This is a genomic window from Pelomonas sp. CA6 (genome assembly GCF_022549225.1).
In the GTDB taxonomy this organism is placed as follows: domain Bacteria; phylum Pseudomonadota; class Gammaproteobacteria; order Burkholderiales; family Burkholderiaceae_C; genus Roseateles.
Map to the genome: position 1 here is coordinate 1 of NZ_JAKZFD010000019.1, position 48,449 is coordinate 48,449.

The window sequence follows — 48,449 nt, forward strand, 5'->3', positions numbered from 1 at the left end:
GTCTCAGCAAACGGCACCAACGCTACCGCGGCCCTCAGAAGGCTGGCCATCTCATTCATTCGGGCTGCTGCCTCGTCAGAGTTCAGCCTTGAGTGCAAAAAGTTCAGTCTTGAGTGAAAACCGACAGTGGAGGTGGCCACGGGCGCCCAGCTGTGCAATTCATCCCCCCTCCCATGCAGTCCGTCGCAGCCGACTGGGGCCGCGCCAGGGTGCTTGTTATGGTGTGCTACATCACCAACACAGCAGGGTCCCACCATGCACAGCTGGAGCGATCACTCTCCCATCTATCAGCAACTGGCCGACCGGTTGGCGGCGCAGTTGCTGGACGGCGATCCGCCCGAGGGGCAGGCCATGCCCTCGGTGCGCACGCTGGCCAGCCGCTATCTGATCAACCCGCTGACCGTCAGCCGGGCGCTGCAGGCGCTTTCCGACGCCGGCCTGGTGGAGGCGCGGCGCGGCCAGGGTATTTACGTGATGCTGGGCGCCCGCGAGCGCCTGCTGCAGAGCGAGCGCGAGCAGTTCCTGCGCCAGGAATGGCCGCGGCTGCGCCAGAAGCTGCGCCGGCTGGGACTGTCGGCCAAGGACCTGAACTGGGAGGAATTGCAATGAGCGCGCTGATTGACGCCAAGAACCTGAGCCTCAGCTACGGCCGCAAGGCGGCGCTGCAGGATGTGAGCTTCCAGATCCCGGCGGGCCGCGTGGTCGGCCTGCTGGGGCACAACGGCGCGGGCAAGACCTCGCTGATGAAGGCCCTGGTGGGGCTGAAGAAGCCCGAGGGCAGCCTGCAGGTGCTGGGCCGGGATCCATTCCGGCAGCGCGAGCAGCTGCTGGCCGACCTCTGCTACATCCCGGACGTCGCGGTGCTGCCGCGCTGGGCCCGGGTGCATGAGCTGGTGCGGCTGATGACGGGGCTGCAGCCGCGCTTCTCGCCGGAGCGCGCGCGCCAGCTGCTCAAGCGCACCTCGGTGGGCTGGGACGACAAGGTCAAGAGCCTGTCCAAGGGCATGGTCACCCAGCTGCACCTGGCGCTGGTGGCGGCGATCGATGCGCGGCTGATGATCCTGGACGAACCGACGTTGGGCCTGGACGTGATGTCGCGCAAGAGCTTTTACGAGATGCTGGTCGACGAGTGGTGCGACGGCGAGCGCAGCGTGCTGATCTCCACCCACCAGGTCGAGGAGGTGGAGTCGCTGCTGTCCGACGTGATCATGCTGGACGAGGGCCGGCTGGTGCTGAACATCAGCCTGGAGGAGATGGACTCACGCTTCGTCGCGCTGTCGCACGACCCGGAGGCGGCGGACGCGGTGGCCTCGGCGCATCCGCTGCTGCGCTACCGGCTGCAAGGGCGGCCCACCGCGCTGTTCGATGGCGCGCCGCCACCCACCGTGGCGGCGCTGGGCCAGCGCGTGCGGCCCAGCCTGGTGGACCTGTTCATGGCGCTGACGCGCAAGCCCGAAATCCAAGCCGGCCAGGCCTGAGGAGACGACGATGAGCAAGACCTTCCAAACCCTGATGCTGCGCGAATGGCTGCAGCATGGCCGCGGCTGGCTGCTGGTGGCGCTGGTGCCGCCGGCGCTGGCGTTGCTGATGCTGTTGCTGCCCTTCGGGACGGTGCAACTCGACGAGCCCCTGGACCCGACCGAGCTGGCGCTGATGAGCCTGACGATCACCGCCTATCTGGTGCTGATGATCAGCTGGAGCATCGCCGCGCTGCAGCTGCCCGGCCTGGCCCGGCGCGATCAGCAGGACCGCTCGATCGAGTTCTGGCTCTCGCTGCCGGCCAGCCATGTGCAGAGCCTGGGCGCGCAGCTGAGCATGCATCTGCTGCTGGTACCCATGGGCGCGCTGTTGATCGGCGCGCTCTGCGGGATGGTGTTGGCGCCACTGGTGACGGCCAAGGCCTTTGGCATTGCCGCGCTGGCCCACGTGTCCTGGGGCGGCATGGTGCTGCCGCTGGCAGCGCTGGGCCTGCTGCGTGGGCTGCTGGGCGTGGCGCTGGCGGTGCTGTGGCTGGCGCCTATCCTGCTGGCCTTCATGGTGGCCTCGGCCTGGCTCAAGCGCTGGGGTGCCCCCGCGCTCGTCGTCGGGACCGCGCTGGTGGCACTGCTGCTGAGGAAGTTCTACGGCTGGACCTGGGTCGGCGAGCTGCTGGCCACGCAGTTCTCCAAGGCTCGCGAGGCGCTGCTGGGCTCCGAAATGACGGTCAGCGCCGGTGGGCCGCGCGAAAGCCTGTCGGCCATGGGGCAATGGCTGGTGCAGGACACCGGGCGGGCCCTGGCCGATGCGCTGTCGCTCAACTTCATCGGCGGCCTGGTGCTCGCGGCGCTGTTGTTCGCCGCGCTGGTGGCGCGCCGCCGACAAGGCTGATCAGCCGAAGGGTCGCACGCCGATCAGCCACTGATGCAGGCCCAGCACGAAGGCCGCCCAAGCGGTGACGCCGATCGCCCCGGTGGCCAGGGTGCCGGCAAGCGTGGACGTGGCCGGCGCGGTGGCCGCGGGACGGCGGCGTGCGGAGCGGAAATCGAGCACGGCCCAGAGCAGAAAGCTGCCGAAGAGCAGCAGATCGGCCGCGGTGTTGTTGGCCAGCAGATGGGCCAGCGCCCAGACCTTGACGGCCAGCAGCATGGGGTGGGCCAGCCGGGACTTCAGGTGGTTGCGTGGCACATAGGCCGCCGCCAGCAGCACCAGCGAACCCAGCATCAGCAGGCCAGCCAAATGGTTCATGCCCTTGGGCACGGCCCACAGCGGCAGGGGCGTCAGGCGGGCCTGGCCATAGCCCCACACCATCAGGCCCAGTCCCAGCGCGGAGACCAGGCTGTACAGGCCCTTCCAGCGTTTCTCGCCCAGGCGGGCCAGCTGACGTGAGCGCCAATCCTCGGCGACGATGCGGGTGGCGTGCACCCCCAGAAACAGAATCAGTCCCAGCGTCAGCCACAGCATGCGTCTCGTCTCCCGGGCACCCATGCCCGCGGGGCGGACTATGCGTCAGCCGGCGGCCCGCTGTCCACCCGGCGCCGTGGCCCTGCAGCGTTGGCGGCGCCGCGGCCGTCAGGCCTGCGCGGGGGCGGTGGGCGCGGCCTGGACCAGGCGCAGGTCGCCTTCGGCCAGTTCCAGCAGGCGCAGACTGCCCCACAAGGCCAGCAGCACCAGCGCCAGCCACAGCAGGGGTTTGAGCACGCGCAGCAGCCGGGCGGGCCGTGGATGGGGGAGATGGGCTCGGGCTTGCATGGGCAACCTCCGTACCGCTCAGCTGACCACCACGCCCAGCCCCCACAGCAGGGCGGGATACACCAAACCCCAGGCGGTGGCGACCAGGGCCAGTACCTTCAGTCCGGTGTAGCGGGAGGAATCCTGCCGGGATGGGAAATGCGTCTTCATGGTGCGCTCCTCGCATGGCTTCCGCCTCAACGCGCAAGCTTCGTGCCAGGAAGACAGGCTCCGTGAAGACCCTTACATGCGATCCACGCGCAGGGCCAGCAGCACCGAGGTGTGGGTCTTGATCACGCCTTCGATCTCGCCGATCTCGTCCAGCAGCGCATCCAGCCGGGCGGTGCTGTCGGCCTGCAGCGTGGCCATGTAGTCGAACTCGCCGCTGACCGAGGCCAGCTGGCGCAGCTCGGGCAGGCGCGACAGGCGCTGAACGACCTCGCGGCCGGCGCGTGGCTGCACGGTGATGCCGACGAAAGCCTGCACGCCGCGCTCCACCGCCTCGCCGCCCAGGCGCACGGTGTAGCCGGCGATCAGCCCTTCGGTCTCCAGACGGGCCAGCCGGGCCACCACCGTGGTGCGCGCGATGCCCAACTTGCGTGCGAGATTGGCCGTGCTTTCGCGCGCATTGGCCTGCAGCAGCGCGACCAGCGCGCGGTCGGTCTGATCGCGCAGCGCGGGCACCCCGGGGCTGGGGGCGGGCAGCGGGGGGGCGGCCGGGACAGGACGTGGGGCGCCCTTTTTTACAGCACTCATGACAAACCCTAGGTTTCGCCGTTGTGGCGGAAGGTGATGACGAAACGTCAGGATATCAATTGTTTTTGACGATATTGCGCTTTATTCCGTCCGTGCCTGTTCCTAGACTGCCCTCCATCCCACACAACTGACAGACATCAAGGAGACCTCCCATGAAAGTGGCACTGCTGGGCGCCGGACACATCGGCCAGACGATCGCGCGACTGCTGCAGGGCAGCGGCGACTACGAGGTCACCGTGATGGACAAGAACGAGGCCGCGCTGAAGCTGCTGGCGGCCCAGGGCCTGGGCACGCAGGCGGTGGACACTGAGAACCCGGCGCAGCTGGCCGCCGCGCTGCGCGGCAAGCAGGTCGTCGTCAACGCGCTGCCCTATCACCTGGCCATCACCGCGGCCCACATGGCGCTGGAGGCCGGCTGCCACTACTTCGACCTCACCGAGGACGTGGCCGCGACCAAGGAGATCAAGCGCATCGCCGCCGGCGCCAAGACGGCCTTCATGCCGCAATGCGGCCTGGCGCCGGGCTTCATCGGCATCGTGGCGCACCACCTGTCCAAGTCCTTCGATTCGCTGCAGGACGTGAAGATGCGCGTCGGCGCGCTGCCGGCCTTCCCGACCAACGCGCTGAAATACAACCTGACCTGGAGCGTGGACGGGCTGATCAACGAGTACTGCCATCCCTGCGAGGCCATCCACGACGCCGAGCGCATCGACGCGCTGCCGCTGGAGGGACTGGAGCATTTCTCGCTGGACGGCGTGGAGTACGAGGCCTTCAACACCTCCGGCGGCCTGGGCACGCTGTGCGAAACGCTGGAAGGCCGCGTGCGCAACCTGGACTACAAGACGGTGCGCTATCCCGGCCACCGCGACCTGATGATGTTCCTGCTCGGCGACCTGCAGCTCAAGCGCGACCAGCAGACACTGAAGGACATCATGCGCCGCTCCATGCCCGCCACCATGCAGGACGTGGTGCTGGTCTTTGTGACCGTGTCGGGCATGAAGAACGGGCAGCTGCTGCAGGAGGTGTTCGCGCGCAAGATCTTCGCGCAGCGCGACGGCGAGCATCCGCTGTCTGCGATCCAGATCACGACGGCAGCCGGCATCTGCGCCGCGGTGGATCTGTTCCGCGAGGGCAAGCTGCCGCAGCAGGGCTTCATCCGCCAGGAGCAGGTGGCGTTGCCCGACTTCCTGGCCAACCGCTTCGGCAAGGCCTATCAGCAGTCGCGCCAGGTCGAGAGCATCGGCTGACGCGCGCGGCGGGAGAATGACTGCATGAACACGAACGAATTGCTGCACGCCCTGGGCGTTGCCCCGTCCGCCGTCACCGGCGGCCCGCTGACCGTGCGCTCGCCCATTGACGGCGCGGTGCTGGGCGCGGTGCCCACTGCCAGTGCCGACGACATGAAGGCCGCGGTGGCCCGCGCCCACGAGGCTTTCCAGGCCTGGCGCGTGGTGCCGGCGCCCAAGCGCGGCGAGCTGGTGCGCCTCTTTGGCGAAACGCTGCGCGCGAAGAAGACCGAACTGGCCGCGCTGGTCTCGCTGGAGGCCGGCAAGGTTGCCAGCGAGGGCCTGGGCGAGGTCCAGGAGATGATCGACATCTGCGACTTTGCCGTTGGCCTGTCGCGTCAGCTGCATGGTCTGACGATCGCGTCCGAACGCCCCGGCCACCGCATGATGGAGCAGTGGCTGCCGCTGGGCGTGGTGGGCGTGATCTCGGCCTTCAACTTCCCGGTCGCGGTGTGGGCCTGGAACGCCGCGCTGGCGCTGGTCTGCGGCAACCCGGTGGTGTGGAAGCCGTCCGAGAAGACGCCGCTGACCGCGCTGGCCACTCAGGCCCTGTTCGAGCAGGCGCTGGCGCGCTATCGCGCGGACGGCCATGCGGCGCCGCAGGGCCTGTCGCAGGTGCTGAATGGCGATGCCGCGATGGGCGAGGCGCTGGTGGACGACGCGCGCGTGGCGCTGGTCTCGGCGACCGGCTCCACCCGCATGGGCCGTGCCGTGGGGCCGCGCGTCGCGCAGCGCTTCGGCCGCGTGCTGCTGGAGCTGGGGGGCAACAACGCCATCATCGTCACGCCCAGCGCCGACCTGGACCTGGCGCTGCGCGGCATCCTGTTCGGCGCCTATGGCACCGCGGGCCAGCGCTGCACGACCACGCGCCGCCTCATCGTGCACGAGAGCATCCACGACGAGTTCGTCGCCCGCCTGGACAAGGCTCGCGCGCAGCTGCGCATCGGCCATCCGCTGGAAGAGGGCACGCTGGTCGGGCCGCTGATCGATGGCCGTTCCTTTGACGCGATGCAGACCGCGCTGGCCAAGGCGCGCGAGCAGGGCGGCCAGATCAGTGGCGGCGAGCGCGCGCTGGCCGACCGCTACCCGCAGGCCTATTACGCGGTGCCCGCGCTGGTGCGCATGCCGGCGCAGACTTCGGTGGTGCGCGAGGAAACCTTCGCGCCCATCCTGTACACGCTCAAGTACCGTGAGCTGTCCGAGGCGATCGCGATGCAGAACGACGTGCCGCAAGGCCTGTCGTCGGCCATCTTCACCAATGACATCCGCGAGGCCGAGCTCTTTGTCTCGGCGGCCGGTTCGGACTGCGGCATCGCCAACGTCAACATCGGCACCTCGGGCGCGGAGATTGGCGGCGCCTTCGGCGGCGAGAAGGAGACCGGCGGTGGCCGCGAATCCGGCTCCGACGCCTGGAAGGCCTACATGCGCCGCGCGACCAACACGGTGAACTACTCGCGCGAGCTGCCGCTGGCGCAGGGCGTGAAGTTCGACCTCTGACCCCGTCGCGGCTCCGCGCGGGACGCGGGGCCGCGTCTTTCTCTTTCCTGTCATGAAGCAAGATCCTCTGGCGAGCGGGCTGTACCGCTTGCTCGGCGCAGCCTTGGGTGAGTCCCGGGCACAACAGGCTTTTGCGCAGCTGGCGGTCGCGCCCGCGCTGCTCGGGCCGCTGGACGAAGCCGCCCGACTGGGGCGCGCCGAGATTGCGCAGGCGCTGAACATGGCGCTGTTTCTGGACGTGTGCGAGCGCGTGCCCATGGCCGCGGCCTATGTGGCGGACCTGCAGCGCGCCGGCCAGCCCCTGGTGCTGGACCATGGCGCGCTGCGCACCGTGGCCTGGGCCAGTGGCGCGCTGCCGCCGGGCGAGGCGGCGATCACCCGCGTGTTGCGGCCCTTGGGCTACGAGATGGCGGCTACCTATCCGCTGCCGCGCCTGAAGATGACCGGCCGCGCCTGGCGACATCAGGATCTGCCGGAGCAGATTTCGCAGTTCTTCGTCTCCGAGCTGCATCCCGAGCGCTTCACGCCGGCCTTCCAGGACGCGGTGGGGCGCGTGCTGGCGAGTTCACGCGACCCGCTGGGGCCGCAGGACATCGCGCGGCTGGAGCGACTGGCGCGCGACCGTGCGCTGCCGCTGGACGACGCGGCGGCGCTGCTGCCGCGCCTGCTGGCCTGCTTCGGCCGCCAGCATGGCGAGGTCGCGCTGTCCGACTATCACCTGCTGCTGGCCGAGTCGGCCGAGATGGCCTGGATCGCGACCGAGGGCAATGCCTTCAACCATGCGACCGACCGCGTCCAGGACCTGGAGGCGGTGGTGGCGGCGCAGCGTGCGCTGGGGCGGCCGATCAAGGCCCATGTGGAGGTGTCAGCCACCGGCCGGGTGCGCCAGACCGCCTTCGTCGCCGCCCGCGTGATGCGTGATTTCGTCGATGGTGGGCGCCGCGTGCCGCTGGAGGTGCCGGGCTCCTTCCACGAGTTCATCCAACGCGCGGCGCTGCCCGACGGGGCGGCGCTGGATCTGGCCTTCGACGCGGGCAACGCCACCGGCATCTTCCGCATGACGGCGGCGAGCGCCGAAACGGCCACGGCCTGCTGAGCGCGTGATGGCGGTGCAGGAGTTCCTGACCCAGGCGCGCGCGTTGTGCGGCGAGGCGCATGTCGCGGGCGCTGCCGAGATCGAGCCGCGCTACCTGCAGCCCGCCCGCTATGGCGCGGGTCAGGCCGCCGCGTGGGCGCGGCCCGGCGACGCGGCGCAGGCGGCGGCGCTGCTGGCGCTGGCTCGCCGGCACGGACTGCGCGTCGTGCCGCAGGGCGCGCATACCGGACTGGTGCGTGCCGCCACGCCGCAGGACGCGCGGCGCGACCTGGTGCTGAGCACCGAGCGGCTGCGCGAGGTGTTCGAGCTGGACGAGCTGGACCGCACGCTGCGGGTCTCCGCGGGCTGGCGGCTGTCCGAGATCAACGAGCGGCTGGCGCCGCTGGGGCTGTGGTTTCCCATCGATCTCAGCGCCGATCCCAGCGTGGGCGGCATGCTGTCCCACAACACCGGCGGCACGCGCATGCTGCGCTATGGCGACGTGCGCGCCAACACGCTGGGGCTGGTGGTGCTGCCGGCCGAGACGCTTGGCCATGATGGGCCGCTGCGCCTGGGCCAGGGGCTGCAGAAGGACAACTCGGCGCTGGCGCTGCAGCAGCTTTTCATCGGCGCTTCCGGCAGCCTGGGGCTGATCGTCGAGGCCACGCTCAAGCTCAGCCCGCTGCCGCGCCAGCGCGCGGTGGCGCTGCTGGCGCCGCGCGACACGGCCGCCGTGCTGCCGCTGTACCAGGCGGCCATGGCGCGCTGGGGCTCGCTGGTTTCGGCCTTCGAGGGCCTCAGCCGCGAAGCTCTGGCGGCCGGCCTGCACGGGCAGGATCTGTCGCGTTGGTTCAGGGGCCGGCTGCCCGAATACGCGCTGCTGATCGAGCTTGGCAGCGAGCTGCCGCGCCAGCAGCTGGACCTGGCCCAGCTGCTGCAGGTCGGGCTGGAAGAGGATCTGGCGTGCGGCCTGTTGAGCGATGCGGTGCTGGAGGCCGACGAGGCGGTCTGGGCGCTGCGCCATCGCATCAGCGAAGGGCTGCGCGCGCAGGGCACGGTGATCGGACTGGACCTCTCGCTGCCGCGTCGCCACTTCATGGCCTTGCGCGAGCGGGGGCGGGCCTGGCTGGCGGCGCACTGGCCGCAGGCGCGCCTGGCCGACTTCGGCCACCTGGGCGATGGCGGCCTGCATTTCAACGTGCTGTGGCCGCGCGAGGCCGGCCCGCTCGCGCCGGGGCAAGACCTGGCACTGCGGCAGGCCGTCTATGCGATGGTGGCCGAGCTGGGGGGCTCCATCAGCGCCGAACATGGCGTCGGCCCGCAACTGGCCCAGGCCTACCGCGCGCATTGGCAGGGGCTCAATCCGGCATTGCTGGCCTGGTCCGGTCGGCTGCAGTCGCTGTTCGATCCCGAGCGTCAAATGGGGCTGGCCGAATGGGGTTTGGAAGCGATGACCGATTGATTTTCAAAAAATGCTTGGCAGATTCGAAAACCATGCTATAGTCTCAATTCTTCGCGAAACGAAGACCTGAAAGCCCAGGTGGCGGAATTGGTAGACGCACTAGTTTCAGGTACTAGCGGGTAACTCCGTGGAGGTTCGAGTCCTCTCCTGGGCACCAAACAAAAAGGCCAGCACGCAAGTGCTGGCCTTTGCGTTTTGGGGCGTCCGGATCGCTCCTCGGGCCTGTGGGGGTGAGGCGAGCACGGAGATCCTTGCGTGCGTCTCGACCTAGTGCCCAAGTGCCCAAGTGCCCAAGTGCCTCACACCAAGAAGAACGGCCCCCGCGGGGGCCGTTCTTGCGTGAGCATCACCAGATGCGGATGCGCTCCGCGCTGGGCTTGAACATCTTGTCGCCCGGCTTGGTGGAGAAGGCCTCGTGGAAGCCGTCGTGGTTGACCGCGGCGCCGTTGGCGCGGAACTCCGGCGGGGAATGTGGGTCCACGGTGAGCAGCTGCAGGCGGCGCTCTTCGCGCGCCTTTTCGCGCCAGGCCTGGGACCAGCCGAGGAAGAAGCGCTGCTGGCCGGTGTACCCGTCGATCACCGGCGCGGGCTTGCCGCCCAGCGAGCGCAGATAGGCCTTGTAGGCGACCTGCAGGCCGGAGAGGTCGGCGATGTTTTCGCCCAGCGTCAGCTTGCCGTTGAGGTGCTTGCCGGGAATCGGCTCGTAGCCCTCGTACTGGGCCACCAGCTTGGCGCCCACCGCCTCGAAGGCCTTGCGGTCGTCCTCGGTCCACCAGTTACGCAGCGCGCCGTCGCCGTCGAACTGGGCGCCCGAATCGTCGAAGCCATGGCTGATTTCATGCCCGATCACGGCGCCGATGGCCCCGTAGTTCACTGCGTCGTCCGCCTTCATGTCGAAGAAGGGCGGCTGCAGGATGGCGGCCGGGAACACGATCTCGTTCTGCAGCGGGTTGTAGTAGGCGTTGACGGTCTGTGGCGTCATCAGCCACTCGCGGCGATCCACCGGCTTGCCGGCCTTGGCCGCCTGGCGCGCCCATTCAAAGTGGGCGGCGCGCTGGTTGTTGCCCAGCGCGTCCCCGGCGCGGACCTCGAGCTGGGCATAGTCGCGCCAGTGTTCGGGGTAGCCGATCTTGACCATGTACTTGGACAGCTTGTCCTGCGCCTGCGCCTTGGTGGCGGGCGTCATCCAGCTCAGGCCGTCGATGGATTCCTTGTAGGCGGCCAGCAGGTTGTCGACCAGCTTGACCATGCGTGCCTTGGCCTCGGGCGGGAAATGGCGCGCCACATAGACCTGGCCCACCGCTTCGCCCAACGCGCCATTGACCTCGGTGACGGCCTTTTGCCAGCGCGGCAGCTCGCTCTTGGCGCCGGTCAGCGCGGTGCCGTGGAAAGCGAAATGTGCGTCGCGCAGCGACTTGGGCAGCACGCCGGCCATCGCGTCCAGGCTGCGCAGGCGCAGGTACAGCTTCCAGTCGGCCAGCCCGACCTCTCCGAAGAGCTTGGCGACGCCGATCGTGAAGCTGGGCTGCGACACCGACAGCAGCTCCTGGTCGCCCACCCGGGCGGCCTTCAGGAATCCGGCCCAGTCAAAACCGGGCGCGGCCTTGGCCAGCTCGGCCGGGCTCATGGGGTTGTAGACCTTGACCGGATCGCGGTTGTCCACTTGCGTCCAGTGCAGTTCGGCGATGCGCTGCTCCAGCGCCATCACGCGCTGCGCGGCCGCCGCGGCATCGGCCTCGCCGGCCGCCTTGGCCAACTGCTCCAGGTAGCCGACGTAGGCGGCGCGGGCCTTGGCCATGCGCTCGTCGTCCTTCTTCAGGTAGTAGTCGCGATCCGGCAGGCCGAGGCCGCCCTGCCAGGTCAGCAGGCGGTTGATGGTGGGTTTCTTGAAGTCCGCCTCGATGGTCAGCAGCACCGGGGTGTTGACCAGACCCTGGGACTGGCCCAGCCAGGCGGCCAGCTGCTCGCCGTTCTGGATCGCCGAGATGCTGTCCAGCCAGGGCTGCACCGGCTTCAGGCCGGCCTTGTCGATCGCGGCGGTGTCCATGTAGGCGGCGTAGTACTGGCCGATCTTTTGCTCGACGCTGCCGGCTTTGGGCTTCTTCGCGGCCAGCTCCTCGATGATGCGGCGCACGCGCGCATCGGATTGGTCGCGCAGCTGGATGAAGGTGCCGTAGGAGGATTTGTCGGCCGGGATCTCGGTGCGGTCCAGCCAGTGGCCGTTGGCGGCGCGGAACAGGTCGTCCTGGGGGCGCGACTGGGCGTCGAACCCCTTCAGATCCAGGCCGGAAACCGGCGGAGCGGCCAGCGCGGCCGTGCCCAGCTGCATCAGCAGGGCCAAGGTGGTGAGTCGGAGAGCTGCTTTCATGGCGGTGGGTGTCTGAGTGCGGGCGGAGCCCGACGGAATGACCAGCCTATGCCAGAAGCCACGCCCAGGCTGAAAGCCATGGGCCCGGCTGTCGCGCGGCGGCTGCGGATGGAAAACGCTGAAGTATCAGGCGCGGCGGGCCAGGCTGTCCTGCAACAGCTGCGCGGTGGCGGCGATCACGGCATCGGGCTGGTCGCGGTGCGGCACATGGCCGCACCGCGCCAGTGCCAGCACGCGGGTGTCGGCATGCAGGCGGGCGACCGCATGGATCTGCTCCAGCGTGCCGTACTCGTCCTCTTCGCCCTGCGTCGCCAGCACCGGGCAGCGCAATCCGCGCAGATCGGCCTCGATGTTCCAGTGCTCGAAGCCAGGGCGCAGCCAGGCGTCGTTCCAGCCGTAGAAGGCGGAGTCCAGGTCCTGGTGGTAGCGCGCCAGGCGCTGGCGCAGATCGCCCTGTTCATAGGCGGCCTTGGCCTCGCGCAGGCCCCGCAGCGTGATCGCTTCGACGAAGAGGTGAGGCGCCGCGGCGACCACGCCCAGGACGTGCTCGGGGAAAGCTGCCGCATACAACAGCGCAAGGCTGGCGCCGTCGCTGTGGCCGAAGAGCAGGAAGCGCTCCTGCTGCAGGCCCAGCGCGTCGAAGTAGCGAGGCAACAGTTCGCGCGCCTGGCGCTGCAGATAGTCCTGGGGCCAGGGCTCGCTGCGCGGCGTGCTGCGCCCATAGCCCGGCCGCGAGAACATCAGGCCGCGGCAGTCCAGCGCGTCGCACAGGCGCTGCGGGAAGCTGCGCCACATCGCGATGGAGCCCAGTCCTTCGTGTAGGAAGACGATCAGCGGCCGCTCGCGGCGCTGCGGGCTCAGCCAGGCGCTCTCGATCTGCAGTTCGCGGCCGGCCGCGTCGCGCATCGGCTGCATCCAGGTTTCCATCATCGGGGTGGTCCTTCGTTTGTGCGCATCTGTGGCCCATCGTCGGGCGCGGGGCGGCGAATGCGGCGATTGTGCGACACCCCGCTGCGATACTTCCCCCAAGACGCGCCGGACGGCCGGGCCATGCCAGCCCATGCCGGACCGACGCTGCACAGGCAAAGACAAGCACTGGAGATGCAGATGGAGACATTGCAGCTGTCGCTGGACGGGCGAGGCGTGGCCACGGTCACGATGAACCGTCCGGAGGTGTTCAACGCCTTCAACGAGGCCATGATCGCGGAGCTCGACCAGGTCTTCGCCCAACTGGGCGACGATCCGGCGGTGCGGCTGGTGCTGCTGCAGGGGGCCGGCAAGGCCTTCAGCGCGGGCGCCGACCTGCAGTGGATGAAGCGCGCGTCCGAGGCTACGCTGGAATGGAACCTGGACGACGCGCGCCGCTTTGCCGCGATGCTGGACCGCATCGCACGCTGCCCCAAGCCCACGCTGGCGCGCGTGCATGGGCTGGCGCTGGGCGGCGGCGTGGGGCTCACGCTGGCCTGCGACCTGGCCATCGCGGGTGCCGATGCGAAGTTCGCGGTCAGCGAGGCGCGCTTCGGCATCCTGCCGGCCGTGATCGGCCCTTATGTCGTGAACGCGGTCGGGCCGCGCCAGGCACGCCGGCTCGCGCTGACCGCCAGCCGGATCGGCGCCGACGAGGCTGGCGCGATGGGCCTGGTGCACGAGGTGGTGGCGCCCGACGCGCTGGATGCGACGGTGGACCGCTGGGTGGATGAGCTGCTGCTCAATGGTCCGCAGGCTCAGCGCGAGATCAAGGCGCTGTTCGCGCAGCTGGAGGTGGGGCCGGTGACCGAGCCGGTGCGCGAGCTCACCGCGCAGACCATCGCCCGCGTGCGCAAGACCGACGAGGCCCGCGAAGGTTTTGCCGCCTTTCTCGGCAAGCGTCCCGCGGCGTGGGTCCCGCGGCAGTCCTGAACCCCGCTCCTAGCAGAGGTCGTCATGAGTGAAGAGAACAAGGGCTGGGCCATCGCCCAGCGGGAGCCGGCGCAGGCGCCGGTGGCGGTGATTGGTGCCGGTGTGATGGGCGCGGGCATCGCGCAGGTCGCGGCGCAGGCCGGGCATCCGGTCCAACTGCTGGATCTGCGCCCGGGCGCCGCGGAGGCGGCGATCGGCCAGATCGGCAAGGCCCTGCAGGGGCTGGTGGACAAGGGCCGCCTGGAGGCCGCGCAGCGGGAGACCGTGTTGGCGCGCCTGCGGCCCGCCGCCGCGGTCTCCGAGCTGGCCGATGCCGTGCTGGTGGTGGAGGTGATCGTCGAGAAGCTGGAGCCGAAGCAGGCGTTGCTGCGCGAGCTGGATGGCCTGCTGCCGCCCGAGGCGCTGATCGCGTCCAACACCTCGTCCATCAGCATCACCGCGCTGGCCAACGGCATGCAGCGCCCGGAGCGGCTGGTGGGCATGCACTTCTTCAACCCGGTGCCGCTGATGAAGCTGGTGGAGGTGGTGTGGGGCGCCGAGACTTTGGCCTCGGCCGCCGCCGCGGTGGAACAGATCGCGCGGCGCTGGGGCAAGACCCCAGTGCATGCCAAGTCCACGCCCGGCTTCATCGTGAACCGCATTGCTCGGCCGTACTACGCCGAGACCCTGCAGTTGCTGCAGGAGCAGGCCGCGACGCCCGCGCTGCTGGACCGTGCGCTGCGCGCTGCCGGCTTTCGCATGGGGCCTTGCGAGCTGATGGACCTGATCGGCCACGACACCAACTATCTGGTGACGCAGTCGGTGTTCGAGGCGAACTTTGGCGACAAGCGCTACCAGCCCTCCCTGGTGCAGAAGGCGCTGGTCGATGGCGGCCGCCTGGGGCGCAAGGTGGGCAAGGGCTTTTATGACGGTGTGCCCGCCGCCGCTGCGCCGGTCGAACCGGGCACGGAGGAGCTGCCGGGGCTGGTGCTGGTGGGCCAAGGTCCGCTGGTCGAGCTGCTGGCCGGCTGGGCGCAACAGCGCGGGCTTGCACCGCGGCGGCGCATCGAGGCCGACTGGTGCGGCCTGGAGCTGGACGGGCTGCAGCTGCACCTGTGCCGTGGGCGCAGTGCCGCACAGCTGGCGCACGAGCGGAAGCACGAGGCACTGGCCGTGATCGACTGGCCGGTGGCGCCGGAGCGCGCCGATGGGCTGGCGATCGCGTTCGCGCCGCGCGTCTCGGCGCCTCAGCGCGAGCAGGCCCGCGCCGTGCTGCGCCGCCTGGGCTGGGAAGCCCTGGTGCTGCGCGACATTCCGGGTCTGGCGGTGGCGCGCACGCTGGCCATGCTGGTCAACGAGGGCGCGGACGCCGTCTGGCAGGGCGTCTGCGATGAGGCCGGTGCCGACACGGCGATGAAGCTGGGCGTCAACTATCCGGCCGGCCCCTTCGACTGGCTGGCCCAGTTGGGCGCGCCGGCGGTCGTGGAACTGCTGGACGCGTTGTTCGAGGCCTATCGCAGCGAGCGCTATCGCGTCAGCCCCCTGCTGCGCCAGCGGATCTGGGGCGCCTGAGCGTACCCGGGCGGGCAAGAAAAAACCGCCGCGGGGCGACCCGGGCGGTTTTCGTCAGGCACACCGGCCCTTGCGAGCCGGTGAAGCGCCGCGCCTCAGAGCAGCATGCGCAGATGAGCCTGGGCTTGCAGCAGCGGGGGCAGGCAGTGCTCCACCAGCTGCTCCATGCTCATGCGCGACGCGTGCACGCTGATGGCCATGCCGGCCACCGTGTCGCCCTTGTAGTTCTTCAGCGGCACAGCGACGGTGCGCAGGCCCTGCTCCAGCTCCTGGTCGATCAATGCATAGCCCAGCGCACGGGCGCGGGCGATCTCAATGCGCAGGCGCTCGGGATGGGTGATGGTGTGCGGCGTCAGCGCCACCAGCTCCTGACGGGCGACGAAGGCGTCGACCTCGGACTGCGGCAGAGCGGCCAGCATCACGCGGCCGTTGCCGGTGCAATAGGCCGGCACACGGGTGCCCGGCTGCAGGGTGGGGGACACCACGCGGCCGGCGCTGGTCGCCGAGATGCAGATGACGTCATTGCCGTCCAGCACGCCGGCGGAGGCGGCTTCCTTCATTGCGTAGGCCAGCTTGTGCAGCTCGGGCTCGATGATGCGCGGCAGACGGGCCGAGTGCATATAGCTCTGGCCCAGGCGCAGCACCTTGGGTGTCAGCGCGAACATCTTGCGATCCTGAGACACAAAGCCCAGATGGGTCAGCGTCAGCAGGTAGCGGCGCGCGGCCGCGCGGGTCAGGCCCGTGCGGGCGGCCACCTCGCTGATGGTCAGGCGGGGGCGTTCCTGGTCGAAGGCTTCGATCACCGCCAGACCTTTTTCCAGGCCGGCCACCAGGTCACGCTTGAGCGGACCGCTGGGCTGGTCGGAAACCGGGGCGGGGGCTTCGGGGGTCGCGACGGCGACCATTTCATCTAGTGCGCGAGCAGACATGGCTATGAAGTGCGGATAACGCCCAAATCTGCTGGGCGCAAGCAGCGAATGCCAGCGACTATAGGGAGATACGCCAGATTGACCAGTGAGAAAAGGCCTGCTCGGGCGTTATTCGCACATCAATGCACCAATTTGGTGAATGCGGCGTACAGTCCATCCCACGGCCCGGTTTTTGGGCAGGTGTCGGTCGAATCAGTCGGTCAAAGGACTGGATCAGCGGGAATGGATGGACGGCAAGGTGGCGATAGGCGAACCAGAGACAGCGAAAGGGGGAGGGAGCGCGCACTTATGTTTGTATATGTGCGAGATGCGCGCCTGTCCCGGGAAGTATCCCATGCGTCGGGCGACTGGTGTCTATCTGGTATCCGCCTGGTCATGACGTTTTTTCAACCGTGATTGAGATTCAGTCATGACCTGGGCTATCAAACCCGTTCCAGCAGAACAGCAATGCCTTGGCCGACGCCGATGCACATGGTGCACAGCGCATAGCGGCCACCGCTGCGTTGCAGCTGCTGGGTGGCGGTCGCCACCAGCCGGGCACCGCTGGCGCCCAGGGGGTGACCCAGGGCGATCGCGCCACCCATGGGGTTGACGCGCGGGTCGTCGTCCGCCACGCCCAGCTGGCGCAACACGGCCAGACCCTGGGCCGCGAAGGCCTCGTTCAACTCGATGAGGTCGATCTGATCGATGCTCAGGCCGGCCCGGGCCAGCAGCTTCTGTGTGGCGGGGGCCGGGCCTATGCCCATGATGCGCGGCTCGACGCCGGCCACGGCCATGCCGACGATGCGGGCTCGCGGCGTCAGTCCATGGCGGCGTGCTGCGTCCTCGCTGGCCAGCAGCAGCGCGCAGGCGCCGTCATTGACGCCCGAGGCATTGCCGGCGGTCACGCTGCCGTCCGGCTTCACCACGCCCTTCAGTTTGGCCAGCGCCTCCAGGCTGGTTTCGCGCGGGTGCTCGTCCTGGCGCACGACCAACGGGTCGCCCTTGCGCTGCGGAATGCTGACGGGGCAGATCTCGGCGTCGAAGCCGCCCGTGCGCTGGGCTGCCAAAGCCTTGGTCTGGCTGGCCAGGGCCATGCGGTCCTGGTCTTCGCGCGAAATGCCGAATTGCTGCGCCACGTTCTCCGCCGTCTCGGGCATGGAGTCGACGCCGTAGCGGGCCTTCATCAGCGGGTTGATGAAGCGCCAGCCTATGGTGGTGTCGTAGACCGCGTTGTTGCGCGAAAAGGCGCTTTCGGCCTTCGGCATCACGAAGGGCGCGCGGCTCATGCTTTCCACGCCGCCAGCAAGCATCAGCCCGGCTTCCCCGGCGCGGATTGCGCGGGCGGCCGACCCGACCGCATCCATACCCGAGCCGCACAGCCGGTTCAGTGTCAGCCCCGGCACGGAGGTCGGCAGTCCGGCCAGTAACGCGGACATGCGGGCGACGTTGCGGTTGTCCTCGCCGGCCTGGTTGGCGCAGCCGTAGAACACGTCGTCCAAGGCCTCCCAGTCGAGCTGGGGATGGCGGGCCATCAGGGCCTGGATGGGCAGCGCCCCCAGGTCGTCGGCACGCAGGCCGGACAGGGCGCCGCCATAGCGGCCGAAGGGGGTGCGTTGAGCATCACAAACAAAAGCATGCATCTTGGGTTCCTGGGTTCTATACAAGCTACTGAGCCATGGGGCCTTGAGAAAGTTCGAAATAAGAACTCAAGTTCCTATCAAGAACCTCACTTCGGGGCATGATAGTGCGCTTTGCAAAATGCGTGACAAGTTCCACGTGCACCGTGGGTGATCCTCGCCGGGCCTGCGTGCCGGGCGGAAATTCACTTAAGTTGTGAAGAAGGACAGCCGATGCTGCAAGCGAGGGCGGCCCAAAGAATGGGTGTGGAATGACATGAAGGACAGATCAGCAGATCCTTTGATCGACGTAAGCCAGCTGAAGGTGGGGATGTTCATCCACCTCGATCTCGGCTGGATGTCGCACCCGTTCCCGCTCAGCAGTTTCAAGCTCAGCTCCGAAGAGCAGTTGCTGATCCTGCGCCGGCTCGGTCTGAAGCAGGTGCGCTGGAGTCCGGGCAAGAGCGATCTGGCCACCGATGCGGTGCCCATGCCGGCGCTCGCCGAGGCGGAGCAGGTGCCGGCGCCAGCGAGCGCGGAGGACTTGGCGCGCGAACGGCACAAACGGGAACTGGCGGCCCAGCGCGAGGCCTTGCTGCAGTGCGAGCGTCAGTACGCCGAAGCCGCCACGGCGTTTCGTGAGCTGATGGACCTGGTGCCCAAGGAGCCGACTTCGGCACGCGACCGTTCGGTGGCACTGTCGCGCGCGCTGCTGGACAAGATGCTGATCGAGGGCGATCTCAATATCCGGCTGCTCAATGAAGGAGCCGGAGACCGGGGTACCGCCCATGCGTTGAATGTCGCCATCATCGCGATGCTATTGGGCCGGGCCTTCGGGCTGGGGCGCGAAGAGATGCTGGACCTGGGCGTGGGCGCGCTGCTGCATGACATCGGCAAGTCCGAACTGGCGCCGCGTTTCCGCCATCGCGACGATGGCTTCACGTCGGCCGAGAACCAGGCTTACCAGCAGCATGTGGCCAAGGGCGTGGCGGTGGCGCAGCAGATGGGCGTGGCGGCAGCGCCGCTGCTGATCATCGCGCAGCACCACGAGCATGCCGATGGCACCGGATTCCCGCAGCGCATCAATGCCGACCGCATGAGCGTGGGCGCGCGCATCGTGGCGCTGGTCAACCGCTTCGACGGGCTGTGCAATCCGCTGCTGGCCTCCAAGTCGCTGACACCTCACGAGGCCCTGTCGTTGCTGTTCGCGCAGGGGCGCAGTCGCTTTGATGCGACCATGCTCAATGCCTTCATCCGCATGATGGGGGTCTATCCACCGGGCTCCGCCGTACAGCTGACGGACGACCGGTACGCGCTGGTCGTCGCCGTGAACTCCTCGCGGCCACTGAAGCCCCGCGTGCTGGTGCACGATCCCAAGGTGCCGCGCGAAGAAGCCCTGGTGGTCAACCTCGAAGACCTGCCCGATTTGGGCATACGGCGCAGTCTCAAGCCGCAGCAGCTGCCGCGCGCGGCGCTGGACTACCTGAGCCCGCGCAGCCGGATCGCCTATTTCTTCGAATCCGCCAGTGTGGCCCCGCCCGGGGAGATGGCGGCATGAGGTCGATCCGGTGAACCTCGCTCGACCAGCGCTCGCGGCCTCCGTGCCGTCACCCTTTCAGGCCCTGATCGATGGGCTTCAGGAAGCGGTGTGGCTGGTCGATGCCGCCACCCATTGTGTGGTGGCGGTCAACAAGATGTCGCAGGCGTTGCTGGGCCTGCCTTCGGATCAGTTGCTGGGCTGCGCCATCGACTCGCTGGCGACCACGCCCGAGGATGCGCTGTTCTGGATGGACGCCGCCGCCGGAGGGCGCGACGGGCTGCACACCGACACCATGATCCGCCATGCCGATGGCCGCATGATGTGGGTGGCGCGGCGCGTCACCCATGTGCCGCAGGCGCAGGGCCAGGGGCTGTGGCTGATCGCGATGCAGGACCTGACCGCGCAGCGCCAGCATGACGAAGAGCGCGAGACCCTGCTCGCCGAGTTGCGCGCCACGCTGGAGTCGACGGCCGATGGCATTCTGGTGACCGACCTGGCCGGCCGCATGCGCAGCTTCAATCAGCGCTTCGCCGCACTTTGGGGCATTCCCGAGGACTTGCTGAACGAGCGCAATGACGAGGCGGTGCAGGCCTGGATGCGGCGCAGCGTGATCGACGGGCCAGCCTATGCGATGCGGCTGGCCTCGGTGCAGGAGTCGCCGCTGCTGCAGACCAGTGACAACATCCGCCTGATCGACGGCCGTGTGCTGGAGCGCGTGTCCCTGCCGCAATGGAGTCGGGGTCGGCCCATCGGGCGCGTGTTCTCCTTTCGCGATCTCAGCGAGAAGCTGGCCGCCAACCAGCGCATCGAGGAGCTGTCGCACACCGACATGCTCAGCGGGCTGCCCAACCGCCGTGCGCTGGCGGAGCGGCTGGATTACGCGCAGGCGATGGCGCGGCGCGAGACCAGCCCATTCGGCCTGCTCAATGTGGACCTGGATCGCTTCAAGCAGATCAACGACACGCTGGGGCATTCCTACGGCGACCGCGTGTTGAAGGAGGTGGCGCTGCGCCTGAAGGAGTCGCTGCGCGAGGTGGACACCGTGGCGAGGCTGGGCGGCGACGAGTTCGCGCTGCTGATCCACCAAGCCGATGCGCGCGGCGCCGAGCATGCGGCACGTCGCGTGCAAGAAGCGATGTCTCGCCCGTTCTGCTTTGACACGCTGAGCTTCACGGTCACCTGCAGCATCGGCATCGCGCTCTTCCCCGGCGATGGCAACAGCGCCGAGGAATTGCTCGCCAGTGCCGAGCGCGCGATGCATTGGGTGAAGGAAAGCGGCCGCAGTGCCTTCCGCTTTCACCAGCCACGCAAGGACGTGGACCTGCTGTCGCGCATGCGCCTGGACCATGCGATGCGCCAGGCGCTGCAGGAGCACGAGTTCCGTCTTCACTACCAACCCCAGGTGGCGCTGGGTACCGGCGAGGTGATCGGTGCCGAGGCGCTGATCCGCTGGCGCGACCCCTTGCGTGGCGAGGTGCCGCCATCGGAGTTCATCCCGGTCGCCGAGGAGAGCGGGTTCATCGTGGCGATCGGCAACTGGGTGCTGCAGCAGGCGGTGCAACAGGCCGCCCAGTGGCGCCGCCAGGGGCTGCGCATTCCCGTGGCGGTCAACGTGTCGGCGCTGCAGTTCCAGCAGGCCCAGTTCGTGGAAACCGTGGCGCAGGCCTTGCGCGCGGCTGACCTGTCGCCGTCATTGCTGGAGCTGGAGCTGACCGAGTCCATCCTGCTGCGTGATGCCGAAGAGGCCTTGCTGCGGCTGCAGGGTCTGGCCGAGCTGGGCGTCTGCATGTCCATCGACGATTTCGGCACCGGCTATTCCAGCCTGGGCTATCTGAAGCGCTTTCCGATTCAGCGCCTGAAGATCGACAAGAGCTTTGTCCGTGGGCTGCCCGGCGATGCCAGCGACGCGGGCATCGTCAACGCCATCATCCAGATGGGACGTGCGCTGAACCTCAAGGTGATTGCCGAGGGCGTGGAGTCCGAAGCGCAGCGCGAGTTCCTGCAGCGCTGCGGCTGCCATGAGTACCAAGGCTATCTGTTCGCCCCTGCATTGGAAGGGCGCGCCTTTGAGGAGCGCGTGATGCGCCAGAACAAGGCCCAGGTGCGGCTGCTTCGCGGCGGTGCCTGAAGAATCCCCTGCCGGATTGCCCTGAGGCGAGCAGACTCTATAGTGCTTGGCATTTCAGGGGGAGGCTGTCGTGCTCTACAAGTTCAAGTCCAAGGCCGGTGCCGATGTGCTGATGCTGCAGGCCCATGGGGACCACCTGCTGCGCGCACTGGGGCGCGAGCCGGCCCCGCGCGGCATCTTCCAGCAACAGGATCTGCCTGCCTTGCTGGCGCGGCTTGACGAGGTGATGGCCGACGAGGAGCGCCAGCTCGAGCAGGCAAGGCGCGATGCGGAGGCCGAAGGGCGTCAGCCGCCCCCGGCGCCCGAGATTCTGCTGCGCCAGCGCGCCTGGCCTTTGCGCGAGCTGATGCGCCAAGCGCAAGCGGCCGGCCATGACATCGTCTGGGGCGTCTGACATGGATGGCAGTTGCCGCATCATCGCGGTCCGTCACGGCGAGACCGCATGGAACCGGGAGGGGCGGCTGCAGGGCCACCAGGATATTCCACTGAACGAGCGCGGTCTGGCCCAGGCCGAGGCGGTGGCCCTGGCGCTGGCCGACGAGGACGTGGACGCCATCTATGCCAGCGATCTCCAGCGGGCCGCCCGCACCGCGGCAGCGATCGCCCATAGACAGGGCTTGGCGGTGCGTACCGATGCCGGGCTGCGCGAACGTGCCTTTGGCGAGTTCGAGGGATGCTGCTGGCCTGAGTTGGAGGCGCGTCGGCCCGAGGACTGTGCACGCTGGAAGCGGCGCGAGCCGGACTTCGCGCCGCCGGGCGGCGGCGAGAGCCTGCTTGACTTCCAGGTGCGCTGCGTCGGTGCTGTGGAGGCCCTGGCGCGCCGCCATCCGGGCGGCAGCATCGTCGTGGTCGCCCATGGCGGTGTGCTGGACTGCCTCTACCGGGCCGCGACCCGCCAGTCCATTCAGGCCGCGCGCACCTGGGCATTGGGCAATGCCACGATCAATCGACTGATCCACAGTGCCGGTGGGCTGTCGCTGGTGGGCTGGAACGATGACCTGCATCTGTCCGCACTGAGTGTGCTGGACGAGTCCGCCTGATAGCGCTTCCGCGTCCGCCGCACCATTGGTCACGGCGAGTATCAGAAGACTGTTGCAATTTCGCGTCGTCCGAGGTTCGCCCAAACAAGGTGACTTCTATACTCCTCGCACACCACACGCCCTAGATCGGACTCCAGTCCGGCATCACACTCAACGGACAAAGGTACATGATGAAGAAGATCGCCATCGCCGCGGCTGTCGCAGCCCTCGCTGCCCCCGCATTCGCCCAGAGCTCGGTGACCCTGTGGGGCCGGATGAACACCACGGTCGAAAGCCAGAAGTTCGGGAACCAGGGCCGCACGGTCGCCGTGGTGAACAACAACTCGCGTCTGGGCTTCCGCGGTACGGAAGACCTGGGCGGCGGCCTGAAGGCCACCTTCGAGCTGGAGCACGGCCTGAACTCCGACGACGGCAAGCAGACCAACGCCGCCTTCTGGAACCGTCAAGCCAGCGTGCAGCTGGCCGGCGACTTCGGTGCCGTGCGTCTGGGCCGCTGGACCCCCGGCTCCTACTTCGCGACCGCTGACTACGTGTCCCTGCACAACCACGACACCGGCAGCTCGGAAGACAAGCTGTACTCGGGCGCTGGCTTCACGCAGACCAACAAGGTCGGCTACTTCACCCCCAACATCAGCGGCTTCACCGGCGAATTCGCCATGCACGCTGGCGAAGGTGCGGATGCCCGTGGCTACGACGCTTCGGTGAACTACGACCAGGGTCCTCTGCACCTGGGCGCCGGCTTCAGCAAGCAAGACAAGGCCAAGCAGTACGCCATCCGCGGCCTGTACGAGCTGGGTGCTTTCACCTTCGGCGGCTACTTCCAGCGTGAAGACCTGGGCGTTGGCGCCAACGCCACCCGCAACATCGGCCGCGTGGCTGTGATGTACACGATGGGCCAGTCCGAGTTCCACCTGAACATCGGTGGCTCCAAGGCGGGTGGTGCCCTGGGTAGCTATGGCGCTTCGCAGTACACGCTGGCTTACAACTACAACCTGAGCAAGCGCACCAAGCTGTACGGCTTCTACACCACCTACGACAGCAAGGCCCCCAACAAGGCCAACGACTTCAACTCGATCGCTGCCGGTATCCGCCACAACTTCTAAGCCCTCGGGCCGGAAGACAAGAAAGGCGACCTTCGGGTCGCCTTTTTTCATGGGCTTTCGGAGAGTCTCGCGGCGGGAGGATGCCGCCGCGTTGCGCCTCAGCTCTCGTCGAACAGGTCGCCCCCGCTGCTGCGCGGTGGCGTCACGCCCAGATGCCGATAGGCGGCCAGCGTGGCGATGCGCCCCCGAGGTGTGCGCTGCAGAAAACCCTGCTGGATCAGATAGGGCTCGATCACGTCCTCGATGGTGCCGCTCTCCTCACCGATCGCGGCCGCGACGTTGTCCAGCCCGACCGGTCCGCCATCGAAGCGGTGCACCACGGCTTCCAGCAGCTTGCGGTCCATCAGGTCGAAGCCGCGCGGATCAACGTCCAGCATGGCCAATGCCTTGTCGGCGATGGGCTTGCTGATCAGGCCGTCGCTCTTGACCTCGGCATAGTCGCGCACCCGACGCAACAGCCGGTTGGCGATGCGCGGCGTGCCACGCGAGCGCCGTGCCACTTCCATTGCGCCTTCGGGGGCAATGGCGGCGCCCAACAGTTGGGCTGAGCGGGTCACGATGCGCTGTAGTTCGGTGTCCGAGTAGAACTCCAGCCGGGCGACGATGCCGAAGCGATCACGCAGCGGGTTGGTCAGCATGCCGGCGCGCGTGGTGGCGCCCACCAGCGTGAAGGGCTGCAGGTCCAGCTTGATGGAGCGGGCCGCGGGGCCTTCACCGATCATGATGTCGATCTGGTAGTCCTCCAGCGCCGGGTAGAGGATTTCCTCGACAACGGGCGAGAGCCGGTGAATCTCGTCGATGAAGAGCACATCGTTGCGCTCGAGATTGGTCAGGATGGCGGCGAGGTCCTTGGGCTTTTCCAACACGGGCCCGCTGGTCTGGCGCAGGTTGACGCCCAGCTCGGCGGCGATGATGTGAGACAGCGTGGTCTTGCCCAGCCCTGGCGGGCCGAAAAGCAGCACATGGTCCAGCGCCTCGCCACGCTTTTTCGCGGCGCCGATGAAGATCTCCAGCTGTTCGCGGGCCTTGGCCTGGCCGACATAGTCGTCCAGCACCTTGGGCCGCAGCGCACGTTCGATCGCCTCCTCGTTGCCACTGGCGGGCTGCGAGCTGACCACGCGCGGCGCGGCGCTGCTGAAGTCGTCGGTCTGTATGCTCATGCGGGCGTCCTCGAGGTCAGCGCGACAGAGACTTGAGGGCCAGCTTGATGCCCTCGCTCACGCCCACATCGGCCGGCAGCGATTTCAGCGTGGCCGCCGCTTCCTTGTCGTTATAGCCCAGCGCCAGCAGGGCCTGCAGGATGTCGGCCTGGTTGTCGGTGGTGACCACAGCCGGCAGGCTGAGGTCGGGGCCCAGCTTGCCCTTGAGTTCCAGCAGCAGGCGCTCGGCTGTCTTCTTGCCGATGCCCGGAACTTTGGTGAGGCGCCCGCTCTCCTGCTGGCTCACGGCCTGCGCCAGTTCGCTGACCTGCAACCCGGACAACAAGGCCAGCGCCATGCGCGCGCCGATACCGCTGATCTTGATCAGCAGGCGAAAGGTGTGGCGCTCTTCGGCGGTGAGAAAACCGAACAGCAGGTGCGCGTCCTCGCGCACGATCAGATGGGTGAGCAGGCTGACCCGTTCGCCCTGGCCGGGAAGGTTGTAGAAGGTGCTCATCGGGACGTCGACTTCATAGCCGACGCCCTGCACGTCGATGAGCACCTGCGGGGGCGATTTCTCCGCGATCACGCCTGTGAGTCTGCCGATCATGGCCGGATTATCCGGCCAGCGGCACGCCCCCGGGCGGGGCGCGTCAGTTGCGGCTGAACAGCCCCAGGCGCTGCGCTTCCAGTGCCGCCTCAGCGCGCGAGGAGACGTTGAGCTTGCGGTAGATCTGCTTCACATAGTCCGCGATCGTGTGTCGCGACAGCCCCAGCTGCACGCCGATCTCCGGCAGCGTGAAGCCCTTGGCCACGCGCAACAGCACCTCGGATTCGCGGTCGGTCAGCGAGACCTCGTGCAGAGGCGCCACCTGCGGGCGGCGCTGTGCCGCGAAGTAGGCGATGACCTTGCGCGCGATCGACGGCGACAGCGGCGGCTCGCCCTGGCTGATGCGCTGCAACTGCTCCACCAACAGCTCGCGCGACTGCTCCTTCAGCAGATAGCCGAAGGCGCCGGCTTGCAGCGCGGGGAACAGGTGCTCGTCGTCGTCATGGATGGTGACGATCACGGACTGCACCTCGGGCTGCTTCTCGCGCAGCGCGGTGACGACGTCCACCCCCGAGCCATCGGGCAGGCCCAGGTCCAGCAATGCCAGCGTGAAGCGCTGGTTGTTGACCTGCTGCAGCGCGTCCTGGATCCGCGAGCATTCGGTGACGACGGCGTTGGCGAACACCTGCTTGACCAGCACCTTGAGCCAGGCGCGGATTTCCGGGATGTCTTCGAGCAACAGGATATGGTTCATGGCGTTCATTCTTTCTCAAGGCACCGGCGGCGCCCCCATGGCTCCCTTGCCATGGTGAGTTATCGACCCTGGCGGTCGCTCCTGCAACAGGAGCTCCCCCTGTTTCAGAGGGGAATCGTGAGGCGGATCACGGTTCCCCAGCCGGGGCCCGATTCCACCAGACATTGTCCGTGCATCTGCTTGGCGCGCGATTTCATACTGGCCATGCCATGGCCTTTGTCCAGGCGCCCGTCCAGCTCCATCGGGATGCCCTGCCCATTGTCCTGGATGACGACCCCGAAATAGCCATCCTGGACCGTGCAGCTGACCACGCAGTGCGTGGCACCGCTGTGCTTGATGATGTTGCTGACGGCCTCGCGCAGGATGCGCGTGGTCTGCACATAGGCGCGCGCGGGCAGTGTGTGCTCCACCTCCTCGGCCGGCGACTTCCATTCCGCCAGGATATTGGCCTGTGCCAGCCGCGAGACCAATTCCGCACGCCAGTCTCCCAGCGCGTCCAGCAGCTGCACCGGTTTGCCGGTCAGTCCCCGGACCGACAGGCGCATTTCCTCCAGCGCCTCGCGCGCCAGCGAGGAGATGCGCTCGGAATCGCTGGTGTGGACGATGGTCAGCAGCTTGGCGCCCAGGTCGTCATGCAGGTCGGCGGCGATGCGCTTGCGTTCGCGCTCGGTCACCTGCTCCAGCTTGGTCTCCGCCAGCTGGTTGTAATGGCGGTCCAGCTCGGCCATGCGCTCCTGCAGGCGCAGCTCGGCTTCATGCGCCTCCAGGGCCGCGCTGCGCAGCGCCAGGCCGAAGCTGTGCACATGCAGGTAGCCCACCATCAACAGGCTCACGGGTACCAGCAGTGCGCTGACCCAGCCCAGCCAGGGCAACAGCAGCAGGGCCACCAGGGCCACCAGCCAAGCCGAGGCCAGGCCCCACCAGACCGCGGAACGGCCTTCGCCCTGAGCCAGCTCCAGGGACGGGAAGGCCTGGGTGCGTCTCACGAGCAGGGCCCAGGCCCAGGCCAGCACCAGCTCGGCGCCCAGCAGCGCGGCCCACAGTGGCAGCATGCGCTGCGCAGCCCATAGCGCCGACAGCGGCACCAGCAGCAGAGCCTGGGTCGCGGCGGCGCGGCGCAGCCACAGTGCCCAGAACTCGTGGCCGCGCAGCATCGGCCACAGCGCGCAAAGGGCGCACAGACCGCCGAGCACCAGCGAGGCCGCGTCGTGCCAGGGCAGCAGCGGCGGCAGTTGCTGCAGCAACACCCAACCTGGCATCAGCGCCAGCACCCAGGTATGGCGCAACGGGGCCGGACGCTGTCGATACAGCAAGCCCAGCGCCAGCGCCAGCGCCAGAAGCATGGCCTGCAAGGCCTGCGGCAACAGGCCCGTGGCAGCGGCGCCGGGCGCGGTTTGTGCCAGCGCCGGCAATGGCAGACCCAGCGCCAGCAGGGATGCACGCAGGCCGAGACGATGGAGCGCCGCGTGTCGTGGAGTCCGTGGCGAGTGGGCGTTCAAAGAGCGTCGCATGGATCGCGATTGTGCAGGACTGCGGCGCTGCTGCGGCCCGGGTCAGCCCGGGCGACAATAGCGGCCGGGCGCTTGGGGCGCCCGGGCCTGGAGACTCTTCCATCTTGATCGTTCGACATCAGTTCAATTCCACCGATAACCAGCGTCTGGCCAATCTGTGCGGCACGCTGGACGACCATCTGCGCCAGATCGAGACGGCGCTGGACCTGCGCATCACGCGCCGCGGCGAGCAATTCCGCATCGAAGGGGCGAAGGCCGCGGCGCAGCGCGCGGTGCAGTTGCTGGACGCGCTGCACGAACGCGCGGACCGTCCCATCAAGCCGGAAGCCCTGCAGCTGGCCTTGGTGGAAGCCGCTTCGGACCTGATCCAGCCAGCGCGGGGCAGCGCCCAGCCCGGGCCGGCCGGCGGAGAGGGCGACGAGGTGGTGCTGCGCACGCGGCGCGCCGACCTGGCCGGCCGCACGCCTAACCAGCATCAGTACCTGCGCAATATCCTGTCGCATGACATCAGCTTTGGCATCGGGCCGGCCGGCACCGGCAAGACTTTTCTGGCGGTGGCCTGCGCGGTCGATGCGCTGGAACGTTCCACAGTGCAGCGCATCATCCTGACGCGCCCTGCGGTCGAGGCGGGCGAGCGCCTGGGTTTCCTGCCCGGCGACCTGACGCAAAAGGTGGATCCCTACCTGCGTCCGCTCTACGACGCGCTCTATGACCTGATGGGCTTCGACCGCGTGACCAAGGCCTTCGAGAAGGGTCTGCTGGAGATCGCGCCGCTGGCCTTCATGCGGGGCCGCACGCTCAACCACGCGTTCGTGATTCTGGACGAGGCGCAGAACACCACGCCGGAACAGATGAAGATGTTCCTGACCCGCATCGGCTTCGGCAGCAAATGCGTGGTCACCGGTGACACCAGTCAGATCGATCTGCCGCGCGGGACGACCAGCGGCCTGGTCGACGCGCAGCGCGTGCTGGCCAAGGTTCAGGGGATTGCGATGACCCAGTTCACGCGCGCCGACGTGGTGCGCCATCCGCTGGTGGCGCGCATCGTCGAGGCCTATGAAGCGCGGCAGGCCGAGCGCGATGCGGCCCGGCGCGAAGGGGGGGCCTCGTGAGCCGTCCTGCGCTGAGCCTGTCGCTGCAGTTTGCGGACCCGCGCCATCGCGCGCTGCTGCCGCGCCACAAGGTGCTGCGCTGGATGCGCGCGGCACTGGAGCTGCCCGGCGAGATCGCCGTGCGCATCGTCGATGCCGACGAGGGCCGCCGGCTCAACCACGAGTTCCGGGGCAAGGACTACGCCACCAATGTGCTGACCTTCGACTATGCGCAAGAGCCGGTGGTCGGGGCTGACCTGGTGATCTGTGCCGAAGTCGTGGAGCGCGAGGCGCGCGAGGCGGGCCTGGATCTGGCGGCCCACTATGCCCACATGCTGGTGCACGGCGTGCTGCATGCGCAGGGCTACGACCATGAAGAGGACGACGAGGCGGAGCTGATGGAGGCCCGCGAATCGGAGATCCTGCTGGGCCTGGGTTTCGCCGACCCCTACGCCGCGCGCTGAACCCGCGCGGCGCCGCGGCCGGTGCTCATGGCTGGGTGCCGAGGTAGCGCTTGCGCCAGAAGAACCAGCCCAGTCCCAGGGCCACCATCGTCATCACCAGCGCGGCGATCCAGAAGCCGCGCGCGCTGTGGATCAGCGGCAGCGCGTCGAAGTTCATGCCGAAGATGCCGGTGATCAGGTTCAGCGGCAGGAAGATCGCGGTCAGCACCGTCAGCGTGCGCATGATGTTGTTGGTGCGCTCGCCGGTCATCGAGAAGTGCATCTGCACCGCGGTCTCGGCGGAGCTTTCCAGCCGGCGCACGTGGCTCAGCACCCGCTCCACATGCTCCAGCACGTCGCGTGAGCGCACGCGCAACAGTTCGCGCTCGCGCTCGGCGGGCGCGTCGTGCGCGGGCCATTCGCTCAGCGCATCCATCCATTCCTGGACCGCGCTGCGCTGGTCCTCGCAGCTGTCCTCCAGCCGGTGCAAGGCATCCCGCGAGGTCAGCAGCACGCCCCAGTCCTTGAAGCGGCTGTGCGGATGCAGCAGCTGGCGCTGCAGCGCGGTCAATTCGCGCGTCAGCTGGCGGCGCAGTTCCAGATAGCCGTCCACCATGTGGTTGACCATGCGCAGCATCAGCTCGGCGGGGCTGGTGGGCAGCCGATTGCTTCCTCGTATGTCCCGCCCCTCATGCAGCTGGCCCAGCTTGACGGCGAAGTAGTCCCGCACCAGGCAGTCGCCCGGATGCACCGTCAGCAGCACATGGTCGAACACCGCGAAGCCGACCGGGTTGGTGTCGATGGCCTGCAGCAGCCGCTCGGCCGTCGCGGCGGTGGGGGTCTCGTCGGCGCCGGCGTTGCCACCATTGCCCGGTTGCGCGGTGGACAGCCGGCGGAACACCATCAGGTCGTACCAGCTGGTGTAGTCAAAGTGCGAGGGCAGCTGCGTGTTCAGCAGGTCGGAGACATGCAGATCCAGCAGCTGGCTGCCGGTCCAGCGCTGCAGCGCGGCCTGCACTTCGGGAAGCTGAGTCTCGAATTCGTGCCGGCTCAGTCCCACCCACAGAAAGCCCTCGTCCGGGCGATCCAGCGGCATAGCCGCCAGCTCGTTGAAGCGTTGCTCGCTGAGGTGGAACAGCCGCATCAGCGCTGGGCCTTGAGCAGGCGCGCTGCGTCGAGCGCGAAGTAGGTCAGGATGCCATCGGCACCGGCGCGCTTGAAGGCCAGCAGCGATTCCATCACGACCGCGTCGTGGTCCAGCCAGCCGTTGGCGGCGGCGGCCTTGAGCATCGCGTACTCGCCGCTGACCTGGTAGGCGAAGGTGGGCACGCGGAACTCGTCCTTGACGCGGCGCACGATGTCCAGATACGGCATGCCGGGCTTGACCATCACCAGGTCGGCGCCCTCGTCCAGATCCATCGCCACCTCGCGCAGCGCTTCATCGCTGTTGCCGGGATCCATCTGGTAGGTCTTCTTGTCGGCCTTGCCCAGGTTGGTGCGTGAGCCCACGGCGTCACGGAAGGGACCGTAGAAGGCGCTGGCGTACTTGGCGCTGTAGGCCATGATGCGGGTATGGATGTGACCGCCGGCCTCCAAGGCCTGGCGGACCGCGCCGATGCGGCCGTCCATCATGTCGCTGGGGGCGACGAAGTCCACGCCCGCCTGCGCCTGGACCAGGGCTTGCTGGGTCAGGATCTCCACGGTGCGCTCGTTCAGGATGTAGCCATGCTCGTCCAGCACGCCGTCCTGGCCGTGGCTGGTGTAGGGGTCCAGCGCGACGTCGGTAAGGATGCCGAGGTCCGGCACTTCTTTCTTCAGCATGCGCACCGCGCGCGGCACCAGGCCGTCCGGGTTGGTGGCTTCCATCCCGTCAGGCGTCTTCAGCGCCGGGTCGATGGCCGGGAACAGGGCCAGCACCGGGATGCCCAGTTCCACGCATTCCCGGGCCACACGCAGCAGGTGGTCCAGACTCAGGCGCGAAACGCCTGGCATCGATGGAATGGGTTCAGTGCGGTCCTGACCTTCATGGATGAAGACCGGCAGGATCAGGTCGCGGGCGCTCAGCGCATGCTCGCGGACCAGATCGCGCGTGAAGGCGTCGCGACGCAGGCGGCGCGGACGGCTGATGGGGAAGGGTGCGGGACGGTACATGAGGTCTGGGGGAAACTGTGACGAATGCCCTGGCGCGGCCCTTAAGTGAAAACCGCAAACACGCAAAGTCGACACTTCTGTTAAACTTGCTCCTGAATGATAACCGCGAGGTTGTTGTTCCCTGCTTTTCCTCCCTGAGCAGGAGCCTTAGCGTGATGACAGCGATAAGGCTTTCCCGCCCCAGCCTACGGCTGGGGCTTTTTTTTGCTCAGACGGGTGCCGGGATGGCCTGCGATGCCAGATCCGGAAGCTCCTCGGCCCTCCCCTGGGGAAGGTCCGGCCCCGAGTGTCCCTCGCTCCGCATGGCGCTGCAGCAGCTGCAGGGCGTTTAGCAGGCCCGCAACGTGGATTTCCTGTTCCAAAGCATCACCGGTGCGCGATGGCCGGCGGCGTGACTTTGGATATTGGTTGGATATTGGAAATATATTTGCGGCCGTTCATCCCATAGGGGGCAAGGTCATGAAGAAGCACGAGCGTTCGCACCCGTCTCCAGTGGGGCCGGCCGGGATCTGGCGGCCAGCTGCGCTCGCCTTGCTGGCGGCGCTGACGGGTTGCGGTTCGATGGACGCGGGCCCGGCCGGCGAGGCGGACCGGGTGCTGACACGCCGCCATGTCTGCTCGCCTTCGCTGCTGCTGCGATCCGAAGCGCTGGATGACGCGCAGTCGCGGCAGATCTGCGCGGAGCTGGCCGCCCTGGAGTCCCGTTTCCACGACCTGTTCGCCACCCGGGGCCGGCCCGTGCCGCGGGACGGCAATGTGCGGCTGCGTGCCAACATCTATGCATCGGTGGCCTCCTTCCGGCAGCATGCGGGGCGGCACTTCGACATGCCGGTCGACAACGGCGGCATGTATCTCGAAGGTTTGCCCGACCGGCCGGGCAACCAGGCCGAGTTCGTCGCCAACCAGCGGCCGGACGGCACGGTCCGCAACCTGGGGCATGAGTACGTGCACTACCTGGACGGCCGTTACAACCTCTATGGGGATTTCTGCGCGGTGTTGCACGATTCGCATGCGCCGCCCGAGAACTGCCCACGTCCCGCGCCATTGCGGCCCTACCTGGTCTGGTGGACAGAGGGCGTGGCGGAGTTTCTGGTCCATGGCGCCAACCACCCTCGGCAGCGCGAATGGGCGCGCGCGCGTAGCCACCAGCTCAGTGAGCTCTTCGATACCGGCTACGAAAGTGCCAACGGCGCCGAGCGCATCTATGGCTGGGGCTATCTGGCCGTGCGCTTCATGATGGAGCGGCACCGCGGCGAAATTGACCGCATGCTGGCCTTCACCCGCGTCGGCGACTATCCGCGCTACCAGGCGCTGGTGCGCGAATGGGGAACGACGATGGATGCGGAGTTCGACAACTGGTTGCGAGCGCTGGCCGACTGAGGCAGTCGTGCCGCCGATAATGGGCCGATGCTCTGGATCAAAGCCCTGCACATCATCTTCGTGGCGGCCTGGTTCGCCGGCCTGTTCTATCTGCCGCGCATCTTCGTCAACCTGGCCATGGTGCCGGGTGACAGCCACGCCGAGCGCGAGCGTCTGCTGCTGATGGCCCACAAGCTCTATCGCTTCAGCAACATGCTGATGCTGCTGGCGCTGGCGTTCGGGCTGACGCTGTGGCTTCACTATGGCATCGGCCGCGGACCGGGGAACTATTGGCTGCACGCCAAGCTCACGCTGGTGCTGGCGGTGGTCGGTTACCACCATGTCTGCCGGCGTCTGTTGCGCAACTTCGAGCAGCTCAACAACCGCCGCAGCCATCGCTGGTTCCGGGTGTTCAACGAGGTCTCGGTGCTGCTGTTCGCGGCCATCGTGATCCTGGTGGTGGTCAAGCCTTTCTGAACCCGCGATGCGCAGGCGCAGTTCGGCCACCTGGCTCGGCCTGAGCTATGGAGGGCTGGTGATCTATGCCAGCCTCTACCCGTTCTGGCCCTGGGTTTGGCCGCCCGGCATGGAGCCGGCCAGTCTGCTGCGCCTGCCCTGGCCGCGCTACTGGCCCAGCTTCGATCTGTGGGCGAATGCGCTGGGGTATTTCCCGCTGGGCTTCCTGGTCTGCGCCGCGTTGTTGCGCAGCCGGGTGCGCACGCTGCCGGCGCTGTGGTGGCCGGGGCTGGGGCTGCCGCTGCTGTCCTATCTGATGGAAGTGCTGCAGTACTTCCTGCCGCAGCGCGTGCCCTCGCTGGCCGACTGGCTGCTCAACAGTGCCGGCGCGGAAGCCGGCGTGCTTTGCGCCTGGCTGTTGCACCGCTTCGGCGCATTGGAGCGCTGGCATGGCTGGCGCGAACGCTGGCTGGCCCCGCACAGCGCGGGTGCGCTGGCCTTGCTGGCGCTGTGGCCCGTGGGGCTGCTGTCGCCGTTGCCGTTGCCGCTGGGGCTGGGCCAACTGCTGCCGCGCCTGCGCGTGTTGGCCGCCGAAGCACTCGAGGACACGCCCTGGGCCTGGCCGCCGAACGATGATTTACTGGCGCCGGCCCTGCCGCCGGGCCTGGAGGCGATCGCCGTGGCGCTGGGATTGCTGGCACCTTGCATGCTGGCGCTTTCGGTCACCCGGCCGGGCTGGCGTCGCGTCGTGCTGGTGCTGGGGGCGTTGGCGCTGGCGGTGCTGTTCAGCACCTGTTCCACGATGTTGAACTATGGCCCCGAGCACGCCTGGGCCTGGTTGTCGCCGGCCACGCTGCCGGGGCTGGCGGTGGGGTCAGGTCTTGCGCTGCTGGCCTGCCTGATGTCGCGTCGGGCCAATGCTGCTTGGGGGCTGGTGGTGCTCACAGCGATGATCGCGCTGATCAGCGAAGCGCCCACCGATCCCTATCTGCAGCAAAGCCTGCAGGCCTGGGAACAAGGGCGCTTCATCAACCTCTACGGGCTGGCGCAATGGGTCGGCTGGTGCTGGCCCTTCGTGACGCTGGGCTGGCTGATGTTCGGCGTGACGCAACGCGAGGCGCCATCCCGCCTGGGCTCTCGGTAAAAACCCTAGACCTCTACAATCCCAACCATGAGCTACTACGAGCGCCACATTTTCTTCTGCCTCAACCAGCGCGACAACGGCGAAAACGCCTGCGCCCAGCATGGTGCGCAGCAGGCCTTCGACCACTGCAAGGCCCGCGTGAAGGCCCTGGGCCTGGCCGGAATGGGCGGCGTGCGAGTCAACAAGGCCGGCTGCCTGGACCGCTGCGCCGGTGGGCCGGTGGCGGTGGTCTATCCCGAGGCCGTCTGGTACAGCTTCGTGGACAGCAGCGATGTCGACGAGATCGTTGAAAGCCATCTGAAGAACGGCCAGGTGGTCGAGCGGCTGGTGCTGCCCGACAACGTGGGCCGCTGAGGGCGTTGGGCGTGAACGCACAGACGCAGCGCCAGCAGATCGCCGGGCCGGCCGGCGAACTGGAATGCGCGATCGATGAGCCGGCCTCCGAGGCGGGCGGACCGCGCGGCGTGGTGGTGGTCTGCCATCCCAATCCCACCCAGGGCGGCACGATGGACAACAAGGTCGTGCAGACCCTGGCGCGCGCCTTCGTGCAGCTGGGATACCGCGTGGTGCGCTTCAATTTCCGCGGCATCGGCCGCTCGCAAGGCGGCTGGGACGAAGGTCGAGGCGAGGTGGACGATGCCCTGGCCGTCGTGCGGGCTTTTCGCCAGCCCGGACTGCCGCTGGCGCTGGCAGGTTTTTCCTTCGGCGGGTTCGTCGCCACGCAGGCGGCGTCAAGGCTGGACGAACCGGCCGAGCGCCTGCTGCTGGTGGGGCCGGCCGCGAGCCGATTCGACGTCGCCACCGTCCCGGCGGACACCCTGGTGATCCACGGCGAGGTCGACGACGTGGTACCGCTGTCGGCGGTGCTGGACTGGGCGCGCCCGCAGGCGTTGCCGGTCATCGTGGTGCCCGGGGTCGGGCACTTCTTCCATGGGCAGCTCCCGCTGCTCAAGAACCTGGTGGTGCGCAGCTGGCATGGCCCGGCTGCCCGGGCCACCTAAGGACTTTTGCTGAATGAAACGACTCCTCGTCTCCCTGCTGGGTGCGCTGTCCACCGTGGCCGCGCTGGCCCAGGCGCCCCAAGCTCCCGAGATCGCCGCGCGCAGTTATGTTCTGCTGGACCTGAGCGCCAACCAGGTGCTGGCCCAGCGCGACGCCGACGCGCAGAACGACCCGGCTTCGCTGACCAAGCTGATGACGGCCTATCTGGTGTTCAACGCGCTCAAGGAAAAGCGCCTGACGCTGGAGCAGCAGCTGCCCGTTTCCCAGCGTGCCTGGGACGAGCGCAAGGGCGATCCTTCGCTGATGTTCATCGATACCACGATGCGCCCCAAGGTGGACGAGCTGCTGCGCGGCATGATCATCCAGTCGGGCAATGACGCCTCGGTCGCGCTGGCCGAGGGTGTGGCCGGCACGGTGGAGCAGTTCGTCGCGCTGATGAACCGTCAGGCCCAGGCCTGGGGTCTGAAGAACACCAGCTTCCGCAACGTCACCGGCATCACCGAGCCGGGGCACAAGAGCAGCGCCCGCGACATGGCGGTGATCGCGGCCCACATCATCCAGGACTTCCCCGAGTACTACCCTTATTACTCGCAGCGCGAGTACACCTTCAACAAGATCCGCCAGCACAACCGCAACCTGCTGCTGGCCCGCGACTCCAGCGTGGACGGCATGAAGACCGGCTACACCGAGGCCGCCGGCTATTGCCTGGTCGCCAGTGCCCAGCGCGAGTTCCCCAATGGCAAGCGCCGTCTCCTCAGCGTGGTGATGGGCACGGCCTCCAAGGAGGCGCGCGCCAACGAAAGCCAAAAGCTGCTGAACTGGGGCTATGCGGCCTTCGACGCGGTGCGCCTGTTTGACAAGGGCCAGGTCGTGACCCAGGCCAAGGTCTGGAAGGGGACGTCCGACCAGGCCAAGCTGGGCGCGGCCGGTCCGGTCTTCGTCGCCGTGCCGCGTGGCGAGGGGGGCAAGCTCAAGACCGAGGTCCAGCGTACCGACCCGCTGGTGGCCCCGCTGACGCAGGGCCAGCGGGTCGGCACCCTGAAGGTTACGACGACGACGGGCGCGCCGGTGGCCGAGCTGCCGCTGGTGGTGCAGGAGGCCGTGCCGCAAGCCGGCATCCTGGGCCGCGCCTGGGATGCGATGCGCCTCTGGATCCAGTAAGCGCACAAGTCACTGCACGACGAGGCCGGGCTCTGCCCGGCCTTTTGTTTTCTCCCCGGTTTCCGCTTGATCCAGGGCGGACAAGAAGCGCCGGGCCAGCGTACAGTGGCAGTATTGCTGCCCCAGCGCTGGAGGTGTCCCGCATGAACCACTGGACCGAGTTGCCCTGCATGCTCAACGGCGAGCCTTGCCTGCTGGGCGAGGCCAAGGTGTCCGCGATGGACCGCGGCTTTTTGTTCGGTGACGGGGTCTACGAGATGGTGCCCGTCTACCAGCGTCGCCTGTTCCGCGTCGATGCCCATCTGGCCCGGCTGCAACACAGCCTGGCCGCCGTGAAAATGGCCTCGCCCATGGAGCGCGATGGCTGGCTGGCGCTGATGCGTGGGCTAGTCCAGCGCCTGCCCGATACCGACCAGTGGGTCTACCTGCAGGTCACACGCGGCGTGGCGATGCGCGACCATGTGATGCCGCAAGGGCTGGCGCCTACCGTGTTCGCGTTCGCGATGCCGCAGCGGCCGGTGCCGGCCGAACTGCGCCACCAGGGCGCCTCCTGCATCACGGCGCGCGATTTCCGCTGGGAGCGCGGCGACATCAAAAGCACCTCCCTGCTCGGCAACGTGCTGGCTCGGCAGATGTCGGCCGACCACGAGGCGCAGGAGACCATCCTGCTGCGCGACGGTTTCCTCACCGAAGCCTCGTCCAGCAATGTCTGGATGGTCAAGGACGGCGCACTGATCGGACCTCCCCGCAGCGAACATGTGCTGGAGGGCGTGCGCATCGAGCTGATGCGCGAGCTTTGCGAGGAGCTGGGGCTGGGCTTCAATCGGCGCCCCATTTCCGAGTCGGAGCTGATCACCGCCGACGAGATCATGCTCAGCTCGGCCACCAAGGAGGTGCTGGCCGTCACGCGGCTGGACCATGAGCCGGTGGGGCATGGCGCGCTGCGCGGCAAGCCGGGCCCGGTCTACGCCCGTCTCTACGAGGCCTACCAGCGCGCCAAGCCCTTGCAAAGCCTCTGAGTCGCCCCATCTGTGTTGCCATGAACGCCTACATCCCGCCCGAGCAGTCGCTGATCGAATACCCGTCCAAGTTCCCCATCAAGGTGATGGGCGCGCATGTCGAGGGTTTCGTCGAAGCCATCGTGATGGTGGCGCAGCAGTTCGACCCGGCGTTCGACCCCAGCACCGTGGAGCATCGCCCCAGCAAGGGCGGCAATTACCTGGGGCTGACCATCACGGTCACCGCGACCAGCCGCGAGCAGCTCGACGAGCTCTACCGCACGCTGACCACCCATCCCATGGTCAAGGTGGTGCTGTAGGCGCGGGCGCCTCGGCCAATTCCTTCAGCTTGTACGGGGCGGCCTCGTCGCCATTGCGCGCGGCCTGTTCGTACCAATAGCGCGCCAGACGCAGGTCGCGCTCCACGCCCAGGCCGCTTTCGTACATCGACGCGATCAGGTACTGCGCGCCCACGTCCCCGCTGCGTGCGGCTTCCAGGTACCAGTGCGCGGCCTGCGCCGGATTGCGCGGTGCCCCGCGGCCCAGGTAGTAGGCCGTGGCGGCCGCGACCTGGGCATCCGCGCTGCCATGCCGCGCCGCGCGCAGATACCAGGCCTGGGCCTGGGCGAGGTCAGGACGTCCCGCGGCGCCGTTTTCGTGAAACTGGCCCAGCGCCAGCTCGGCCCGCACCAGCCCGCCCGCGGCGGCCTTCTCCAGCCACTGGCGGGCCCGCCCGGCGCTGGCATGGGGCAGTTCGCCGCGCAGATGCATCATCGCCAGGTTGTACTGGGCCAGCGGGATGCCACGCCGGGCCAGTCGCTCGAAGCCTTGCGCGGCGCGGGGCCAGTCGTCCTGCGCGTAGGCGGCCAGCGTTTCCTCCATCCCCGCTTCGGCGGCTTGGACGGGTGGCGCCTGCATCAGCAGGGCGAACAAACAGGACAGCAGCGGAACGGGGTGCATCGCGGCGGACTCCTGGGCAGACTGCGCGCAAGCCTAGACGAAATGCTGGCGGACGTGCGCGGCGGGGTCTTGGGCGGGATCGAGGCCCGCTGGTCTAGGATGCGGGCCATGCAGATCAAGACACTGGGCCGGGTCGGCTACGAACCCACGCTGGCCGCGATGCGCGAGTTCACCGAAGGTCGTGGGCCCGACACCGAGGACGAACTTTGGCTGTGCGAGCATCCTCCCACCTACACCCAGGGCCTGGCCGGCCAGGCTGACCATGTGCTGGACGCCGCCGGCATCCCCATCGTGCAGACCAACCGCGGCGGCCAGGTGACCTACCATGGGCCGGGCCAGGTTGTGGCCTATCCGCTGCTGGATCTCAGACGGCTGGGCATCTTCGTCAAGGAGTATGTGTTCCGGCTCGAGGCCGCGGTGATCCAGACGCTGGACGCGTATGGCGTCACCGGCCTGCGCGTGGCCGGCGCGCCAGGCATTTACGTGCGGCTTGAAGAGCCCGGCGCCCATGCCCGGCTGGCCGGTCCGGTGCTGCCGGGCGACCCCTTTCGTGGCCTGGGCAAGGTGGCGGCACTGGGCATCAAGGTCAGCCGGCACTGCACGTATCACGGGCTGGCGCTCAATGTGGCGATGGATCTGAAGCCCTTCCAGGGCATCAATCCCTGTGGTTACGCGGGGCTGCAAACCGTGGACCTCGCTACACTTGGCGTTTACACCGACTGGTCCGATGTGGCCCAGCGCCTGGGCGAACGCCTGTCCGCGCTGCTGAGTCGCTGAACCTTCGTCCCGCCGACCGCCGCGCGTCATGCCTACCGAGAACACCACCCACGTTGCCCAGAGCGCCGACCAGTACGACGCTACCGCCAAGCAGAAATCCCAGGCGAAGACCGCGCGCATTCCAATCAAGATTGTGCCGGCGGAGACCTTGAAGAAGCCGGACTGGATCCGCGTCAAGGCCGGTTCGCCCAGCACCCGCTTCTACGAGATCAAGCAGATCCTGCGCGAGCACCAGCTGCACACGGTCTGCGAGGAAGCGTCCTGCCCCAACATCGGCGAGTGCTTCGGCCATGGCACGGCCACCTTCATGATCATGGGCGACAAGTGCACCCGCCGCTGCCCCTTCTGCGACGTCGGCCATGGCCGCCCCGACCCGCTCGACACGAACGAACCGCACAACCTCGCCAAGACCATTGCCGCGCTGAAGCTGAAGTACGTGGTGATCACCAGCGTGGACCGTGACGACCTGCGCGACGGCGGTGCCGCCCATTTCGTCGACTGCATTCGCCAGATCCGCCAGCAGAGCCCGGCCACGCAGATCGAGATCCTCACGCCCGATTTCCGTGGCCGCATGGATCGCGCACTGGACATCCTGAAGGCCGCGCCGCCCGATGTGATGAACCACAACCTCGAGACCGCGCCGCGCCTGTACAAGGAGGCGCGCCCCGGGTCCGACTACCAGTTCAGCCTCAACCTGCTCAAGCGCTTCAAGCAAGAGGTGCCGGGCGTGCCCACCAAGAGCGGCATCATGGTCGGCCTGGGCGAGACGGATGAGGAAGTGCTGCAGGTGATGCGCGACATGCGAGAGCACGACATCGACATGCTCACCATCGGGCAATACCTGGCCCCATCCGGCCATCACCTGCCGGTGCGCCGTTACGTGCATCCCGACACCTTCAAGATGTACGAGACCGAGGCCTACAAGATGGGCTTCACCCATGCCGCCGTTGGCGCGCTGGTGCGCTCCAGCTACCACGCCGACAAGCAAGCCCAACAGGCGGGCGTCGCCGCGCCCACGCAGGCCTGAACGGCCGGCCCTGCGCCACGGCTGACGCGTGTCTCGTTCCGGGAGAACGGATCGCCGGGGGCGGGTGGCCCCGGCCGGCGTACTCAGCCTTCGGCGAGCAGCTTTTCGATGATGCCGTGCAGCGCCGCGAAATCCGGCGCTCCGACATAGCGCTTGACGATCTCGCCGCGCTTGTTGATCAGGAAGGTGGTGGGCGTCAGCTGCACCTTGCCGAAACTCTTGGCGACCTCGCCGGTGTTGTCGATTGCGACGCTGAAGGGCAGCTTGCGCGTCTCGACGAAGTTGGCCACATAGGCGGGCGGGTCGTAGCTCATCGCCACCGCCAGCGTGTCGAAACCACGCCCCTTGAACTTCTCGTAGGTGGCGACCACCTCGGGCATCTCCGCGACGCAGGTGGTGCAGGAGGTGGCCCAGAAGTTGACCAGCATGACCTTGCCGTTCCACTGTCCGGAGTGCTTCTGGCTGCCATTGAGCAGCGTGTAGCTGACCTCCGGGCTGCGCGGACGCGGAGCCAGTCCCTCATAGGCGAGGAAGGCGCCGCCGGCGAGCGCGGCGACCAAGAGGACGGGACCGGTCCAGCGAGGCAGTTTCATGCGCAAAAGTGTAGTCCAGCCGGAGCGGCCGCGCATGACGCCCGCGTCAGAGGGATTTGGACAGCTCGAACAGCAGCACCGAGGGCAGCGCGTCCGCGATATTGGTCCGCGAGATGCGTGCCATGTGGTCGGAGGTGGCCGTGGAGAGCTGGGTCAGGTGCTCCTGATCCAGCACCTCGACAAAGCAGAAATTGGGCACCTCGCCGAGCACCTCGGCGCGCAGCCGCTCCAGGGCCGGGCCGCGCTGGGCGTTCTCGAACAGGATGCCGTGGGGCAGACCGTCCTGGCAGAACAGCGCGGCCTCGTCCATGTTGCCGACCACGTCGACAATCAATCCCATGTGGCGTATGGCCTCCTGGATCTGCACGCGCAGCTCGCGGCGCGGCGAGACGATCAGCAGATGGCATCCGGCCAGCGGCTTGGAGTTGTGCGAAGGCGTGGGGTCGTCGCGCGGACGCTCGGGCAGGGCCACGCCCGGCTCGTCGCTGAGCGTGTTGGGGAACTCCAGCGTCAGCACGGTGATCGAGGACTCGTCCTCGCGCAGCGGCAGCACGCCCATGGTGAGTGCGGTCTGCTCGACCAGGCGCCAGGTCAGCGAGTTCAGCAGCGGAGGAGGCGCCAAGTCCGCCCGTGTATCCGCCAGGTCCATGGCGCGGTGCGCGAAGCGGCATACCAGCCTCGCCTTGGCCGGCCACGGGGTCAGGTCCAGGCGCAGCTCCAGCGAGGAGTGGGTGTTGATCAGCGCCCAGTCCATCATCGCGTTGAGCAGCGAGAACAGCAGCGAGCCGTCGGCGATCACCTCGATGGGCTTGAGCACCTGGCGCACCTGGATGCCGCGCGCCTGGGTTTCGCGGCTGCGCTGGGCGAGCACGCCGCGCAGCACCTGGGTCAGATGCACCCGCTCGCGCGACAGCCTGAGCCGGCCGGAGGCCAGCCGTGCCAGTTGCTGGCCCACCATGCCCGCCTCACGGGCCAGCTGCACCGATTCCTTCAGCGTGCGCAGCCCCTGGCGGTCGATTTGTCCGGTGGCGCTGAGCTGATGGATGCGCTCCAGCGCCGCGCTCAGCGGTCCGGCGATCTCCGCGCCCAGCTGCTGCACGATCTCGCCCCATTGCGAGTCGCTGGGCCGCTGCGCCACGTCATTGGCGGCGGCCGGCGGGTTGAGGGGCGGGGTGGGGCTGGACATGGGATGGGGACTCCCGGGCACGGGCCGTGCCAGAGGGGAACATGTAACGCTTTGTTGAGGCGGACGCCATGGTCCGGGCGCCCCTGGTCAGCGTCCATCCCATGACTCGGGGGCGTCCGGTCGTCGGCTGGGAGGGCGTGAATTCTTCACGTCCGGCGCCAGCCCTGTCCGGGCCCGGCGTCCGTCCTGCGCACGCGATGAAGTGCCCGGCCTACAACGGAGCGGCGGCCAGCGCCAGCAAATGCTCGATCAGCGCCTGCGGGGCGCTGATCTGGGCGTCATGGCCGGTGGCGATTTCCAGCACCTGCCAGCCGGGCTGACGGCGCACCCGTTCGCGGGCGATCGCGACCGTGGGCAACGGCGGGTCGTTGCAATCGATGAAGCAACGCGGCAATGTGGCCAGGCGCTGGGGATCGAAGTCCAGCGGGCTGTCGTAGACGCCGCCCGGATGCGGTGTCTGCTGGCGTTCCACCCAGGCCTGGTCTTCGGGCGTGAGCCCCATGCCCGTGGCCGGGCTGGGGGGCAGATGGCCGAAACGGGCGATCAGCTCGCGCCGCAGGCGCTGGGTTTCGGGGCTGTGTCGGCTGGACCAGGATTCGCCTGGCTCCGGTACGACGGCGTCCAGGTAGACGAGGCGCGCCAGCCGCTGCGGCAGGCGCTGCGCCACGCCGGTGATCACCATGCCGCTGTAGCTGTGGCCGACCAGCATCACCTGCTGCAATTCGCCGCACTCGATGACGCGGACCACATCCTCGATGTGCGTGTGCAGCGTGATGCCTGCATGCGCCATGTGGCTGCGCTCGCCGACGCCGGTCAGCGTGACGGTATGCACCCGATGGCCGGCCTGCCACAACGCCGGCAGCACGCGTCGCCAGCACCAGGCGCCCTGCCAGGCGCCGTGGACCAGCACGATATCGCGCCCTTGGGGCGTCGCCGTCATCATCGTCATGCCACCACCCCCTGCTCGCGCAGGCCACGGATCCGGTCGGTGTTCAGCCCCAGTTCACCGAGCACCTCGTCGGTGTGCTGGCCCAGGAGCGGCGGCGCCAGGCGATAGCTCACCGGTGTTGCGGACAGTTTGATCGGACTGCCGACCACACGCAGCCCGTCGCTGAGCGGGTGCGGCATGGGCACGACCATGTCGCGGGCCTGCACCTGAGGATCGGCAAACACCTCGCCCAGGTCATTGATCGCGCCGCCGGGCACCTTGGCCGCTTCCATCGCGTTCAGCCAGTGCTGACGGGGCTGCGCCGCGATGCGCTCGGCGATCAGCGGAACCAGCTCCTCGCGGTGGCGCACGCGCTGGGCATTGGTGGCGAAGCGCTCGTCGGTGGCCCAGTCCGGGTGCCCCAGGATTTGGCAGAACTTGGCGAACTGGCCATCGTTGCCGACGGCGACGATCAGATGACCATCCCTGGCCTGGAAGACTTGGTAGGGCACGATGTTCTGGTGCGCGTTGCCCAGGCGGCGCGGTGCCTGGGCCGTGCAAAGGTAATTCGATCCCAGGTTGGCCAACATCGCCACCTGGGTGTCCAGCAGGGCCATGTCCACCACCTGGCCCTGGCCGGTGGCATCCCGGTGGCGTAGCGCTGCCAGGATGGCCACCGTGGCATACATGCCGGTGAACAGGTCGGCCACCGCCACGCCCACCTTCTGCGGGCCGCCGCCGGGCAGCGCATCGCGCTCACCGGTCACGCTCATCAGGCCGCCCAGGCCCTGGATCGCATAGTCGTAGCCGGCGCGGTCCTTGTAGGGGCCGTGCTGGCCGAAACCGGTGACGGAGCAAAACACCAGCCGCGGGTTGAGCGCCAGCAGCGTTGCGCTGTCCAACCCGTAGCGGGCCAGGTCGCCGACCTTGTAGTTCTCCACCAGCACATCGGCGCGCAGGGCCAGTTCGCGGACCAGCGCCTGGCCCTCGGGGCGGGCGATATCGATCGCGATGGAGCGCTTGTTGCGGTTGGCGCCCAGGTAGTAGGCGGATTCGGTGGTGTCCTGGCCTGCGTCGTCCTTCAGGTAGGGCGGGCCCCAGCCGCGCGTGTCGTCGCCGCCGGGATGGGCGCCCGTGGGCGGTCGCTCGACTTTGATCACGTCGGCGCCGAGATCGGCCAGGGTCTGGGTGCACCAGGGGCCGGCGAGCACCCGCGAGAGGTCCAGCACGCGCAGGCCTTGCAGCGCCTGCGGCGCTGCCGGGGAGAGAGGGGCTTGGCTCATGGCGGGCATTGTGCGTCAGCGCGGGTCGGGATAATGGGCCGATGCCGCGCGCTTCAACCCTGCTTCGCCCCGCCATACGTCCAACCGCGATGGCGGCATTCGCCGCGCTGGGTTTGGCGGCTTGCACGCCGGCGCTGGACTGGCGCGAGCTCAGCCCACCGCAATCTGGCGCCACGCTGCTGTGGCCCTGCAAACCTCTGCACCAAGAGCGAGAGTTGCCCGGCCGCTCGGGCCGCCCGCTGAAGATGGGTTTGGCGACCTGCGAGGCCGATGGTCGGCAGTTCGCGCTGTCCTGGGCTGACCTGGAAGATCCCGTCGATGTGGGGCCCGCGCTGCGCCGCATGCGCCAGGCCGTCGCCGACAAGCTCGATGTCCCGCTTCCGGCGCCCGAGTCCGGGGCGTCCGCCGCGCAGCCGATCGGGGCCACTCCCCAGCCCGAGGCGATTCAGCTGAGCCTCAGCGCCGCCCGGCCCGGACCTCGTGCGCACACCCAACTGGCCGTGTTCGCGCGCGGTCTGCGTGTCTATCAGCTGAGCATGTTGGGGCCTCGACTGGACGAGGCCACCTGGGCCCAGTGGCTGGGGTCGGTGCGCTTGAATTGAGTCGGGCGAAGAGAGGCGCCGGGCTTGTTCCGGCGCGTCCTCGCCAGGTGCCGATAATGCAGCCCATGCTAGGCCTGATGTTGATCGCCCATGCCCCGCTGGCTTCCGCGTTGAAGCAGGTGGCGGAACATGCGTTTCCCTCCTGCGCGCCGCAGCTGGCGGTGCTGGATGTGCCGCCCGAGATGGAGGTGGCCGAGATCCAGGCGCGGGCGCGGGCGCTGATCGCCGCGGCCGGCTACCGGGAGGTGCTGGTGCTGTGCGATGTGTTCGGTGCCACCCCATGCAACGCGGCCCTGGGTCTGCGCGAGCTGCCCGATGTGCGGGTGCGCGTGCTCAGCGGTGTCAACGTGCCCATGCTGTGGCGTTCGCTGTGCTACAGCGGCGAATCGCTCGACCAGGTCCTGCAGCGCGCCAGCCAGGGCGGTGCCCAGGGCATCGTGCCGGACGAACCCTCTTCAAACCCTGTCTCATGATCAAGACCACGCTCACCATCAGCAACAAGCTGGGCCTGCATGCCCGCGCCTCGGCCAAGCTGACCAAGCTGGCGGGTGGATTCCGCTCCGAGGTGTTCCTGAGTCGCAACGGTCGCCGTGTCAACGCCAAGAGCATCATGGGCGTGATGATGCTGGCGGCCGGCATGGGCTCCCTGGTCGAGCTCGAGGTGGAAGGCGAAGATGAGCAGGCCGCCAGCGATGCCATCACCGCGCTGGTGAACGACAAGTTCGGCGAAGGCCAGTGAGCAACAGGCCTTCGCCGCGCTGCGCGGCGTTGCTCAGGCGCCCAGGAAATGGCGCCGGTACCGAGCCGGCAGATCGGCGATGCGCATGATCATCGGCAGGTCCGCGGTATTGAAGTCGGGGTCCCAGGCCGGCCGGCCCAGGATGCGGGCACCGCAGCGCAGATAGCCCTTGATCAGCGGCGGAGGCTCCACCTGCAGGTCCTGGCGCAGCTCATCCACCGGCAGCGGCAGGCGCGGACGCACTTGCCATTCGATCGGCGCCATGTGGCTGGTCTGCAGCTGCTTCCACAGGCTGGCGGCATAGTGGCCTCCGTCGCGCATGCTGACGCTGGCGCAGCCGATCATGGTGTCCAGATCGTTGCGCACCATGAATTCGGCCAGCGCGCCCCACAGCGCCATGATGGCGCCGCCGCTGCGGTGGTCTGGATGCACGCAGGAGCGACCCAGTTCCACCATCCGCGAGCGCAGGCCGCGCAGCCGCGTCAGGTCGAATTCGGTGTCGCTGTACAGGCCGCCGGCTCGCCTTGCGGCCTCGGGCGTGAGCACGCGGTAAGTGCCGATCACCTGGGCCGGCCGACCCTGCTCGTCCAGTGTGCGCACCAGCAGGTGCTCGCAGAAGGAGTCGAACATGTCGACATCGTGGCCCGCCGGCGTGCCCAGTGGCGGGCTCAGTCGGGCGCCCATCTCGTCGACGAAGACCTGGTATCTCAGCTGCTGAGCCTGGCGGACTTCCTCCTGCGTGCGAGCCCAGCACACATCGAGGCGAACACGCGCAGCCGACCGGTCCAGGTCCGGCGCGCTTGGAAGTGACCTCCGCGACGCCGCGTCCGGGCGCAGTTCCGAGAAGGGCAGGGTGGGCAGCGGAAGTTCCCTCATGGGTGGCCTCGTCAACGGTGATGCCCGGCATGCTCGGCCGCCGCGGTGACCTCGCCGTGACTGCGGGATGACGGAGTCGTGACGGTCTGCGCCGGGCGGATGGGCCTTGGTGCCGTGAGGACGCGGGGCGCTGCTACAGTCGGCGCATGAGCTTCCAGGTCTTTGGCATCCCCGTGTCCCGGGGCGTCGCGATCGGCCGCGCTGTGCTGGTGGCCTCCAGCCGGCTGGACGTCGCCCATTACTTCATTCAGTCCGGCGAGGCCGATTCGGAGATCGCCCGGCTGGGCCGCGGCCGCGATGCCGTGGCGCGGGAGCTGCAATCCATCAAGGACGACCTGCCCGGCGACGCGCCCCAGGAGCTGGCGGCACTGTTGGATGTGCACCAGATGCTGCTGCACGACGAAGCCCTGATCGAGGCCGCGCATCATTGGATCCTGGAGCGGCACTACAACGCCGAGTGGGCTCTATCCGCCCAGCTGGAAGTGCTGGCGCGCCAGTTCGACGAGATGGACGACGACTACCTGCGCGAGCGCAAGGCCGACCTGGAGCAGGTGGTCGAGCGCATCCTCGCAGCGATGGTGGCCCAGCAAGGCAAGGTGCCGGCGGGCACGGCGGCCGTCGTGCAGCGCGACTTCGGCGGCGAGGACCCGCTGCTACTGGTGGCGGCCGACATCGCGCCGGCCGACATGATGCAGTTCAAGCGCAGCGTGTTCCAAGGCTTCATCACGGACATTGGCGGCAAGACCTCGCACACCGCCATCGTCGCGCGCAGCATGGATATCCCGGCCGTGGTCGGCACGCGCGAGGCCTCCCGGCTGATCCGACAGGACGACTGGGTCATCATCGACGGCGACGCCGGTACGGTGATCGTCAATCCTTCGCCCATCGTGCTGGAGGAGTACCGTTTTCGGCAACGCCAGGCCGAGCTGGAGCGGGCGCGTCTGGCCCGGTTGCGCCATACCCCCGCGATCACGCTGGACGGTCAGCGCATTGAGCTGCATGCCAATATCGAGCTGCCGGCGGACGCGGCCTCGGCCGTTGACGCTGGCGCCACCGGCGTGGGGCTGTTCCGCACCGAGTTCCTGTTCATGAACAGAGATGGAGACCTTCCCGGCGAAGAAGAGCAGTTCGAGGCCTACCGCGCCGCCGTCGAGGCGATGCGCGGCATGCCCGTCACCATACGCACCGTCGATGTCGGGGCGGACAAGCCGCTGGAGCGGCTGACCATCGCCGAATTGCGCCACGAACACGTGCTGAACCCGGCCATGGGGCTGCGCGCGATACGCTGGAGCTTGGCTGAGCCCAGCATGTTCCGCCAGCAGTTGCGCGCCATTTACCGGGCCAGCGCCTTCGGCAAGGTGCGGTTGCTGGTTCCCATGGTGGCCCACCTCGGCGAGTTGCGCCAGATTCACGAGGTGATCAAGCGCGTGCAGCAGCAACTGACGGATGCGGGCCAGGCCTTCACCGCGGTTGAACTGGGCGTGATGATCGAAGTGCCTGCGGCGGCCGTCATGTTGCCGTTGATGCTGCCTCATGTGGACTTCATCTCCATAGGCACCAACGATCTCATCCAGTACACGCTGGCGATCGACCGCGCCGACGAATCCGTTGCCCATTTGTATGACCCCTGGCATCCGGCGGTGCTGCAGTTGATCGCCAGTTCCATCCGGCAGGCCCAGGGCGTCGGCAAGTCCGTCAGCGTTTGCGGAGAAATGGCGGGTGACGCTGCCTTCACCGATCTGCTGCTGGCCATGGGGCTGACCAGCTTCTCCATGCATCCGTCGCAGATTCCGTCCGTGAAGCAGCGCATCCTGCGCGCGGACATGGGGCGTCTGAGTGGGCTGCTGCCGCCCATCCTCGCCAGTGGCGACCCACAGCGAGAGGCTGAACTCGTGTTCCGCCAGGCGGTTCGGCTCCACTGAACACCGCCTGCACACGGCTCTGTCTTGGGCCATGTTCTGGATTCTTTTCCTCCACTCTTGCGGTGATCGGAAAAAGCGTGCTACAGTCACTGTCTTCGCTGATCACTGCCACGCAAAACAAGCCGGCAAGATCAACGAAGCGACCGCAAGCGGTGTGCAGTCTGAATAAGAAATGCGCGCCGCAGGTTCGATCCCAAGCCGGGGTTGGCGGGCTGGATATTCAAGCGGTAATGCTGATTTGAATGTCCCGACAGATTGAAAACGAAAGTTTGAAAATTTGTTGAAAAATAGCTTGACGACTTCTGAAGTTTGAGACAGAATCTCGGTCTTCGCTGATGTTGATCAGCGACGCGAAGCC

50 protein-coding genes and 1 tRNA gene are annotated in these 48,449 nt (G+C 67.9%); 31 read left to right on the forward strand and 20 right to left on the reverse strand.

Annotation, left to right across the window (positions count from 1 at the left end):
- Positions 1–255 precede the first annotated feature (255 nt).
- The 3 genes from LZ017_RS21380 to LZ017_RS21390 are packed head-to-tail and all read left to right on the forward strand — an operon-like array spanning position 256 to position 2,367.
- A complete protein-coding gene (locus LZ017_RS21380; protein WP_241398960.1) occupies positions 256–609 on the forward strand; it encodes a GntR family transcriptional regulator in 354 nt (117 codons plus the stop codon).
- Positions 606–1,478: an ABC transporter ATP-binding protein gene (locus tag LZ017_RS21385; RefSeq protein WP_241398961.1), complete on the forward strand. Its 873-nt coding sequence runs from the start codon at positions 606–608 to the stop codon at positions 1,476–1,478. Before LZ017_RS21380 ends, LZ017_RS21385 begins: the two co-directional genes overlap by 4 nt.
- Before the next feature lie 10 nt (positions 1,479–1,488).
- Positions 1,489–2,367 carry a hypothetical protein gene (locus LZ017_RS21390; RefSeq protein ID WP_241398962.1) on the forward strand — a complete coding sequence of 293 codons (879 nt, stop codon included), beginning with the start codon at positions 1,489–1,491 and terminating at the stop codon, positions 2,365–2,367.
- On the opposite strand, the gene LZ017_RS21395 is transcribed toward LZ017_RS21390, so the two are convergent.
- From LZ017_RS21395 to LZ017_RS21405, 4 genes are all read right to left on the reverse strand, one after another.
- Positions 2,368–2,940 carry an NnrU family protein gene (locus tag LZ017_RS21395; RefSeq protein WP_241398963.1) on the reverse strand — a complete coding sequence of 191 codons (573 nt, stop codon included), beginning with the start codon at positions 2,938–2,940 and terminating at the stop codon, positions 2,368–2,370.
- Positions 2,941–3,048: 108 nt separating this feature from the next.
- The gene (locus tag LZ017_RS21400; RefSeq protein WP_241398964.1) at positions 3,049–3,228 is read right to left on the reverse strand and encodes a hypothetical protein; all 180 of its coding nucleotides are present in this window, start codon (positions 3,226–3,228) and stop codon (positions 3,049–3,051) included.
- Positions 3,229–3,246: 18 nt separating this feature from the next.
- Positions 3,247–3,378, reverse strand: coding sequence for a hypothetical protein (locus LZ017_RS22195; RefSeq protein WP_277604841.1), 132 nt, complete (start codon positions 3,376–3,378; stop codon positions 3,247–3,249).
- A 72-nt stretch (positions 3,379–3,450) separates the two neighbouring features.
- Positions 3,451–3,891, reverse strand: a complete 441-nt coding sequence (locus tag LZ017_RS21405; RefSeq protein ID WP_241398965.1) for an Lrp/AsnC family transcriptional regulator — start codon at positions 3,889–3,891, stop codon at positions 3,451–3,453.
- Positions 3,892–4,115: 224 nt separating this feature from the next.
- On the opposite strand from LZ017_RS21405, the gene LZ017_RS21410 reads away from it, so the two are divergent.
- From LZ017_RS21410 to LZ017_RS21430, 5 genes are all read left to right on the forward strand, one after another.
- A complete protein-coding gene (locus LZ017_RS21410) occupies positions 4,116–5,210 on the forward strand; it encodes a saccharopine dehydrogenase family protein (RefSeq protein WP_241398966.1) in 1,095 nt (364 codons plus the stop codon).
- Positions 5,211–5,234: 24 nt separating this feature from the next.
- Positions 5,235–6,746 carry an aldehyde dehydrogenase family protein gene (locus LZ017_RS21415; RefSeq protein WP_241398967.1) on the forward strand — a complete coding sequence of 504 codons (1,512 nt, stop codon included), beginning with the start codon at positions 5,235–5,237 and terminating at the stop codon, positions 6,744–6,746.
- Between the two features lie 52 nt (positions 6,747–6,798).
- On the forward strand, positions 6,799–7,842 hold the full coding sequence (locus LZ017_RS21420) for a 2-oxoadipate dioxygenase/decarboxylase family protein (RefSeq protein ID WP_241398968.1): 1,044 nt from the start codon (positions 6,799–6,801) through the stop codon (positions 7,840–7,842).
- A 7-nt stretch (positions 7,843–7,849) separates the two neighbouring features.
- Positions 7,850–9,283, forward strand: a complete 1,434-nt coding sequence (locus LZ017_RS21425) for an FAD-binding oxidoreductase (protein WP_241398969.1) — start codon at positions 7,850–7,852, stop codon at positions 9,281–9,283.
- A 72-nt stretch (positions 9,284–9,355) separates the two neighbouring features.
- Positions 9,356–9,440: transfer RNA gene (locus LZ017_RS21430), tRNA-Leu, on the forward strand.
- A gap of 189 nt (positions 9,441–9,629) precedes the next feature.
- On the opposite strand, the gene LZ017_RS21435 is transcribed toward LZ017_RS21430, so the two are convergent.
- Complete coding sequence (locus LZ017_RS21435; protein ID WP_241398970.1) at positions 9,630–11,651, reverse strand: M13 family metallopeptidase; 2,022 nt, start codon at positions 11,649–11,651, stop codon at positions 9,630–9,632.
- Positions 11,652–11,777: 126 nt separating this feature from the next.
- Positions 11,778–12,581: an alpha/beta fold hydrolase gene (locus LZ017_RS21440; protein WP_241398971.1), complete on the reverse strand. Its 804-nt coding sequence runs from the start codon at positions 12,579–12,581 to the stop codon at positions 11,778–11,780.
- A gap of 177 nt (positions 12,582–12,758) precedes the next feature.
- Between LZ017_RS21440 and LZ017_RS21445 the strand changes: the two genes are divergently transcribed.
- Both LZ017_RS21445 and LZ017_RS21450 read left to right on the forward strand, forming a co-directional pair.
- Positions 12,759–13,550, forward strand: coding sequence for an enoyl-CoA hydratase-related protein (locus LZ017_RS21445; RefSeq protein WP_241398972.1), 792 nt, complete (start codon positions 12,759–12,761; stop codon positions 13,548–13,550).
- 24 nt (positions 13,551–13,574) lie between these two features.
- Positions 13,575–15,101, forward strand: coding sequence for a 3-hydroxyacyl-CoA dehydrogenase (locus tag LZ017_RS21450; RefSeq protein WP_241398973.1), 1,527 nt, complete (start codon positions 13,575–13,577; stop codon positions 15,099–15,101).
- A gap of 95 nt (positions 15,102–15,196) precedes the next feature.
- On the opposite strand, the gene LZ017_RS21455 is transcribed toward LZ017_RS21450, so the two are convergent.
- Both LZ017_RS21455 and pcaF read right to left on the reverse strand, forming a co-directional pair.
- The gene (locus LZ017_RS21455; RefSeq protein ID WP_241398974.1) at positions 15,197–16,006 is read right to left on the reverse strand and encodes an IclR family transcriptional regulator C-terminal domain-containing protein; all 810 of its coding nucleotides are present in this window, start codon (positions 16,004–16,006) and stop codon (positions 15,197–15,199) included.
- A 446-nt stretch (positions 16,007–16,452) separates the two neighbouring features.
- Positions 16,453–17,652 (reverse strand): 3-oxoadipyl-CoA thiolase, encoded by a 1,200-nt coding sequence (gene pcaF / locus LZ017_RS21460; protein WP_241398975.1) that lies wholly within the window; start codon positions 17,650–17,652, stop codon positions 16,453–16,455.
- Positions 17,653–17,845: 193 nt separating this feature from the next.
- On the opposite strand from pcaF, the gene LZ017_RS21465 reads away from it, so the two are divergent.
- The 5 genes from LZ017_RS21465 to LZ017_RS21485 all read left to right on the forward strand — a co-directional run bounded on the left by LZ017_RS21465 (position 17,846) and on the right by LZ017_RS21485 (position 23,439).
- The gene (locus LZ017_RS21465) at positions 17,846–19,186 is read left to right on the forward strand and encodes a DUF3391 domain-containing protein (protein ID WP_308194097.1); all 1,341 of its coding nucleotides are present in this window, start codon (positions 17,846–17,848) and stop codon (positions 19,184–19,186) included.
- A gap of 43 nt (positions 19,187–19,229) precedes the next feature.
- Positions 19,230–21,296 carry an EAL domain-containing protein gene (locus LZ017_RS21470; RefSeq protein ID WP_241398976.1) on the forward strand — a complete coding sequence of 689 codons (2,067 nt, stop codon included), beginning with the start codon at positions 19,230–19,232 and terminating at the stop codon, positions 21,294–21,296.
- Positions 21,297–21,366: 70 nt separating this feature from the next.
- Entirely contained in the window at positions 21,367–21,690 is a 324-nt protein-coding gene (locus tag LZ017_RS21475; RefSeq protein WP_241398977.1) for a DUF1840 domain-containing protein, read from the forward strand.
- 1 nt (position 21,691) lies between these two features.
- Entirely contained in the window at positions 21,692–22,336 is a 645-nt protein-coding gene (locus LZ017_RS21480; protein ID WP_241398978.1) for a histidine phosphatase family protein, read from the forward strand.
- A 167-nt stretch (positions 22,337–22,503) separates the two neighbouring features.
- Positions 22,504–23,439: a porin gene (locus LZ017_RS21485; protein WP_241398979.1), complete on the forward strand. Its 936-nt coding sequence runs from the start codon at positions 22,504–22,506 to the stop codon at positions 23,437–23,439.
- Positions 23,440–23,537: 98 nt separating this feature from the next.
- Here LZ017_RS21485 and ruvB read toward each other — a convergent pair whose 3' ends face one another.
- The 4 genes from ruvB to LZ017_RS21505 all read right to left on the reverse strand — a co-directional run bounded on the left by ruvB (position 23,538) and on the right by LZ017_RS21505 (position 27,225).
- Positions 23,538–24,599, reverse strand: coding sequence for a Holliday junction branch migration DNA helicase RuvB (gene ruvB, locus LZ017_RS21490; protein WP_241398980.1), 1,062 nt, complete (start codon positions 24,597–24,599; stop codon positions 23,538–23,540).
- Between the two features lie 16 nt (positions 24,600–24,615).
- On the reverse strand, positions 24,616–25,188 hold the full coding sequence (gene ruvA, locus LZ017_RS21495; RefSeq protein WP_241398981.1) for a Holliday junction branch migration protein RuvA: 573 nt from the start codon (positions 25,186–25,188) through the stop codon (positions 24,616–24,618).
- Between the two features lie 43 nt (positions 25,189–25,231).
- Entirely contained in the window at positions 25,232–25,882 is a 651-nt protein-coding gene (locus LZ017_RS21500) for a response regulator transcription factor (RefSeq protein WP_241398982.1), read from the reverse strand.
- Between the two features lie 104 nt (positions 25,883–25,986).
- A complete protein-coding gene (locus LZ017_RS21505) occupies positions 25,987–27,225 on the reverse strand; it encodes a sensor histidine kinase (RefSeq protein ID WP_277604843.1) in 1,239 nt (412 codons plus the stop codon).
- Between the two features lie 272 nt (positions 27,226–27,497).
- On the opposite strand from LZ017_RS21505, the gene LZ017_RS21510 reads away from it, so the two are divergent.
- Entirely contained in the window at positions 27,498–28,505 is a 1,008-nt protein-coding gene (locus LZ017_RS21510; RefSeq protein ID WP_241398983.1) for a PhoH family protein, read from the forward strand.
- Positions 28,502–28,948 carry an rRNA maturation RNase YbeY gene (gene ybeY / locus LZ017_RS21515; RefSeq protein ID WP_241398984.1) on the forward strand — a complete coding sequence of 149 codons (447 nt, stop codon included), beginning with the start codon at positions 28,502–28,504 and terminating at the stop codon, positions 28,946–28,948. The genes LZ017_RS21510 and ybeY overlap by 4 nt, the downstream gene beginning before the upstream one ends.
- A 25-nt stretch (positions 28,949–28,973) precedes the next feature.
- On the opposite strand, the gene LZ017_RS21520 is transcribed toward ybeY, so the two are convergent.
- Positions 28,974–30,071, reverse strand: coding sequence for a magnesium transporter CorA family protein (locus tag LZ017_RS21520; RefSeq protein ID WP_241398985.1), 1,098 nt, complete (start codon positions 30,069–30,071; stop codon positions 28,974–28,976).
- On the reverse strand, positions 30,071–31,078 hold the full coding sequence (hemB, locus tag LZ017_RS21525; protein WP_241398986.1) for a porphobilinogen synthase: 1,008 nt from the start codon (positions 31,076–31,078) through the stop codon (positions 30,071–30,073). The genes LZ017_RS21520 and hemB overlap by 1 nt, the downstream gene beginning before the upstream one ends.
- Positions 31,079–31,537: 459 nt before the next feature.
- Between hemB and LZ017_RS21530 the strand changes: the two genes are divergently transcribed.
- The 8 genes from LZ017_RS21530 (at position 31,538) to LZ017_RS21565 (ending at position 37,518) form a co-directional block, all read left to right on the forward strand.
- On the forward strand, positions 31,538–32,458 hold the full coding sequence (locus LZ017_RS21530) for a collagenase (protein WP_241398987.1): 921 nt from the start codon (positions 31,538–31,540) through the stop codon (positions 32,456–32,458).
- A gap of 27 nt (positions 32,459–32,485) precedes the next feature.
- On the forward strand, positions 32,486–32,914 hold the full coding sequence (locus LZ017_RS21535) for a CopD family protein (RefSeq protein WP_241398988.1): 429 nt from the start codon (positions 32,486–32,488) through the stop codon (positions 32,912–32,914).
- A gap of 7 nt (positions 32,915–32,921) precedes the next feature.
- Positions 32,922–34,037: a VanZ family protein gene (locus LZ017_RS21540; RefSeq protein WP_241398989.1), complete on the forward strand. Its 1,116-nt coding sequence runs from the start codon at positions 32,922–32,924 to the stop codon at positions 34,035–34,037.
- A gap of 27 nt (positions 34,038–34,064) precedes the next feature.
- Positions 34,065–34,391: a (2Fe-2S) ferredoxin domain-containing protein gene (locus LZ017_RS21545; RefSeq protein ID WP_241398990.1), complete on the forward strand. Its 327-nt coding sequence runs from the start codon at positions 34,065–34,067 to the stop codon at positions 34,389–34,391.
- 11 nt (positions 34,392–34,402) lie between these two features.
- Positions 34,403–35,038 (forward strand): alpha/beta hydrolase, encoded by a 636-nt coding sequence (locus LZ017_RS21550; protein ID WP_241398991.1) that lies wholly within the window; start codon positions 34,403–34,405, stop codon positions 35,036–35,038.
- A 13-nt stretch (positions 35,039–35,051) separates the two neighbouring features.
- Positions 35,052–36,200 (forward strand): D-alanyl-D-alanine carboxypeptidase family protein, encoded by a 1,149-nt coding sequence (locus LZ017_RS21555; protein ID WP_241398992.1) that lies wholly within the window; start codon positions 35,052–35,054, stop codon positions 36,198–36,200.
- Between the two features lie 143 nt (positions 36,201–36,343).
- Complete coding sequence (locus tag LZ017_RS21560; RefSeq protein WP_241398993.1) at positions 36,344–37,219, forward strand: D-amino acid aminotransferase; 876 nt, start codon at positions 36,344–36,346, stop codon at positions 37,217–37,219.
- Positions 37,220–37,239: 20 nt separating this feature from the next.
- Complete coding sequence (locus LZ017_RS21565; protein ID WP_241398994.1) at positions 37,240–37,518, forward strand: DUF493 family protein; 279 nt, start codon at positions 37,240–37,242, stop codon at positions 37,516–37,518.
- On the opposite strand, the gene LZ017_RS21570 is transcribed toward LZ017_RS21565, so the two are convergent.
- Positions 37,502–38,158, reverse strand: coding sequence for a sel1 repeat family protein (locus LZ017_RS21570; RefSeq protein WP_241398995.1), 657 nt, complete (start codon positions 38,156–38,158; stop codon positions 37,502–37,504). The two genes, LZ017_RS21565 and LZ017_RS21570, sit on opposite strands and share 17 nt — an antisense overlap.
- A 108-nt stretch (positions 38,159–38,266) precedes the next feature.
- Between LZ017_RS21570 and lipB the strand changes: the two genes are divergently transcribed.
- Both lipB and lipA read left to right on the forward strand, forming a co-directional pair.
- Positions 38,267–38,935 (forward strand): lipoyl(octanoyl) transferase LipB, encoded by a 669-nt coding sequence (lipB, locus tag LZ017_RS21575; RefSeq protein WP_241398996.1) that lies wholly within the window; start codon positions 38,267–38,269, stop codon positions 38,933–38,935.
- 28 nt (positions 38,936–38,963) lie between these two features.
- On the forward strand, positions 38,964–39,962 hold the full coding sequence (lipA, locus tag LZ017_RS21580; protein ID WP_241398997.1) for a lipoyl synthase: 999 nt from the start codon (positions 38,964–38,966) through the stop codon (positions 39,960–39,962).
- 83 nt (positions 39,963–40,045) lie between these two features.
- Here the strand turns inward: lipA and LZ017_RS21585 are convergent, their stop codons facing one another.
- The 4 genes from LZ017_RS21585 to LZ017_RS21600 form a co-directional block, all read right to left on the reverse strand.
- Positions 40,046–40,555 (reverse strand): TlpA disulfide reductase family protein, encoded by a 510-nt coding sequence (locus tag LZ017_RS21585; RefSeq protein WP_241398998.1) that lies wholly within the window; start codon positions 40,553–40,555, stop codon positions 40,046–40,048.
- A gap of 46 nt (positions 40,556–40,601) precedes the next feature.
- A complete protein-coding gene (locus LZ017_RS21590) occupies positions 40,602–41,741 on the reverse strand; it encodes a hypothetical protein (RefSeq protein WP_241398999.1) in 1,140 nt (379 codons plus the stop codon).
- Positions 41,742–41,952: 211 nt separating this feature from the next.
- Entirely contained in the window at positions 41,953–42,690 is a 738-nt protein-coding gene (locus LZ017_RS21595) for an alpha/beta fold hydrolase (protein WP_241399000.1), read from the reverse strand.
- Entirely contained in the window at positions 42,687–43,952 is a 1,266-nt protein-coding gene (locus LZ017_RS21600) for a CaiB/BaiF CoA-transferase family protein (RefSeq protein ID WP_241399001.1), read from the reverse strand. Before LZ017_RS21600 ends, LZ017_RS21595 begins: the two co-directional genes overlap by 4 nt.
- Before the next feature lie 89 nt (positions 43,953–44,041).
- Here LZ017_RS21600 and LZ017_RS21605 point away from each other — a divergent pair, with 89 nt between their 5' ends.
- From LZ017_RS21605 to LZ017_RS21615, 3 genes are read left to right on the forward strand one after another with little or no spacing between them, the layout of a single operon-like run.
- Positions 44,042–44,554 carry a hypothetical protein gene (locus LZ017_RS21605; protein WP_241399002.1) on the forward strand — a complete coding sequence of 171 codons (513 nt, stop codon included), beginning with the start codon at positions 44,042–44,044 and terminating at the stop codon, positions 44,552–44,554.
- Positions 44,555–44,610: 56 nt separating this feature from the next.
- On the forward strand, positions 44,611–45,027 hold the full coding sequence (locus tag LZ017_RS21610; RefSeq protein ID WP_241399003.1) for a PTS fructose transporter subunit IIA: 417 nt from the start codon (positions 44,611–44,613) through the stop codon (positions 45,025–45,027).
- Positions 45,024–45,293 carry an HPr family phosphocarrier protein gene (locus tag LZ017_RS21615; protein ID WP_241399004.1) on the forward strand — a complete coding sequence of 90 codons (270 nt, stop codon included), beginning with the start codon at positions 45,024–45,026 and terminating at the stop codon, positions 45,291–45,293. The genes LZ017_RS21610 and LZ017_RS21615 overlap by 4 nt, the downstream gene beginning before the upstream one ends.
- 33 nt (positions 45,294–45,326) lie before the next feature.
- Here the strand turns inward: LZ017_RS21615 and LZ017_RS21620 are convergent, their stop codons facing one another.
- Positions 45,327–46,169 (reverse strand): GNAT family N-acetyltransferase, encoded by an 843-nt coding sequence (locus LZ017_RS21620; RefSeq protein WP_241399005.1) that lies wholly within the window; start codon positions 46,167–46,169, stop codon positions 45,327–45,329.
- Between the two features lie 146 nt (positions 46,170–46,315).
- Between LZ017_RS21620 and ptsP the strand changes: the two genes are divergently transcribed.
- The gene (gene ptsP / locus LZ017_RS21625) at positions 46,316–48,091 is read left to right on the forward strand and encodes a phosphoenolpyruvate--protein phosphotransferase (RefSeq protein ID WP_241399006.1); all 1,776 of its coding nucleotides are present in this window, start codon (positions 46,316–46,318) and stop codon (positions 48,089–48,091) included.
- Positions 48,092–48,449 lie beyond the last annotated feature (358 nt).

What these genes read in the sequence shown, in the direction of transcription:
- LZ017_RS21400 (WP_241398964.1), bottom strand. Translation starts at nt 3,228, where the DNA reads ATGCAAGCCCGAGCCCATCTCCCCCATCCACGGCCCGCCCGGCTGCTG.
- hemB (WP_241398986.1), bottom strand. Translation starts at nt 31,078, where the DNA reads ATGTACCGTCCCGCACCCTTCCCCATCAGCCGTCCGCGCCGCCTGCGT.
- LZ017_RS21520 (WP_241398985.1), bottom strand. Translation starts at nt 30,071, where the DNA reads ATGCGGCTGTTCCACCTCAGCGAGCAACGCTTCAACGAGCTGGCGGCT.
- pcaF (WP_241398975.1), bottom strand. Translation starts at nt 17,652, where the DNA reads ATGCATGCTTTTGTTTGTGATGCTCAACGCACCCCCTTCGGCCGCTAT.
- LZ017_RS21535 (WP_241398988.1), top strand. Translation starts at nt 32,486, where the DNA reads ATGCTCTGGATCAAAGCCCTGCACATCATCTTCGTGGCGGCCTGGTTC.
- LZ017_RS22195 (WP_277604841.1), bottom strand. Translation starts at nt 3,378, where the DNA reads ATGAAGACGCATTTCCCATCCCGGCAGGATTCCTCCCGCTACACCGGA.
- ruvA (WP_241398981.1), bottom strand. Translation starts at nt 25,188, where the DNA reads ATGATCGGCAGACTCACAGGCGTGATCGCGGAGAAATCGCCCCCGCAG.
- LZ017_RS21415 (WP_241398967.1), top strand. Translation starts at nt 5,235, where the DNA reads ATGAACACGAACGAATTGCTGCACGCCCTGGGCGTTGCCCCGTCCGCC.
- LZ017_RS21620 (WP_241399005.1), bottom strand. Translation starts at nt 46,169, where the DNA reads ATGAGGGAACTTCCGCTGCCCACCCTGCCCTTCTCGGAACTGCGCCCG.
- LZ017_RS21540 (WP_241398989.1), top strand. Translation starts at nt 32,922, where the DNA reads ATGCGCAGGCGCAGTTCGGCCACCTGGCTCGGCCTGAGCTATGGAGGG.
- LZ017_RS21440 (WP_241398971.1), bottom strand. Translation starts at nt 12,581, where the DNA reads ATGATGGAAACCTGGATGCAGCCGATGCGCGACGCGGCCGGCCGCGAA.
- LZ017_RS21420 (WP_241398968.1), top strand. Translation starts at nt 6,799, where the DNA reads ATGAAGCAAGATCCTCTGGCGAGCGGGCTGTACCGCTTGCTCGGCGCA.
- LZ017_RS21410 (WP_241398966.1), top strand. Translation starts at nt 4,116, where the DNA reads ATGAAAGTGGCACTGCTGGGCGCCGGACACATCGGCCAGACGATCGCG.
- LZ017_RS21450 (WP_241398973.1), top strand. Translation starts at nt 13,575, where the DNA reads ATGAGTGAAGAGAACAAGGGCTGGGCCATCGCCCAGCGGGAGCCGGCG.
- LZ017_RS21600 (WP_241399001.1), bottom strand. Translation starts at nt 43,952, where the DNA reads ATGAGCCAAGCCCCTCTCTCCCCGGCAGCGCCGCAGGCGCTGCAAGGC.
- LZ017_RS21560 (WP_241398993.1), top strand. Translation starts at nt 36,344, where the DNA reads ATGAACCACTGGACCGAGTTGCCCTGCATGCTCAACGGCGAGCCTTGC.
- LZ017_RS21455 (WP_241398974.1), bottom strand. Translation starts at nt 16,006, where the DNA reads ATGGTCGCCGTCGCGACCCCCGAAGCCCCCGCCCCGGTTTCCGACCAG.
- LZ017_RS21395 (WP_241398963.1), bottom strand. Translation starts at nt 2,940, where the DNA reads ATGCTGTGGCTGACGCTGGGACTGATTCTGTTTCTGGGGGTGCACGCC.
- LZ017_RS21380 (WP_241398960.1), top strand. Translation starts at nt 256, where the DNA reads ATGCACAGCTGGAGCGATCACTCTCCCATCTATCAGCAACTGGCCGAC.
- LZ017_RS21595 (WP_241399000.1), bottom strand. Translation starts at nt 42,690, where the DNA reads ATGACGATGATGACGGCGACGCCCCAAGGGCGCGATATCGTGCTGGTC.
- LZ017_RS21505 (WP_277604843.1), bottom strand. Translation starts at nt 27,225, where the DNA reads ATGCTTCTGGCGCTGGCGCTGGCGCTGGGCTTGCTGTATCGACAGCGT.
- LZ017_RS21500 (WP_241398982.1), bottom strand. Translation starts at nt 25,882, where the DNA reads ATGAACCATATCCTGTTGCTCGAAGACATCCCGGAAATCCGCGCCTGG.
- LZ017_RS21585 (WP_241398998.1), bottom strand. Translation starts at nt 40,555, where the DNA reads ATGAAACTGCCTCGCTGGACCGGTCCCGTCCTCTTGGTCGCCGCGCTC.
- LZ017_RS21605 (WP_241399002.1), top strand. Translation starts at nt 44,042, where the DNA reads ATGGCGGCATTCGCCGCGCTGGGTTTGGCGGCTTGCACGCCGGCGCTG.
- ruvB (WP_241398980.1), bottom strand. Translation starts at nt 24,599, where the DNA reads ATGAGCATACAGACCGACGACTTCAGCAGCGCCGCGCCGCGCGTGGTC.
- LZ017_RS21485 (WP_241398979.1), top strand. Translation starts at nt 22,504, where the DNA reads ATGATGAAGAAGATCGCCATCGCCGCGGCTGTCGCAGCCCTCGCTGCC.
- LZ017_RS21435 (WP_241398970.1), bottom strand. Translation starts at nt 11,651, where the DNA reads ATGAAAGCAGCTCTCCGACTCACCACCTTGGCCCTGCTGATGCAGCTG.
- LZ017_RS21480 (WP_241398978.1), top strand. Translation starts at nt 21,692, where the DNA reads ATGGATGGCAGTTGCCGCATCATCGCGGTCCGTCACGGCGAGACCGCA.
- LZ017_RS21445 (WP_241398972.1), top strand. Translation starts at nt 12,759, where the DNA reads ATGGAGACATTGCAGCTGTCGCTGGACGGGCGAGGCGTGGCCACGGTC.
- LZ017_RS21615 (WP_241399004.1), top strand. Translation starts at nt 45,024, where the DNA reads ATGATCAAGACCACGCTCACCATCAGCAACAAGCTGGGCCTGCATGCC.
- LZ017_RS21610 (WP_241399003.1), top strand. Translation starts at nt 44,611, where the DNA reads ATGCAGCCCATGCTAGGCCTGATGTTGATCGCCCATGCCCCGCTGGCT.
- LZ017_RS21385 (WP_241398961.1), top strand. Translation starts at nt 606, where the DNA reads ATGAGCGCGCTGATTGACGCCAAGAACCTGAGCCTCAGCTACGGCCGC.
- LZ017_RS21570 (WP_241398995.1), bottom strand. Translation starts at nt 38,158, where the DNA reads ATGCACCCCGTTCCGCTGCTGTCCTGTTTGTTCGCCCTGCTGATGCAG.
- LZ017_RS21565 (WP_241398994.1), top strand. Translation starts at nt 37,240, where the DNA reads ATGAACGCCTACATCCCGCCCGAGCAGTCGCTGATCGAATACCCGTCC.
- LZ017_RS21425 (WP_241398969.1), top strand. Translation starts at nt 7,850, where the DNA reads ATGGCGGTGCAGGAGTTCCTGACCCAGGCGCGCGCGTTGTGCGGCGAG.
- lipB (WP_241398996.1), top strand. Translation starts at nt 38,267, where the DNA reads ATGCAGATCAAGACACTGGGCCGGGTCGGCTACGAACCCACGCTGGCC.
- LZ017_RS21530 (WP_241398987.1), top strand. Translation starts at nt 31,538, where the DNA reads ATGAAGAAGCACGAGCGTTCGCACCCGTCTCCAGTGGGGCCGGCCGGG.
- LZ017_RS21590 (WP_241398999.1), bottom strand. Translation starts at nt 41,741, where the DNA reads ATGTCCAGCCCCACCCCGCCCCTCAACCCGCCGGCCGCCGCCAATGAC.
- LZ017_RS21545 (WP_241398990.1), top strand. Translation starts at nt 34,065, where the DNA reads ATGAGCTACTACGAGCGCCACATTTTCTTCTGCCTCAACCAGCGCGAC.
- LZ017_RS21555 (WP_241398992.1), top strand. Translation starts at nt 35,052, where the DNA reads ATGAAACGACTCCTCGTCTCCCTGCTGGGTGCGCTGTCCACCGTGGCC.
- LZ017_RS21390 (WP_241398962.1), top strand. Translation starts at nt 1,489, where the DNA reads ATGAGCAAGACCTTCCAAACCCTGATGCTGCGCGAATGGCTGCAGCAT.
- ptsP (WP_241399006.1), top strand. Translation starts at nt 46,316, where the DNA reads ATGAGCTTCCAGGTCTTTGGCATCCCCGTGTCCCGGGGCGTCGCGATC.
- lipA (WP_241398997.1), top strand. Translation starts at nt 38,964, where the DNA reads ATGCCTACCGAGAACACCACCCACGTTGCCCAGAGCGCCGACCAGTAC.